The 48,602-nt window shown below is 46.4% G+C and carries 43 protein-coding genes, 2 pseudogenes and 2 riboswitches; of the genes and pseudogenes, 15 read left to right on the top strand and 30 right to left on the bottom strand.

The window, feature by feature from the left end:
* Positions 1-420 precede the first annotated feature (420 nt).
* The 4 genes from GCA01S_RS13480 to GCA01S_RS13465 all read right to left on the bottom strand — a co-directional run bounded on the left by GCA01S_RS13480 (position 421) and on the right by GCA01S_RS13465 (position 4,864).
* Positions 421-1,926: a coproporphyrinogen III oxidase gene (locus tag GCA01S_RS13480; protein ID WP_042410734.1), complete on the bottom strand. Its 1,506-nt coding sequence runs from the start codon at positions 1,924-1,926 to the stop codon at positions 421-423.
* A gap of 103 nt (positions 1,927-2,029) precedes the next feature.
* Positions 2,030-2,896, bottom strand: a complete 867-nt coding sequence (locus tag GCA01S_RS13475) for a Cof-type HAD-IIB family hydrolase (protein WP_017435831.1) — start codon at positions 2,894-2,896, stop codon at positions 2,030-2,032.
* Positions 2,897-3,280: 384 nt separating this feature from the next.
* Positions 3,281-3,640: a YlbF family regulator gene (locus GCA01S_RS13470; RefSeq protein ID WP_042410723.1), complete on the bottom strand. Its 360-nt coding sequence runs from the start codon at positions 3,638-3,640 to the stop codon at positions 3,281-3,283.
* Positions 3,641-3,730: 90 nt separating this feature from the next.
* A complete protein-coding gene (locus tag GCA01S_RS13465; protein ID WP_042410722.1) occupies positions 3,731-4,864 on the bottom strand; it encodes a DUF445 domain-containing protein in 1,134 nt (377 codons plus the stop codon).
* 127 nt (positions 4,865-4,991) lie between these two features.
* Here GCA01S_RS13465 and GCA01S_RS13460 point away from each other — a divergent pair, with 127 nt between their 5' ends.
* Genes GCA01S_RS13460 through GCA01S_RS13445 form a run of 4 tightly spaced genes read left to right on the top strand, consistent with a single transcriptional unit; the run spans position 4,992 to position 9,672 of the window.
* Positions 4,992-6,080: a YheC/YheD family endospore coat-associated protein gene (locus tag GCA01S_RS13460; protein WP_042410720.1), complete on the top strand. Its 1,089-nt coding sequence runs from the start codon at positions 4,992-4,994 to the stop codon at positions 6,078-6,080.
* Between the two features lie 6 nt (positions 6,081-6,086).
* Positions 6,087-7,154 carry a YheC/YheD family endospore coat-associated protein gene (locus GCA01S_RS13455; protein ID WP_042410718.1) on the top strand — a complete coding sequence of 356 codons (1,068 nt, stop codon included), beginning with the start codon at positions 6,087-6,089 and terminating at the stop codon, positions 7,152-7,154.
* On the top strand, positions 7,151-8,500 hold the full coding sequence (locus GCA01S_RS13450; protein ID WP_042410716.1) for a YheC/YheD family endospore coat-associated protein: 1,350 nt from the start codon (positions 7,151-7,153) through the stop codon (positions 8,498-8,500). Before GCA01S_RS13455 ends, GCA01S_RS13450 begins: the two co-directional genes overlap by 4 nt.
* Positions 8,497-9,672, top strand: a complete 1,176-nt coding sequence (locus GCA01S_RS13445) for a YheC/YheD family endospore coat-associated protein (RefSeq protein WP_042410714.1) — start codon at positions 8,497-8,499, stop codon at positions 9,670-9,672. Before GCA01S_RS13450 ends, GCA01S_RS13445 begins: the two co-directional genes overlap by 4 nt.
* Here GCA01S_RS13445 and GCA01S_RS13440 read toward each other — a convergent pair.
* Complete coding sequence (locus tag GCA01S_RS13440; protein ID WP_042410711.1) at positions 9,629-10,033, bottom strand: hypothetical protein; 405 nt, start codon at positions 10,031-10,033, stop codon at positions 9,629-9,631. The genes GCA01S_RS13445 and GCA01S_RS13440 overlap by 44 nt on opposite strands.
* 104 nt (positions 10,034-10,137) lie before the next feature.
* Here GCA01S_RS13440 and GCA01S_RS13435 point away from each other — a divergent pair, with 104 nt between their 5' ends.
* From GCA01S_RS13435 to GCA01S_RS13425, 3 genes are all read left to right on the top strand, one after another.
* Positions 10,138-10,323 carry a hypothetical protein gene (locus GCA01S_RS13435; protein ID WP_026078511.1) on the top strand — a complete coding sequence of 62 codons (186 nt, stop codon included), beginning with the start codon at positions 10,138-10,140 and terminating at the stop codon, positions 10,321-10,323.
* Positions 10,324-10,414: 91 nt separating this feature from the next.
* On the top strand, positions 10,415-11,317 hold the full coding sequence (locus tag GCA01S_RS13430) for a helix-turn-helix domain-containing protein (RefSeq protein WP_042410710.1): 903 nt from the start codon (positions 10,415-10,417) through the stop codon (positions 11,315-11,317).
* A gap of 311 nt (positions 11,318-11,628) precedes the next feature.
* The gene (locus GCA01S_RS13425; RefSeq protein ID WP_042410708.1) at positions 11,629-12,741 is read left to right on the top strand and encodes an ABC transporter ATP-binding protein; all 1,113 of its coding nucleotides are present in this window, start codon (positions 11,629-11,631) and stop codon (positions 12,739-12,741) included.
* Positions 12,742-12,803: 62 nt separating this feature from the next.
* Here the strand turns inward: GCA01S_RS13425 and GCA01S_RS13420 are convergent, their stop codons facing one another.
* The gene (locus tag GCA01S_RS13420; protein WP_042410705.1) at positions 12,804-13,046 is read right to left on the bottom strand and encodes a hypothetical protein; all 243 of its coding nucleotides are present in this window, start codon (positions 13,044-13,046) and stop codon (positions 12,804-12,806) included.
* 242 nt (positions 13,047-13,288) lie between these two features.
* Between GCA01S_RS13420 and GCA01S_RS13415 the strand changes: the two genes are divergently transcribed.
* On the top strand, positions 13,289-13,501 hold the full coding sequence (locus GCA01S_RS13415) for an alpha/beta-type small acid-soluble spore protein (RefSeq protein WP_042410703.1): 213 nt from the start codon (positions 13,289-13,291) through the stop codon (positions 13,499-13,501).
* A gap of 106 nt (positions 13,502-13,607) precedes the next feature.
* Here the strand turns inward: GCA01S_RS13415 and GCA01S_RS13410 are convergent, their stop codons facing one another.
* From GCA01S_RS13410 to tenA, 10 genes are all read right to left on the bottom strand, one after another.
* Positions 13,608-14,873 carry a hemolysin family protein gene (locus GCA01S_RS13410; protein ID WP_026078509.1) on the bottom strand — a complete coding sequence of 422 codons (1,266 nt, stop codon included), beginning with the start codon at positions 14,871-14,873 and terminating at the stop codon, positions 13,608-13,610.
* A 413-nt stretch (positions 14,874-15,286) separates the two neighbouring features.
* Entirely contained in the window at positions 15,287-16,312 is a 1,026-nt protein-coding gene (locus GCA01S_RS13405; protein ID WP_042410700.1) for a thiazole biosynthesis adenylyltransferase ThiF, read from the bottom strand.
* The gene (locus GCA01S_RS13400) at positions 16,309-17,076 is read right to left on the bottom strand and encodes a thiazole synthase (protein WP_042410698.1); all 768 of its coding nucleotides are present in this window, start codon (positions 17,074-17,076) and stop codon (positions 16,309-16,311) included. Before GCA01S_RS13400 ends, GCA01S_RS13405 begins: the two co-directional genes overlap by 4 nt.
* A gap of 1 nt (position 17,077) precedes the next feature.
* On the bottom strand, positions 17,078-17,281 hold the full coding sequence (gene thiS / locus GCA01S_RS13395; protein WP_017435812.1) for a sulfur carrier protein ThiS: 204 nt from the start codon (positions 17,279-17,281) through the stop codon (positions 17,078-17,080).
* Positions 17,278-18,411 carry a glycine oxidase ThiO gene (gene thiO / locus GCA01S_RS13390; protein ID WP_042410732.1) on the bottom strand — a complete coding sequence of 378 codons (1,134 nt, stop codon included), beginning with the start codon at positions 18,409-18,411 and terminating at the stop codon, positions 17,278-17,280. Before thiO ends, thiS begins: the two co-directional genes overlap by 4 nt.
* Before the next feature lie 26 nt (positions 18,412-18,437).
* Complete coding sequence (gene tenI, locus GCA01S_RS13385; protein WP_042410697.1) at positions 18,438-19,043, bottom strand: thiazole tautomerase TenI; 606 nt, start codon at positions 19,041-19,043, stop codon at positions 18,438-18,440.
* Positions 19,044-19,059: 16 nt separating this feature from the next.
* A complete protein-coding gene (locus GCA01S_RS13380) occupies positions 19,060-19,842 on the bottom strand; it encodes an energy-coupling factor transporter transmembrane component T family protein (protein ID WP_042410695.1) in 783 nt (260 codons plus the stop codon).
* A 12-nt stretch (positions 19,843-19,854) separates the two neighbouring features.
* Positions 19,855-21,306, bottom strand: coding sequence for an ABC transporter ATP-binding protein (locus tag GCA01S_RS13375; RefSeq protein ID WP_042410730.1), 1,452 nt, complete (start codon positions 21,304-21,306; stop codon positions 19,855-19,857).
* Positions 21,307-21,325: 19 nt separating this feature from the next.
* Positions 21,326-21,916, bottom strand: a complete 591-nt coding sequence (locus tag GCA01S_RS13370; protein ID WP_017435807.1) for an ECF transporter S component — start codon at positions 21,914-21,916, stop codon at positions 21,326-21,328.
* Entirely contained in the window at positions 21,900-22,598 is a 699-nt protein-coding gene (tenA, locus tag GCA01S_RS13365; protein ID WP_042410694.1) for a thiaminase II, read from the bottom strand. Before tenA ends, GCA01S_RS13370 begins: the two co-directional genes overlap by 17 nt.
* 109 nt (positions 22,599-22,707) lie before the next feature.
* Positions 22,708-22,815, bottom strand: a riboswitch (TPP riboswitch).
* A gap of 207 nt (positions 22,816-23,022) precedes the next feature.
* Here tenA and GCA01S_RS13360 point away from each other — a divergent pair.
* Positions 23,023-24,207: a class I SAM-dependent rRNA methyltransferase gene (locus GCA01S_RS13360; protein ID WP_042410692.1), complete on the top strand. Its 1,185-nt coding sequence runs from the start codon at positions 23,023-23,025 to the stop codon at positions 24,205-24,207.
* A gap of 38 nt (positions 24,208-24,245) precedes the next feature.
* On the opposite strand, the gene GCA01S_RS13355 is transcribed toward GCA01S_RS13360, so the two are convergent.
* The 11 genes and pseudogenes from GCA01S_RS13355 to GCA01S_RS13305 all read right to left on the bottom strand — a co-directional run bounded on the left by GCA01S_RS13355 (position 24,246) and on the right by GCA01S_RS13305 (position 39,649).
* The gene (locus tag GCA01S_RS13355) at positions 24,246-25,433 is read right to left on the bottom strand and encodes an MFS transporter (protein WP_017435804.1); all 1,188 of its coding nucleotides are present in this window, start codon (positions 25,431-25,433) and stop codon (positions 24,246-24,248) included.
* A gap of 263 nt (positions 25,434-25,696) precedes the next feature.
* A complete protein-coding gene (locus tag GCA01S_RS13350; RefSeq protein WP_017435803.1) occupies positions 25,697-27,514 on the bottom strand; it encodes an ABC transporter ATP-binding protein in 1,818 nt (605 codons plus the stop codon).
* Between the two features lie 9 nt (positions 27,515-27,523).
* The gene (locus GCA01S_RS13345; protein ID WP_042410691.1) at positions 27,524-29,278 is read right to left on the bottom strand and encodes an ABC transporter ATP-binding protein; all 1,755 of its coding nucleotides are present in this window, start codon (positions 29,276-29,278) and stop codon (positions 27,524-27,526) included.
* A 184-nt stretch (positions 29,279-29,462) separates the two neighbouring features.
* Positions 29,463-30,347, bottom strand: coding sequence for a helix-turn-helix transcriptional regulator (locus tag GCA01S_RS13340; RefSeq protein ID WP_052510047.1), 885 nt, complete (start codon positions 30,345-30,347; stop codon positions 29,463-29,465).
* A gap of 66 nt (positions 30,348-30,413) precedes the next feature.
* Positions 30,414-30,944, bottom strand: coding sequence for a YfiT family bacillithiol transferase (locus tag GCA01S_RS13335; protein ID WP_042410689.1), 531 nt, complete (start codon positions 30,942-30,944; stop codon positions 30,414-30,416).
* Positions 30,945-31,114: 170 nt separating this feature from the next.
* On the bottom strand, positions 31,115-32,779 hold the full coding sequence (locus tag GCA01S_RS13330; RefSeq protein WP_042410688.1) for a glycoside hydrolase family 13 protein: 1,665 nt from the start codon (positions 32,777-32,779) through the stop codon (positions 31,115-31,117).
* A 236-nt stretch (positions 32,780-33,015) separates the two neighbouring features.
* A pseudogene (gene tnpB, locus GCA01S_RS13325) lies at positions 33,016-34,143 on the bottom strand (IS200/IS605 family element RNA-guided endonuclease TnpB).
* A 188-nt stretch (positions 34,144-34,331) separates the two neighbouring features.
* Positions 34,332-35,246, bottom strand: coding sequence for a 2-dehydropantoate 2-reductase (gene panE, locus GCA01S_RS13320; protein ID WP_042410687.1), 915 nt, complete (start codon positions 35,244-35,246; stop codon positions 34,332-34,334).
* Between the two features lie 222 nt (positions 35,247-35,468).
* Complete coding sequence (locus tag GCA01S_RS13315; RefSeq protein ID WP_042410684.1) at positions 35,469-37,037, bottom strand: IS200/IS605 family accessory protein TnpB-related protein; 1,569 nt, start codon at positions 37,035-37,037, stop codon at positions 35,469-35,471.
* 337 nt (positions 37,038-37,374) lie between these two features.
* Positions 37,375-37,578, bottom strand: a complete 204-nt coding sequence (locus tag GCA01S_RS13310; RefSeq protein ID WP_017435755.1) for a YbdD/YjiX family protein — start codon at positions 37,576-37,578, stop codon at positions 37,375-37,377.
* A complete protein-coding gene (locus tag GCA01S_RS13305; RefSeq protein WP_042410682.1) occupies positions 37,571-39,649 on the bottom strand; it encodes a carbon starvation CstA family protein in 2,079 nt (692 codons plus the stop codon). Before GCA01S_RS13305 ends, GCA01S_RS13310 begins: the two co-directional genes overlap by 8 nt.
* A 309-nt stretch (positions 39,650-39,958) precedes the next feature.
* Here GCA01S_RS13305 and GCA01S_RS13300 point away from each other — a divergent pair, with 309 nt between their 5' ends.
* The 3 genes from GCA01S_RS13300 (at position 39,959) to GCA01S_RS13290 (ending at position 44,228) form a co-directional block, all read left to right on the top strand.
* Positions 39,959-40,420, top strand: coding sequence for a DUF5683 domain-containing protein (locus GCA01S_RS13300; protein WP_042410679.1), 462 nt, complete (start codon positions 39,959-39,961; stop codon positions 40,418-40,420).
* Positions 40,421-40,563: 143 nt separating this feature from the next.
* Positions 40,564-40,761, top strand: a riboswitch (cobalamin riboswitch).
* 128 nt (positions 40,762-40,889) lie between these two features.
* Positions 40,890-43,175 carry a ribonucleoside-diphosphate reductase subunit alpha gene (locus GCA01S_RS13295; protein ID WP_042410677.1) on the top strand — a complete coding sequence of 762 codons (2,286 nt, stop codon included), beginning with the start codon at positions 40,890-40,892 and terminating at the stop codon, positions 43,173-43,175.
* A 12-nt stretch (positions 43,176-43,187) separates the two neighbouring features.
* The gene (locus tag GCA01S_RS13290; protein ID WP_017435751.1) at positions 43,188-44,228 is read left to right on the top strand and encodes a ribonucleotide-diphosphate reductase subunit beta; all 1,041 of its coding nucleotides are present in this window, start codon (positions 43,188-43,190) and stop codon (positions 44,226-44,228) included.
* A 14-nt stretch (positions 44,229-44,242) separates the two neighbouring features.
* On the opposite strand, the gene GCA01S_RS13285 is transcribed toward GCA01S_RS13290, so the two are convergent.
* Positions 44,243-44,917: a TerC family protein gene (locus GCA01S_RS13285; protein ID WP_042410676.1), complete on the bottom strand. Its 675-nt coding sequence runs from the start codon at positions 44,915-44,917 to the stop codon at positions 44,243-44,245.
* A gap of 14 nt (positions 44,918-44,931) precedes the next feature.
* Entirely contained in the window at positions 44,932-45,204 is a 273-nt protein-coding gene (locus GCA01S_RS13280; protein WP_017435749.1) for a YkvA family protein, read from the bottom strand.
* A 463-nt stretch (positions 45,205-45,667) separates the two neighbouring features.
* Here GCA01S_RS13280 and GCA01S_RS13275 point away from each other — a divergent pair, with 463 nt between their 5' ends.
* From GCA01S_RS13275 to GCA01S_RS13270, 3 genes and pseudogenes are all read left to right on the top strand, one after another.
* Positions 45,668-46,558, top strand: coding sequence for a DMT family transporter (locus GCA01S_RS13275; protein WP_042410673.1), 891 nt, complete (start codon positions 45,668-45,670; stop codon positions 46,556-46,558).
* 11 nt (positions 46,559-46,569) lie between these two features.
* Positions 46,570-46,683 (top strand): annotated as a pseudogene (locus tag GCA01S_RS21345) (antibiotic biosynthesis monooxygenase); the annotation flags it as partial.
* The gene (locus GCA01S_RS13270) at positions 46,660-48,171 is read left to right on the top strand and encodes a DUF4179 domain-containing protein (protein ID WP_369492348.1); all 1,512 of its coding nucleotides are present in this window, start codon (positions 46,660-46,662) and stop codon (positions 48,169-48,171) included. The pseudogene GCA01S_RS21345 and the gene GCA01S_RS13270, both read left to right, overlap by 24 nt.
* Before the next feature lie 35 nt (positions 48,172-48,206).
* Here the strand turns inward: GCA01S_RS13270 and sugE are convergent, their stop codons facing one another.
* Entirely contained in the window at positions 48,207-48,527 is a 321-nt protein-coding gene (gene sugE, locus GCA01S_RS13265) for a quaternary ammonium compound efflux SMR transporter SugE (RefSeq protein WP_017435744.1), read from the bottom strand.
* Positions 48,528-48,602: the final 75 nt, after the last annotated feature.

Here is a 48,602-nt window from a genome sequence, read left to right as displayed (position 1 = left end):
GCTGACCGATGGAAGGAATGGTGCACGACAGGCGCTGTCGCTAACAGCGAGCCACGGGGTGTCTTTCACAGCAGGTGAATGACAAGGGAATTCCCTTCCTGATGGAACTCGGTGAGAATCCGAGCGGCAAGCGGTGTTTCCTGGTTCCATCGCGATGTGTCGATTTTTATAAATTTTAGTAACCAGGCGTATGGAGCCGGAAGAGCTTTCGGCTCGATTCACATCCTAAAAGAATTGGATGGATTGGGTATATGATTGCCTGCTTTGTTTTTATAATGGTGGCTATTGTTATCCTAAATTTCTTCAACGAATGATCTCTCCATCTCAGTTTACGTCTATATATTCAGTGAAACCCTTTCTTTAAACCTTAAACTACAAAAGACAGGCTCCAGACATTTGTCTGAAGCCCGTCCATTCCGCCTAGCCAAACAACTCTTCCATCATTTTCAGTTTTTCTTCCGTATAGTGGACAAAGTGCTCGTTGTACACTTTCGGTTCTTTCGGATTGGCAAAGCGGGTAATTTTCCGTGTTTTCGGATCGACAAACTTGCTTGAGGCGCCACAGCCAAGCCCGATAATCGATTGTTGTTCTTCCATAATCATAATGTTGTAGATGCTTTCTTTTCCCGGCAAGGCGTATCCGACATTTTCAAGGTTGCCGAGAATGTTTTTTTGCCGGTACAAATAATACGGAACGTAGCCGTGCCGCTTCGTCCACTCTTGGGCGGCTCTCATCATTTCGCTGATTTCATCGCGGTCGGCGACTTTATATTTCGCTTTGTTTTTCGTCATTTCCGATGCCCGTTTAAACGAGAGCGTGTGCACCGTTAACGACTCCGGCATGAGTTTTTCCGTTTCCGCTAATGTGTAAGAAAACTCTTTCAGCCCTTCTCCCGGAAGGCCGATGATTAAATCCATGTTAATGTTGTTCATGCCCATCTCGCGGGCGAGGTGGAATTTTTCAATCGTTTCGTCGACCGTATGATGGCGGCCGATCGCTTTTAACGTTTCTTGAATGTACGACTGCGGGTTAATGCTGATGCGGTCAATGTTCCATTTTTTCAGAACGTTCAGCTTCTCCGGCGTAATCGTGTCCGGGCGCCCCGCTTCGACCGTGATTTCGCGGACGCGCTCGACGTTTGGGAACGACTCATACATTTCCTCATACAGCTGATCCATTTCTTCGGCGGTAATGCTCGTTGGCGTGCCGCCACCGTAATAAATCGTCGTAATATTGATGCCGCGCTCTTTTAAAAAGCGGCCGATTGCGCGCATTTCGTAATGCAGACCGGCTAAAAAGGCATCGACGGAACCTTGGCGTCCATTAATGGCGTACGCTGGAAACGTGCAATAAGCGCATTTCGTCGGGCAAAACGGGATGCCGATATAAATGCTGACCTCTTGAGCAAGGTCGTACAAATCCGGCACGACCGTGAGCTGGCGGTCGACAATGTCCTGCATCAGCTGAATTTTTTCTTCTGTTACTAAATAATCTTCGCGAAGCTGGCGGTGCGCTTCGTCTTTAGAAAGCCCGGAACGCAACATTTTATGCAATAATTTGACGGGGCGGATCCCCGTCAGCACGCCCCATTGCTGGATGAGGCCGGTATATTGCTGCAGCAGCGTCAAGTAGACATGAAATACGGCGTACTTCACTTGCTTAAACCGTTCTTTTTCCTCTTGAAAATTTGATATGTCCCGTGCATGATCCGCTTCATATCTATTGCCGGTGGATGATTCGGTTAATATTCCATGAACATGGATAGACTCCTGGCCATTAACGGAAAATGCAACCGTTATATCCGCATCTGGAGCAGGCGCGAATGCCAATTCATATTCTTCATAAAACAACCCTGTAATGACTTCCAGCGGTCGTTGAAATCGTCCGGTATCGTGCAATCCTTGAATTTCAATGCGCAATGAAATCACCTTTCCCTATCAGGCTTACTTAAGTGTACAGAAAGTGTTTTTTGCCCGTCAAGTGAAACAGCGCAAAAAAGCTGGGATCAATCTATCCCAGCTTTTCCATTTATCGTTTCATTTTCAGCTTCCGCAAAAACTCTGGGCGCTGCTGCTTACGGAAATGTTCTTTGATCATGTAAGCGACGCCGAGCTGTTCGTTCGAACGCGTCACCCAGTCTGCGACTTTTTTCACTTCCGCTGGAGCGTTGCCCATCGCGACGCCTAAACCAGCCGCTTCGATCGCCGGAATGTCATCGATGCCATCACCAATGACAACCATTTCTTTTAAAGAAATGCCTAAATAATGCCCAAGCCGACGCAATCCCGCGAGTTTAGACACTCCTTGCGGGACAATTTCCATTTTCCCGTTTGGATGCATAATCATGTCAATAGTTGAAAACGCTTTGGCCAGCACGGCGGCGGCTTCGTCCCGCTCCGCGTCGCTGGCAAAATACACATCGATTTTCGGAACAGCCAGCGGTTCATCCATGAGCACATCGCCAAGCGAATCGACAAACTGTGTCGGGTAAAAAAATGGATCGCCAGATGATAATACCGTTTTGACAACTAAATTTTTTTTCACTTTTTTCCGATTGCCGAGTGAATACCGTTCGTGCATCAAACGAATATTGCAGTTAAAGTTTTCTAGTACCTGCACGATATTAAACGTCCGTTCTTCCGGAATAAGCTCTTCAAACAGTTTTTCGTTCAATGATTTGCCGATGATGGCACCTTGGAACGTAATGAGTTCGCTCTCTAATTTTAACGCCCTTGCGACTTTTCGTGCTGCGAGCAAATTGCGGCTTGTCAAAAGCGTGATATACACTCCTTTTTTCTTGACATATTCGACCGCTTCCTTTGTTTCGCGCTGCAGCCGGCCGTTGTTTTTTAAAATGGTTCCGTCAATATTAAGAGCAAGCAATTTGTAAGCCACTGCTGTCTCCCCCTTTTGTGAAAAAAGTCGATCTTGCTCGCTTTTCTTGTTGTGTTTGCCGCCTCCGCTTTTCAGATTGTCTAGCTTCGGCGGATAGCTCTCTTTCGCGAAATAACCTTCGCCCTTGAAGTGCAAGCACTTCCGCAGGCAAAGAACATTTCGCTTCGAGAGCTGTTCGTGCCGCCTCCGCTTTTCTTCTTTGTCTAGCTTCGGCGGATAGCCTTCTTCTGCCAAATAACCTTCTCCCTCGGGGTGACAAGCACCCCTGCGGTCGAAGAACATTTGGCTTCGAAGGCTAATCGCGCCGCCTCCGCTTTTCTTCCTATCACTTCATAGCTATGATTAAACGGACAAAAAAAGAACACTCAATATGAGTGTTCGTCATTATTCCGTTTCCATGAAAGAACGGTACAGCTCTTCGAGCGGTTTCATCGCAATGCGCTGGATGTCAGCCAAGAGCATGCTCATCCGCTGTTCGAGCGCCATCAACTGCGAGAGTTTTTCGTTTTGCTGGGCGAGGATCATCGCTTTTTGCGCATGTTCGACTTCTTCCGGAAAAATTTCCGCCCCAGTCAGTTGTTTTTCATGCATCCGCATTTGCGCATCTCGGAAATTGGTAAATAGGCGGTACGCCATTTCATCTTGGCGCACCGCTTCGTACGCCTGCTTTAACTGCTGAAAATCGTGGCATGCGCGGATCGCTTTCTCAAGCTGCTCGGCAAGATCATATAGCTGATTGGACATAAAAAAGCCTCCTATAAAAAGTAACGTATCTCTATCATAACGTATGCGCCGGGAAAAAGCGATATGACTAATAAAAAACAAGGGGAAATCTTACATCCATAAGCCGATGATGCCTTGAGCCGCACCGATGATTCCTCCTAGCAGCGCGCCTAAATACGTAATCATTTTTAATTCGCGACTCGCGATCGATAAAATGATTGCTTCAAGGCGTTCAATGGAAAACGATTCAACTTCGGAACGGACGATGTCCGCCAGCTGCAGGCGGGTGATAATCGTTTCCACTTGACCGCTGATCCATTGGCTGCCCGCTTCCACCGCTTGCGGAATCCATTCGTTCATCATCCGCTCCTGATACGGAGCAACCATATCGGCGACCGGCTGTTCGAGAATATCGTTTCGTTCGACCGCATCGAGCGCAAAACGATGAAGCATTTCACAAATCCGCTCTTTTCCAATCAATTCTTCTACTGCGATAAGCGGATAGCTTGTCAGCTTATTCCATTCCGTCCATAAAAGACGAGCCAGCAGCTCTCTTGTCCCAGAATGGCGCAAAAATTTTATGATTTCCGGCTGCACTTTGTCCACAAGGTTGACGTTGCCAAGAAACATTTGCAGCATATTTCCAAGCATCCCGCGACCGCTAAAAAATTCGTCAATCATTTTCGCAATTCGCCCTTTTCCTTCCTCGCTTTCGAAATAGTCGAGCGCCCGGTCGGCAATGTAGTTGGCGAGATCGCCGATGCGCTCTTCCATTTTTAATTGCACTTCGTCAGGAAATACATCACGGATCGCTTTTGCGCGCATCGTTGCCATCCACTGCTCATACGCCTTGTCCACCCACTGCGTCGCCTTTATGCAAAGCAGCTCTTTGGCATTTTCGATTCCCGCGCGCTGCAGAAGCTCCGCGACCGTATTTCGGCGGGAAAGCCATTCTTCCGCGTGCCGCCGTGCCCAGTCAATCATGCTGTCCATCAAGTCACGGGCCACTAATTTGCGGCGGATTCCTTCCGGCGTCAATAAATGTTCAACGACCGTTTTGCCAAGCTGTTCAGCCAGCTCCCTCCGCCGTTTTGGAATCAGTCCTGGAGTAAACGGAAGCCGTTTTCCAAACCAATAAATCGGCTCATATGGCCGAAATAGCATTTGAATGGCGAGAAAATTTGTCACTCCGCCAATCAGCGCCCCGACCGCAATCATAAATAGCAAGTAAAAAATAGTCTCCATGTTTTTCCCCTTTCACGCCTATAAGATAATCACCAAAATTAAGCGAACATCATACGATACGATATAAACATTTGCCTAATTTTTCATTATAGGGCTTGCACGACGGAAGCGCAAATGAGGGAGAACGATGAATCAGCAGCCAACGGTCGCCGTGTTGACGGAAATTTTCCATAAGGATTCGTGCGTTCATTTCGGATCGATTCATGATTTTTGCGAGGAATTAGCGAACTATAGCATGCAGCGCCAGCTTATTTTCTACGTCACGTCTTTGTCGATGTATTTAAAGAATGAAAAGAGCGGCTACCGCTGGATCGATGGGGAATGGAGAGAAACGGAAGTCCCCCCTGCGAACGTGATCTATAACCGCCTCCACTCACGGAAGGCTGAACATTCTTATTTATTTGAGCAGCTGATCGAACAACTGAAAAACGAGCACGTTCTGATGTTTAACCATCGTTTTTTGCATAAATGGGAAGTGCATCAATATTTATCCAGACATTCGTACTTGCATCCTTATTTGCCGAAAACGGAATTATTCAGGAATAAACAAACGCTTGATAGCGTTGTTGAACGATTTCCCGTCGTATTTATTAAACCGATTCACGGCAGTCAAGGGCGGCATATTTTTCGCATTGAAAACAAGGAAACCGTCTTTCTCCTTGACTACTCGACGTCAATGAAAGATGCGGTGCAACAGTATGCTTCCACTTCGGAGCTGTTTGCCGCCTTAAAAGAACGGCTAAAGTCGGCGGCGATTATTCAGCAAGGAATCGATATGCAAACGATCGACGGGCGGTCGATCGATTTCCGCCTCTTGTGCCACCGCGTCCATGACAGCGAATGGCGTGTGACATCGGCCGTCGCACGTATGGCGAATCAAGAACAGTTTGTTGCCAACCTTGCCCGCGGCGGAGAAATCGTCCCGATCGACAACGTGCTGCAACAGTGGTATGAACGAAGGAAAGCGTTTCAGCAAAAAATGCTGTTAAAAGACATTGCCATCGAAGTATCAACCATTTTAGCCAGTGAAGCGGAAGGATTGTATGGGGAATTCGGCATTGATCTAGCGATAGATCGGGAACATAAACCATGGATTATTGAAGTGAACACAAAGCCATCGAAACAGACCGACATGTCGATATCGAAACAATTTATTCGTCCATCGGCGAAAGCCATTATCGACTATTGTCTGTCACTGATCGACGAAAAGGAGTGATTCGCCTTGATTTCTCTTGGATTTATCACGATTGAGGAACAACAGGAAATGGAATACTGTACAGAAATCGCGAAACGTGCCGGCCGTTACGGCATTGCTGTCTACCGCTTTACCCCGCTTGATATCGATCCGCTAACGGAAAAAGTTCATGGCCGCGCTTTTGATGAAAAAAGGCAAGCATGGACGAAAAGCACGTTTGATATTCCATCGTTTTTATACGACCGCTGTTTTTACCGTTCCGATATCCGTTCGAAAAAATGCAAACCAATCATGCAATGGCTGAAACGCCGGCCGGACCTTGTCTTTTTAGGATACGGATTTCCAGGTAAATGGGACGTATATGAGAAAATGATCGAGCATCCGCTGCTGTCCCCGTATGTGCCGAAAACCGCCCGTTTGCAGTCGTCCGCCGACATTTTGCGCATGATTCGCCGCGAGCAAGCGGTCATTTGCAAACCGGAGCACGGAGCGGGCGGCCGCGGCATTTATGTCATCCAAAAAGCAGAAAGGAAGCTTCATATTCGCGATGCATCTGGGCAGACCACCGCTTTGGTCGGACAAAAAAGCGAACTGGAGCAATGGATCTCTACATTATTGCAACAACATTCCTACTTGATCCAGCCGTTTTTGCCGTTGCAGACAAAAGAAAACGAACCGTTTGACGTCCGCTTCCTGTTCCAAAAAGATGGAACCGGCAAATGGATAGAGCGATGCCGCGCCGTGCGGGTCGGGCACCCGGGAATGTTTATCGCCAACGTCCGCGCCGGTGCCGACGTTCGTGATTTTTCCGGGTGGATCCGTTCCTTTCCTTCTCCACAGCGCATTTTGATTATCGATGGCATCGAAACCATTATTCGCGCCCTCCCGTCCTACATGGATGAACACTTCGGCACTCTCTTCGAATTAGGGATTGATATTGGTATTACAAAAGAAGGCGGTGTATGGATCATCGATGTCAATTCCAAGCCAGGAAGAAAGATCGTGGCCGCGCTTCATCCTGACAAAAAGGACGACGTATACGAAGCGCCGCTGCAATATTGTTTGTTTCTCGCCAACGAGGTGAACATCTTATGACCTATTCATTAATGATTCAGGAAAAAGAAGGAAATACGATCTATCTTCCATCAACCGTTTCTCTCTCCGGGCAGACGATGGCGGCATTTGGAAGCGTCTCTACCCCTTGCCGTTTTGTTTCCTCTCCTCTTTTAGACCAACAGATTATCGTGACAAAAGACGTAGCACGACGCTTGTACATTCCGTTTGCCGCGGACGTCCATCTCGTTCTCGATAACGATACCGCTCATCTTGGTCCGCTCGTTGGCATTTTTACCGCCGGATTTACGAAATCACCGCTTCGTCCTGTCGGGAAGCGCAGCTTCTTCTTTGCGAAATTGCTCTCCCAGGAGAAGAAAGTCGGCGGATTTGCTTTTCTATTTGGTGCCCATCATATCCACTGGGAAACCGGAACGGTAACCGGCTATTTTTATACAGAAAGCGGTTGGGTGCAGCGGGAAGTGCCACTGCCAACCGTTATTTACAACCGCCTGCCAAACCGCCGCATTGAAAACAGCGAAACATTCCAAACGATTAAAGAAACGCTAAAAAACCAATATGGCATTCCTTGGTTTAATGAAAACTTTTTCAATAAATGGGAAGTATACTGCCTGTTAAAGGAGCATCCGCACTCCCGGCCCTATCTTCCCGATACTTCGCTTCATCCTACCGCAGAAACTGTTCAACGTTTTTTAGACCATTATGGCGAAGCATATTTAAAACCGGCCAACGGCAGCCTTGGTTTTGGCATTTACCATCTTGTAAAGAAAAATGGCCGATACGAATGCCGATTTCGCGACGAACATGGATACAACCGGATGCGCATCTTTCCGACATTATCTTCGCTATGGCAACACCTATTTTCGCATCAAAAATTGGACCATTATATTATCCAGCAAGGGATTCGGCTCATTGAAGTCAACGGCAGAAAGGTCGATTTTCGCATCCATACGAATAAAAATGAACAAGGCGTTTGGCAAGTGAGTGCGGTCGCGGCGAAAATCGCCGGAAAGCGAAGCGTAACCACCCACATGAACAACGGCGGCATTGTGAAAACAATGGAAGAAATTTTTCCTGACGCCTCCGTCCGTCAGCGCATTCTCAAGCGGCTTCGTGACGCTGCTCTCACGCTAAGCCGCGGCCTGGAAGAGCAGATGGGCATTGCGATCGGCGAAATTGGCTTTGACATCGGCCTTGACCAAAAGCAGCATATTTGGATGTTTGAGGCCAATTCCAAACCGGGAAGATCGATTTTTAAACATCCAAAGCTAAAGCAGGATGATGAACGGACCGCGATGCTTTCCCTTGCTTATGCCGTCTATTTAAGCAAAAAAATCATTGCCGAACCAGAGGCGTTATTGCAATGACCATTATTTATTACAATCAAGATGGAGGCGCATGGTTTCATCAAGATCGCAGCCGCGCCTACTCGTTTGGTTGCAATGGGCTACTGCCGTTTTCTGACGATACGCCATCGTTTTCCCTTCCTGTAAAAGAGAAAAACGGAAAAATCGGGCCGCTCGTCGGCATCATGGTTAGTGAATCATCCATTCCGGCCCTGCTTAACAGGAAAAAGCGCTATATCGAACTCATCGCCCATTGCCTGCAAGAAGCTGGGGGAATCGGCGTCGTTTGTCCGGTCAGCGCGATCGGTGAGCATGCCATTCGCGGATATGTATTCGTTCCAGCGCTGGATCGATGGGTGCCCGTTACCGCCCCGCTTCCTGATGTTTTTTATAACCGAATCAAAAGCCGGCGGGAAGAAAAATCAACGGTATTCCAACAGACCGTTGCTCGTTTTGAAAACCTCCGCATCCCTTTTTTTAACCGCACTTTTTTTACAAAATGGGAAATATATGAGACGCTCGTGAAAAATGAACGGCTGCGTGCCCATTTGCCGCATACGGTGCCAGTGCAGCACATCGACGATATACGAAACATGTTGAAAACGTATGGAAGCGTCTATATGAAGCCAAACGACGGGGCAAAAGGAAAAGGGATTTTCCGCCTTACCGTTTCTTTGTTACCGAATACAATCCTTTACGAGCACATCAACGGCAAAAAAACGCTCGCCTCCCTTGACGAACTGGCCCCGCTTTTGGCGGCGACACGCTACATTGCCCAGCAAGCAATCGACGCCGATACATGGAATGGACAACGCTATGATTTGCGCGTTCTCGTTCATTATAAACATGGCCGCTACATCATCAGCGGCATCGGCGTCCGGTTGGCACAAACGCAGCAGCTGACGACCCACGTCTTAAACGGCGGAACCATTTTGCCATATTCCGAAGTAAGGGAGCGCGTCGATGAAAAAGAGCTGCACAGCCTCCTTGACGCCTGCGGAAAAGAAATAAGCGACCGTTTTGGCTTTGTCGGCGAGTTTTCCGCCGATATCGGCGTCAGCAAAGACGGCACATTGTACGTATATGAGCTCAACGCCAAGCCGATGATTTTTGACGAACCGGATATTCAGCAGAACGGTGCAAAACAACTTATTTCTCTATTTGCGGAGCTAGCTGGGTTTGCACCATCGTAAAAAATAAGCGGCTGTATTGCATCGCTTGCTGCAAAACTTGATCCGCCGCCTTTTGCGCGGCTCCTGACAAACCTTTTCTTGCCTTTCGACATAACATTGCTTTTTTCAATTCCTGCAAGCAAAGCCTGTGCAGCAGTTCAGAAGAAAAAGCATGCACCTCCTCTTCCCTGTCGCTTTCTGCATATGTCCCGGCAAGCAAATAATGAATGTATTGCCAAAGTTGATATTGACGCTTGGCATCTTCTAAATATCGTATGAATTGCTGCTGCCATGTTTCCTCCTCCACTGTCTCCATGAGCCGTTCTGCCAGCTGGGCGGATGTGGAGGTAATGTGCAACAGTTGTTTCACCATGCGTATCATTGCTTTTCCCTCCTTGCTTGTCCTACTGTTTGCCATATATATGACGAGCGCGGATATTCTATGCCTTTTTCACACAAACTAAAAAACAAGGAGGGAACATCATGATGGAACGAAACGAACGGTCGCTCCAAGATTCTCAATATGAGGGCCGCGACGAATACTATATGGACATCGATCGAATGATTAATGAAGGTATGGCGGGCGGCTATGTCCACGGCCGTGAAGACGCCGTCAATATCGAAGAGGCGCGCGACTTAGTCAAAGAAGAACCGCCTCATGAAACAACATAATCATGCAAAAAACCGATTTTCCTTGCGACAAGGAAAATCGGTTTTTTGTATTATAATGAAATTAACATGAAAAAAGAAAGGAAATGTACCGATGCTTGAACGGCTAAAATCTTATTACAAAGAGGCAATCGTCATTAACGAACAGGTCGCTGACGCCGCTAGATATGAATGGTTTTATACAAAAGAGGGAGATAAAATCGGCATCGATAAACACCGCCTATCCAAACAGGAGAAACAGTTATTGTCGATCTTTCTCACCCCGATTCTTGGCGCGGATCGTACGATGAGCGAAGAAGAGCAGGCATGGCAGCGATGGATCATGCACGAAGATGCAACGATGCTGCAGCATCTCTTCTCCCTGCCTCCATATTGCCGTTTTATTCACTTTATAACAAAAAGATCGGTTGCAAATAAAGACGACTTTTACGATGCCGTGAGCGGATTGTTCCCTGACCCGATTACAATCGTTTGGGAGCATGAACATCGCGGCGTCATTATTGAGAAAAAGCAAAAGCAAGCGGCAGAACCTTTGCCATTTGCTGATATTATCGATACGCTGGCAACCGATTTTTACGCTACCATTCATTTATTTATCGGACAAATCCATCCGTACGATGATCAGCTTTACGAGTCATTCCGCTATGAAAAACGTTGCTTCGAGTTAGCCCAGACATATATGCCGAAACAGACGGTCTATCAAATGGAAGATGTGATTCCGCTTTTGCTGATTCATGGCCATCCCGAACTGGAAACGGTCAAAAAGGCCTTTCCTTTTCTCAAAACATTGGACGATGAATGGCTGCGGATCATGCAAACATTTCTGCAATGCAATCTTAACGTTTCCATGGCAGCGAAAAAATTATATATGCACCGCAACAGCCTGCAATACCGCATTGATAAATTTATTGAAAAAACAGGAATCGATATTAAACATTTTAAAGGGGCGGTAGCCGTTTATTTGGCAATATTGTTGCAGCAATATACGGATCAATAAACGCTGCTGAGTCCAATGGAAGCCAAGCACGTTTAAAATGTAAAGGAATGCCTCCCTTTTTATTTTTTTACTAAGAAAAAAAGCAAACGTTGTTCGGCCGCCTAACAACCAAAAAAGTGGATGCTCTATTTTTTTTTACTAGAAGCAGAATCTTCAGGTGAAACTGATATCGTTTTCCTATCGTCTTTGCCGTTTGGCATCTTGCCAAAAATGACGGCTCTTTTTTGTGCAAATTGTCCATTTACGAATCTTCCTATTTTTCTGTATGCTTGAAGCAGTTGAAACCGATTTCATGATGGGGGTGCGTGACAATGGCAGAACTTCGTTTAGAGCACATTTATAAAATTTACGATAACAACGTCACAGCGGTAAAAGATTTCAACTTGCATATTCAAGACAAAGAATTCATCGTTTTTGTCGGTCCGTCCGGCTGCGGAAAATCGACAACATTGCGGATGATTGCCGGTCTTGAGGAAATTTCAAAAGGCGACTTGTATATCGACGGCAAGCGGATGAACGATGTTCCGCCAAAAGACCGCGATATTGCGATGGTATTTCAAAACTATGCGCTTTATCCGCATATGAGCGTCTATGATAACATGGCATTCGGCTTGAAATTACGCAAATTCCCGAAAGCGGAAATCGAACGACGCGTCCGTGAAGCAGCGCGCATTCTTGGACTGGAACAATATCTGGACCGCAAGCCAAAAGCTCTTTCCGGTGGTCAGCGTCAACGCGTCGCGCTAGGCCGCGCCATCGTCCGTGACGCCAAAGTATTTTTAATGGACGAGCCGCTTTCCAACTTGGATGCCAAACTGCGCGTACAAATGCGTTCCGAAATTGCAAAATTGCATCAACGTTTGGAAACGACAACGATTTACGTCACCCACGACCAAACGGAAGCAATGACGATGGCAACACGGCTAGTAGTGATGAAAGACGGGGTTATTCAACAAGTCGGCACGCCAAGAGAAGTATATGAAAAACCGGAAAATATTTTCGTCGGCGGCTTTATCGGCTCTCCAGCGATGAACTTTATTAAAGGAACGCTGCAAGACGGCAAGTTTGTTGTCGGCAATATTAGACTCGATGTTCCGGAAGGAAAAATGAAAGCGCTTCGCGATCAAGGCTACGTCGGCAAGGAAGTCATCTTAGGCATTCGTCCGGAGGATATCCATGATGAACCACTCTTCCTTGAATCATCGCCAAATACGAAAATTACCGCCCACGTTGAGGTAGCCGAGCTGCTTGGTGCAGAATCGATGATTTATTCCAATATTAATGGACAAGAACTTGTCGCGCGCATCGACGCCCGCACGGAAATCAAGCCAGGCCACCAATTAGACCTTGCCTTAGATATGAACAAAGCGCACTTTTTCGATATCGAAACGGAAAAACGAATCCGTCCTGCTAATGAAAAATAACGATATGGTTCCCCCTTATTTTCAGATAAACGTTATACAGGCTCTAGCGATGATGCTAGAGCCTATTCTTTAATAAACCGCACTTCTTCCTGCCTGCAGTATGGACAGTAAAACAGATGCACACATTCATGGTTGGCTAATGTGTGCGGATAGCCATCCACTAATTTCATCATATTGATATCCATATAAGGACTATAGTCATCAAAATAATCGGTTACCTTTCCTTGATCCTGCATCGGCTGTTGACAATGGTTGCAATATACCGTCACCTTACGTAATCCGTTGCATAGCGGGCAAATGTTCATGCTGTTTCCTCCTAAACACAATCCCTTATTTTACATATTCCCTGATTTCGGCAACGGTAAAACGTTAAAAATTTCCATAAAAAATCGGTGAATAATGAACACAAAACGTCTCAAACTATTAGTGCAAGCAACCAATAACCCGTTGGGTTCAGCCAAGCTTGGCAGCATGCTTTATAGCATGCGTTGCTGGTGCAATTCCAGCTAACCCAGCCAACAAAACTCAAACAAGGAGATGATGACACATGGCACGTAACAACAATTCTAACCAATTGTTAGTTGCTGGTGCGCAACAAGCAATCGACCAAATGAAGTATGAAATCGCTCAAGAATTTGGTGTAAATCTTGGTCCTGACACCACTTCTCGCGCTAATGGTTCTGTTGGCGGCGAAATTACAAAACGCCTTGTCGCAATGGCTCAACAACAACTTGGCGGCCAATACGGCGCTCGCCAATAACAACTTCATATACATGGCTGAAGCCCCAGGCGAATTGCCTGGGGCTTTATTTATTCCGCTACCTTATTCCTCTTCTAGTCAAAAAAAAAAAAGAGCTTTACGCTCCTTATATATTTTCCGCCAACGGTTTGTTTAGCGAAACAAGCACTTTGCGAATTCGACGGTTTTCCACTTGCCGCACCGTAAACGTAAGCGGCCCGTAATGCAGTGTTTCACCAACATTTGGCACGCGTTCAAACATTTCAAATATCCAGCCGCCTAACGTGTGCGACGCGCTTTCCGGCGTATCAATTTTCATCATTTCGCAAAATTCATCAAGCGGCAATTCGGCGTTAAACTCATAGCTGTTCTCATCGATTTGCCGGATACTTTTTACCGCTTCATCATGTTCGTCCCATATTTCGCCAACAATTTGTTCAATAATATCTTCGAGTGTAATTAACCCGGCGGTACCGCCGAACTCATCGACAACAATGGCCATATGCACCTTGCTTTTTTGAAACTCCGGCAGCAAATCGGAAATTTTCATCGATTCCACGACAAACAGCGGCTTGCGTAATAACTTGCGAATGTTGACCTCTTTTTGCTGCACCAGTTCACTAAAAAAGTCGCTTTCCGACAAAATGCCGATAACATTATCAATATCTCCCTCATATACCGGGATGCGGGAGTATTTTTCCTCTAAAAACACATCGCGGATCTCCTCGATCGGCTGGTTTACTTCGACAGCAACCATATCAGACCGTGGCGTAAAAATTTCTTCCACTAAAATTTCATCAAAATCGAGCGAACGATGAATAAGCTCTTTTTCTTTATTGTCAATAATTCCTTCTTCCTCGCTTAAATCAATCATTACTTTAATTTCTTCCTCCGTCACCACGGGAACAACCGCTCCGCTAGTAAACCATTTTGCGACATGTTCCCTTACTGCATGAAACAGCGTCGTGACGGGAGAAAGCAACTTCATCAATACGTAAATAATGCCTGCATAACGAATCGATAACGATTCCGCATGCACTTTCGCAATCGATTTTGGCAAAATTTCACCGAAGACCACGAGAAGCACAGTCATCACGATAATTGCAGCAACTAGACCCGCGCGCTCCCCAAGCATGGTTGTCGCCATATCCACTAAAAAAGCGACCGCCACAATGCCGGTGATTCGATTGGCTACAAGCACAGTCAATAAGACGTGGTCTAAATGCTCCATAATATAATTTACTCGTTTACTGCCACGGTGATTTTCTTCTACATAATTTTTCAGACGAATTTTATTGGCGGACGACAATGCAGTTTCTGCCGAAGAAAAGAAAGCGTTTAACATCATGCAAAGGAAAAACCACCCTAACAACCCTAGAGGCAACTCTCCCAAAGAATCTTCACACTCCTAAAATAAAACAGTTATTATTATCCATTTATATGATTATCATATCAAATTTTTCACCAAATGCCTATCGTCTAAACATATAAGAAATAAAAACTGCAGAGTAACCCCTGCAGTTTTTACGACTCAATCAAGCATGAGCCGATAAAATATACCAGTACCAGCAAAGAAGCAATATTCAAGGTGACGGATAGCTCTTCCATTTTGTCCCCTCCTCATTATTCATCCCCATTATCATCGTAACATAGCACTTTTTCTATGTGGCAGACACTTTATACAACTTTTTGACAATTTTATTACTTAAGTGAGCCTCCCCGCCTAACTGCTTCGAGAATTTTGGTTCAATGTTTTGGCCAATCGCCAAGAGCAAGGCAAAAAGTGGCTTCCCAAAAAAGGGGCCCCTAGCCCAAATAGCGGTAATAAATCGATTTCGCCTCTTGAATATCTTTTGTCCCATGAATCAACGCACGCCCGTCGGAAAAGACGACAAGCCGCTCGTTTCCAAGCGATACGGAAACAAGATATGGATTGACATGCACAGCCAATCCTTGTTTCGCAAACAAGTCGGCCAGCTCTTGCAAATCATAATTTCGTTTGACAGCGGGGCGGATTTGCACCGAATTGCGCCCGCATAGCACCGCTGTTTTTGTTTGCTGCTCATAGGAAAGGAACGGATAGGACGGCTTGGAGCCGCAAGTCGGGCAATCTTCCTTTTTCACCGAATCAATGCGTATCGCCGTATGCTGATTTTTCCATAAATCAAACGACACGAGCTTGTTGCGCAACGCCGCCCAGTCTTCGACTAAAATTTTCAACGCTTCCGTCACTTGATAGCTGACGACCATTTGTACCGCCGGACTGATAATTCCCGCCGTGTCGCACGTCAGGCCGCCCGTCGGCACCGTGTCAAGCAGGCAGTGAAAACATGGCGTTTTGCCGGGAATAAACGCGTAGCTAATGCCATAGCTGCCGACACAGGCACCGTAAATCCAGGGGATGCGATATTTATAGGCGGCGTCGTTGATAAGCATGCGCGTATCAAAGTTATCGGTCGCGTCCATTAAAAGATCAGGCGTTCTTGTAGTAATCAGCTCTTCAAGCTCTTGCGCCGTCACATCGCCGACAATTGCGTCGATTTCGACATCGGAGTTTACTTCCTGAAGCCGCCGCTTAGCAGCAACCGCTTTCGGCAGGCGCTCTTTTGCATCAGCTTCGCTGTATAACTGCTGACGCTGAAGGTTGCTCCATTCAACATAGTCGCGATCGACAATCGTCACTTTACCGACGCCGGCGCGCACCAGCGCCTCGGCACTGCCTGTTCCTAACGCACCGGCGCCAATGATAAGCACATGTTTTTGTCTAATTTTCTTTTGTCCTTCTTCGCCAATTGGCGCAAACAACTCTTGACGAGAATAGCGTTCGTTCAAACAACACTCATTCCTTCCGTTGGACTGCTTGCGGTAGCGTACCGTTTTTTCGGAATTCTGCCCGCCTCATAGCCGAGCCGTCCCGCTTCCACCGCTAATTTCATCGCTTTAGCCATTTTGACTGGATCAGCTGCACCGGAAACAGCCGTATTTAACAACACGCCGTCCGCCCCTAACTCCATCGCCAATGCCGCATCAGCCGGGCTGCCAATTCCGGCATCTACAATCACCGGCACTGTCGCCTGCTCGATAATGAAACTTAAGTTGAGCGGATTGACAATGCCCTGCCCGGAACCGATCGGCGCAGCACCCGGCATTACCGCATGGCAGCCGAGCTCTTGCAGCCGTTTGGCCAGCACAACATCATCGGAAGTATACGGAAGAACGATAAAACCTTCTTCGAGCAACATTTCCGTTGCTTTTAGCGTTTCTACCGGATCTGGCAGCAGCGTTTTCTCGCAGCCGATCACTTCTACTTTAATCATATCACATAATCCCGACGCTTTGGCGAGCCGCGCGATTCGCACCGCTTCTTCCGCCGTTTTCGCTCCCGCGGTGTTTGGCAGCAGTTTGTATTTTGCTAAATCTAAGTTTTCCAAAAAGTTAGGCTGGTTTGGTTCAAAAATGTTCATGCGCCGGACCGCAAACGTCAAAATTTCCGCTCCCGACGCTTCGACCGCTTGTTTCTGTACTTCCAAACTTGGATATTTTCCTGTTCCGAGCAATAATCTCGACTGAAATTCATATGGCCCGATTTTTAACATCTCAACCGCCTCCTACAAAATGAACAATTTCAATTTGATCGCCGTCGCATAAGGTTGTCGTGTCATATTGGCTTTTTTCAATAATGGTTAAATTTACTTCGACAACGGCCAGTTTGTTTTGTAATTGAAAATGCGCAAGCAAATCGCTGACCGTTTTCACCTGCTCGGGAACATGAATCGATTCGCCGTTAATAATAAGCTTCATTCCTTTCCCACCTTTGTCTGATGTCGTGTGAGGGAAAACGGAGCAAGATCGACATCTGTTTCTTTTCCTTCCACTAAATCCGCCAACAATACGCCCGTAATCGGGCTTAACAAAATACCGTTACGGTAATGGCCGGTCGCCACCCAAACGCGCGGGTAATGAGGATGTTCCCCTATGTACGGCAGACCATCGCCCGTTTGCGGACGGATGCCGCTCCACGCCTTTTCCCATTCTGCCTTTTCCAACTCCGGAAGAAGGCGACATGCGCGTTCGAGCAGACTCCTCATTCCTTGAACCGATACTTTTCGGTCAAACGTATGCGGCGTCGAAGTCGCCCCAATAAGCAGCCGGTTTCCGCGTTTCGGCACGATATAGCAGCCGCTTTTGGCAAATACAGTCGTTTGAAGGAGCGGCGTTTCTGTTTTCACAGAGATGCACTCGCCTTTGACTGGATACATCGAAAGAGAAAGACCTGTTTGTGCAAGAAGCAGAGAAGACCATGCCCCTGAAGCGATGACGACAACGTCCGCGGCAAACGTTCCGCGATTCGTCTCGATTACGTACGAATCGCCTAGCTTTCTTAAATGCATCGCCTCGGTGTACTCATGCCACTTTGCTCCATAGGCCATCGAAGCGTTCGCCAATGCAAGCGCAAAATCGGGAGCGCTTACTTGGCCGTCTTTCGGAATATACATCGCTGCCGCAAGATCACAGGAAACATGCGGTTCGATTTTCCTCGTCTCATCCGCCGAGAGCCAACGCGGCGGGTAATCCGTCTGCCGCCAAAATTCGTAATGGCGGCGAAGTGCGACAGCTTCTTCTTCGGTCACCGCCACTTTCAGCATCCCTTTTTCGACGAGTCCGATATCGATGCCAGTCAGTTCTTTTAATTCTTCGGCGAGCTCCGGAACGAACGCCCGGCTTTTCAATGCAAGCGGAATCAGAGGACTTTCTTCGAAAAATTCCGACTGCGCCCCAAGCATTCCCGCCGCTGCGCTGGATGCCTGACTTGCTATCCGTTCTTTTTCGAGTACGCCGACACGAAATTGTCGTTTTGCCAGTTGAAATGCAATCGATGCGCCGATAATTCCGCCGCCAACCACCAACACATCGTAATCATGACGTTCCATCAACATCCCTCTCCCCTGTTCATTTACTATGTTTGTTTGACTATATGAGCGAGCTTTTTTGCTTCCGCGACAGGATCTCTCGCCAAAAACACCGCCGACATCACGGCGATCCCATCGGCACCCGCCTGCAGCACTTGCGCTGCATTCCCCGCGTGAATGCCGCCGATTGCAATGACCGGAATATGAACGCCACCTGCAACAATCCGCAATGATTCAACTCCGCGCGGCCGCATCCCCGGCTTGCTTGCGGTCGGAAAAATATGTCCATAGATACAAAAATCTGCGCCGCTTTTCTCTGCTTCCTTCGCCTCGTCAAGCGAATGGACCGAACAGCCGACAGCCAGCGCCGGAAAATGAGGCTTTACTTGGCATACCGATAAGCTGTGGTACGCCAGCTGCACCCCTTTTACGCCAAACACCGCCGCCACATCGACGCGGTCATTGACAATGATTTTCTGCGGCGGCACCCCGCTTTCGATGAGAGCGGCAACGAACGCGGAAACCTCGCGTGCCGTTTTCCTTTTTTCCCGCACATGAATCGCGTCGATATACGGATGGATGCGGGCACAAATAGACGCAAACTGTTCGGCAGACTGTTTTCCCGTCGAAATGAGATGAAGCTGTTTTGTCATTGTGATCCCTTGCTTTCTAGCGCACATCGGTAACCGGAATATACGGGTAATGCACGCCGGTGTAATAAGCCGCCGCCGCTACAAAGGCGAATAGAGCGACAAGCGCGATATCGTGTTTGTTAAAGCCGATTTCATAGTAAAACGTCCGCTCTGTGCTGCTGGAAAAGCGCTTCGCTTCCATCGCCACCGCGATGCGCTGGGCGCGGCGGATGCTTTGCGACAGGAGCGGAATCGCATAGCGCTTCATTTTTTCTAGCCACCCGTGGCTCACCGTTCCCCGCACTTTTAACGCATTATGCACGGTCTGAAACTCCTCGAGCATAATCGGAAGCAAGCGCACAGCCGCCAAAAAGCTGTAAGCGTATTTCGGTTTTAACTTTAGCTGCTGCATCAAAGAATAAAACAAACGGACCGGCCTCGTCGTTAAGGAAAACAAAAGCCCAAGGAGCGCGAAGGAAAGGGCGCGGAAGCCAATATGCAGCCCGCGCAAAAAGCTTTCCTCCGTCACATGGATCAGCCCCCAGCGAAACCATGTTGTCTCCCCCTCGCCAAACATCATCATCGACGAAGCGGTCGAAACAAAGATAAGAAGAAATGGCAAAAACAATAGCAGCAAAAACTTCCACGGGTAGCCGGTAGAGAACATAAACAGCAAAAGCAGCGCAAGCGAAAAATTGATTAATACATTTGGATTATGAATAAACAATACAGCCAAAAACAGAAACAGAAGCACGATCAGTTTTAAACTTGGGTTTGTTTGGTGCAGCCATGTTTCCCGATAGCGAATGTTCCATTTCATCGTCTGTTCCCCCTACACAAACAGAGCGGCTGCTGTTGACCGCTGCCTGGAAATCGATTCATCCTTGACGAGCCGCCCGTCTTCGATCACCCATCTTCTGGTTGCAAAATGCTTCACAATATTTTCGTCATGGGTGACCATAATGATGGTTGTCCCTTGTCTGCGATACGACTCTAGCAGTTCAAGAAGCGCAAACGTATTTTTCGCATCCTGTCCAAACGTCGGCTCATCAAGAAGAAAAATTTGCTGTCCGCTTACAATCGAAGCGGCGACGCTTAGACGGCGCTTTTGCCCCATGGAAAGCTGATATGGATGCTGATCTTGCTGCTCATAAAGATGAAACTGCCGCAGCAGCCCCTCCACTGTTTCCGTAATCTCGGCCTCTTTTCGTTTTTCCAAGCGAAGCGAATAAGCAAGCTCTTCGCGTACAGAATTGGTGACAAACTGAAATTCCGGATTTTGAAAGACAAAGGCAAGCAAGCGGTGCAGCTGTTTCAGCTGCTTGCTGTCTTTGCCGTATAGCTCATACGTTCCATCGGTGCGGATCAGCTTCATGAGCGCATGCAAGAGCGTGCTTTTTCCGGCGCCATTTTTGCCCGTGACAGCAATCCACTCCCCCGCATGTACGGCCGCTTCTTCAATGCGGATTTTCACCTCATTGGACCGATAGCCTTGAAATTGGCGTAGATATATCCTTTTCTCCCCGCCGCTCTCCGTGCTCCGGCGCCGCCGATTTGCCGTATACTCCTCCCATACGCCCGGATACCAAATACCTTGAGAAGCGATGATGTCTTTATAGTTGGCAAACACCGTTTGTGCCTTGTCATCGGCGATAATTTCCCCGTCATCGTTAAATAAAACGATGCGGTCCACAAAATCGAGCACATAATCGATTTTATGTTCAACAATAATGACCGTTTTCTCTTTAGCGATTCGTTTCACCGTCTGCCAAATCTCTTTTGTTCCTTCCTCATCGATCATCGCCGTCGGCTCATCCAAAAACAGTACATCCGGCTCCAATGCCAACACAGACGCCAGCGCCAGCCGCTGTTTCATTCCTCCCGACAGCGTGTGAATATCGGTATGCGGCTCGATAAACAGGCCGACTTTTTCTAACAGCGTTTTGATTCGCTGATGCATCTCGCTCCGCGGCACACCGATGTTTTCAAGGGCAAAAGCAATTTCTTCATCGGCAAACGGCATGCAAAACTGCGTGTCAGGATCTTGAAACACATATCCCCAGTTGGTTGGAAGCTGCAGACGTTCCGCTTTCATCGGCACATCAATTGAATTCGGAATCAATCCCGACAACACTTGCAATAACGTCGATTTGCCGCATCCGGATGGACCGAGCAGCAATACTTTTTCCCCTTCGTAAAACGTGAGCGATAAATCTTTAAACAGGAGCGTATCTTTGCCCGGAAATTTTAAGCGGAGCCGCTCTACAGCAGCGATTGGTTTCATCGCTTCACCGCCACCTTTTTCAGCGATCGAGCGCGTCATAATCTTCTTTCGAAGCCGGGCGCAACATTTGCGTTACCCCTGTTTTCTCTAAGGCTTTTACTAGCGAAACAGCGAAAAAGCCGGAAATGACCACCGCGCCGACAAAGCGGGCAATCAAGAATAATGCCAAATTCCAAGGCGCCAGCGCTTCAATGTATCCTTTGTAAAAATCCATCACCAGCGAGCCGATGGTCGCTCCAATCGCGCCAAGCGACACAACCAACACGTCAAATCTCTTATAACGAAATGCCGCAAACACCACTTCCGCCAACAGCCCTTGAATCACTCCGTAAATAAGCACTTCAAGCCCCCACTCGGATCCCATGATCAATTCACCGGAAGAAGCAGCAATTTCCGCCAACAGCGCAACACCTGGCTTGCGAATGAGCAAATATGCTACTGACGCGGCAATAAACCACATGCCGTAAATCAATTGATCAAGATGAAAGCCAAACACTTTCACAAAGTCGTACACTGGTCCCCAAATTTTATAAATGATGCCGAATATCACTGCAATAACAATCGTTGTCAAAATATCAGCGAGTTTCAATCCTTTAGTTGTTGTGGACATACGCTTGAATCTCCTTTCTTGCCGATGGCCATGTTTCTAAATGATAAGCCATTTCCCAAAATTCGTACTCATACTCACTGCTGATAAGAAAATGCTGCTCCATCCGCTTGCGGTCCGCTTCCGTGACCGCTTCGGCGATCGCGTCCAACCGGGCGATCTGCTCTTCTACTAAACTGCGGAACCAATCGGAGCTATACGTGCCAATCCATTTTTGATAAATCGGCTCATCTGGCTTGCAATCTTTTAATCTTTCGCCAATTTCATAATAGAGCCAGTAGCATGGCAAAATTGCGGCAATGACATCGCCCAAATGCCCTTCATACGCCGCTCTGTACATATGGGACGTGTAGGCGTATGCCGTCGGCGCCGGAATAAAAGCCGCTTTTTCTTCGTCGGTAATGCCAAGCAGTTCAGCAAATGTTTCATGCAAGGACAATTCCGCCTCGCATGTGCTCTGGGCATGATGCGCCAGCCTTGCGGTTGTCGCTAGATCTGGAGACTTCGCCGCCCCAATCGCTTGCACTCTCGCAAAATGGCGTAAATAATAGGCATCCTGCATCACATAATAGCGGAAACGCCTTAGATCAAGCGTCCCCTCTCCCAGTTCTTTTACAAACGGATGATGAAAGCTTGCCTGCCAGATCGGGTCAGCTTTTTTCCTCACTTTTTTTGCAAATGACATCCTCTTCTCCCCCTCTTTTCATAAAAATAAACGCCACTTCCTTTACAAAGGCGTAAAGAAAGTGGCGTTGCATACGAGCCGTCAAAACTACAACAAAATATCGATCCACGACTGCGCTGCTCCACTTCCCTACGCTGGTATTACCCAGATCAGGTTCTAAGGGTCTCAAAGGCACACTTTGATCTCAGCCTTTCTAAAGGCCCCCCTAGTGGATTGCATCCGTTATGAAATTTTCTCGTTTGAGTTTATCATATCACTCGGTAAATGGTTGTCAACCCTTTTTTCTATTCCACATCATTTCCGTATTCGGTATCTCAAAAAATCATCCTGCCAAATGTCGACAGACGCTGCCTTCATTGCGTCTTTGCCTGTAATTCGGTATCATAAAAACGCAAACGACTACTATCATATTGGAGTGGGTAATGTGGCGAAAGTATTTTTAAAGCGAAACCGGAAAAAACGGCTCGAGCAAGGGCATCCATGGATTTTTCAAAGTGAAGTCGATCATATTGAAGGCGATTTTGCACCGGGAGATTTCGTCGATGTATACAACCATCAGCACTACTTTTTAGCCAAAGGCTATATTAACCCAAAATCGCAAATGATTGTCCGCGTATTGACGCAAAATCCCGAAGATGAGTTAAATGAGCAATTTTTCGTTGAGCGCATCCGTCAAGCATGGGCGTACCGCGAACGGATGATTCCCGGCGTCCGCTCATGCCGCGCCATTTACGGGGAAGCCGACTTTTTGCCGGGGCTGATCGTAGATAAATACGAAGACGTGCTTGTCGCGCAAATTCTTTCCCTCGGCATGGAAAAACGGAAAGACTGGATTTTGCGCGGCTTACTGGAAGTGTTTCAGCCGCGGGCGATTTATTTGCGCAATGACGTGTACGTCCGCGAACTCGAAGGATTAGAGCAGGAAAAAGGATTTTGGTACGGCGAAGCAGAAACGGAAGTGCTCATTGAAGAAAACGGCGTCAAATATATCGTCGATATTGAAAACGGGCAAAAGACCGGGTTTTTCTTCGACCAGCGGCAAAACCGCGCGGCAATTAAACCGCTCATTGACAGCAGCACAACGGTGCTTGACTGCTTTACCCATACGGGTTCATTTATGCTGAACGCCTGCTTATACGGAGCAAAGCACGTCACCGCGGTCGATATTTCCGAACACGCGATTGAAACAGCGAAACGCAATGCGGCCTTAAACGGCTTTACGAACGTCGAATTTGTCGTCGCCAACGCTTTTGACTATTTGCGCGAAGCGGTTCACGACGGAAAACAATGGGATGTCGTCATCATCGACCCGCCGGCGTTCGCCAAATCCGCGCATGCCGTTCCGAAAGCGCTGCGCGGCTACAAAGACATTAACTTAAACGGCTTAAAGCTTGTCAAAGACGGCGGCTTTTTCGTTACATCGAGCTGCTCGTACCATGTCCGCCCGCATATGTTCGAAGAGATGGTAGCCGAAGCGGCATTTGACGCAAAGAAAATTTTGCGGCGAGTATATTGGAACGGCGCCGGCTACGACCATCCGAAGCTGCTTGCCGCCGATGAAGGCGATTATTTAAAATTTGCGATTTATGAAGTGCGTTCGCGCCGATAATCCATCAGAACAAAAAACGCTTAGGTGGTTCAACATCCCTAAGCGTTTGCTTTTTTATGTTTTTGCAAAATATAGAGATAAAAGCTGATAGAGATGAACACAGACAAAGCCGCGGCAAGATAAATGCTGGAGTAGCCGAACCAATGGCTGATTTGCCCGAAGACCATCGCGCCTACCCCGACTCCTAAATCGAAAAAGGCAAAAAAGGTGGCGTTTGCCATTCCTTTACGGTCTCTCGCCGCCCGTTCGACAGACCATGCCTGCAACGCCGGCTGCACTGTTCCGAATCCAAGTCCGTAAAGAATTGCTGCCGTAAATAGCATCATGCTGTTCGGCAGCCATGCCAACAATAACATCGCCAGCAAAATAAGCGCGGCACCCGGAATAAATACGACCTGATGTCCTTTTTTGTCATACAATTGGCCGGCAAACGTTCTTGTTACCATTAAGGCAAGCGCATAAAGCAGAAAATACCATTGAATTCCTGAAATTCCTTTTTCTGTAGTATATAGTGGTAGAAACGAAGCAATTCCGCCAAATGTCACGGTCAGAAAAAAAAGCAGGATCGAAGGCTCTAACGCACTTTTTTCGTAAATGTCCCATTTGCGCTGTGCCTGCTTTCGCGGCGGTTCGACTTTTTTATATGTAATATTCGCAGCGAACAATAAGGAAGCCAATCCTAATGCGGCGCAAATCAAGAAAAGGGGGGTAAACGACAACACGCCGGCAAGCAATAATCCAAGCGACGGTCCAAATGCCAGCGCTAAGTTTCCTGACAGCCCGTAATATCCCATTCCTTCGCCTCTGCGGCTAGCAGGGATGATGTCCGTGGCAATCGTGCCTGAGGCAGTAGTTGAAAACCCCCAGCCGATCCCTTGAATAACCCTCATCATAAACAACAATAAAATGCTCGTAATAAAGCTGTACGATCCTACCGAAAGAACAAAGATCGCAAGCCCTAACAAAAAGACAAAACGCCGTCCCTTTGTTTCTAATGCATGACCGGCAAACGGCCGCATAATTAATGCCGAAAAGGTGAAAATCCCGACCACTAAGCCGATCAGCTGGTCATTGCCGCCAAGATGCTCAACAAACAGCGGAATTGTCGGCAATGTCATTTGAAAGCCAAGAAAAACAAAAAAGTTGGCTAAACAAATGAGGACAAAATCTTTTGTCCATATTCTTTCTTTTGTCACTGCCCATGCTTTGCTCTGTTGTATGTTCACAAAACATCCTCCCTCTAAATGGTATTTTATTTCGTACCCCTTAATATTTTGTAGTATAACATATAGCTAAAAAAATGGCGGCGAAAAAGCTTAATCACTTCTTTCTGCTACCTTTTATATTTTCTGTTAACCGGCAAACAGCCTGCATGGATAAATAAAACAAAATTGGACCGCAGCCGCCAAAAATTTGTCATTGAAGCCCACCTCTCTCTATATCCAAGGGAAAAGAGACTAACCGAAATGTGGTCAGTCTCTTTACATCGTTACACTTCCAGCATTTTATGCTGCGCTTTAATCAGCTCGTAATAGGTGCCGTGCTTTCGCATCAGCTCCTCGTGCGTTCCCTGTTCGATGATTTCGCCGTGGTCAAGCACGATGATGTTATCGGCATCGCGGATCGTCGAAAGGCGGTGGGCGATAATAATCGCCGTTCTTCCTTTCAACAGCTTTTTCAATGCTTGCTGGATAACAAGCTCCGTTTCCGTATCGATGCTTGCCGTTGCTTCATCTAAAATTAAAATTTTCGGGTCGGCAAGCAAGGTGCGCGCAAACGAAAGGAGCTGGCGCTGTCCGACCGATAAAATATTTCCGCGCTCTTCCACTTCCGTTTCATATCCGTTCGGCAGCTTCATAATAAAATCATGCGCCCCGACTGCTTTTGCCGCGGCGATGACATCCTCGTCGCTCGCGTCCGGATTGCCGAAGCGGATATTTTCCATAATCGTTCCGGAGAAAATAAACGTATCCTGCAGCACGATGCTTACCTGCGAGCGCAGGCTGGCCAGCGAAATTTGCCGAATCGGATGGCCGTCAATTTTGATGACGCCGCCGGTCGCATCGTAAAAGCGGCTGATTAAATTGGCAATCGTCGTTTTCCCCGACCCGGTATGGCCGACAAGCGCGACCGTTTCCCCCGGATGAATCGTGAGCGAAATCCCCTTTAACGCTTTCCGTTTGTCATCATAGGAAAACTCGACGTTTTCAAAATCGATGCGCCCGTGGATATGCTCGATGACAATCGGATTTTCCGCCTCGCCGACCAGCGGCCGTTCATCCAAAAACTCAAAAATCCGTTCTGATGACGCCATTCCCATTAAAATTTGATTGTACACTTGCCCAAGCCGCGAAATCGGCTCCCAAAACATGCCTAAATAGAAAGAAAAAGAAACAAACTCGCCAATCGTGCATTCGTCATGTTGAATCAAAGCCGCTCCATACCATATTAAAATCGCCGTTCCTAGCGCTGTCGTCATTTCGACAAACGGACTGAACATCGCGTTTTTCTTGACCGCTTCTTTCCAAGTAGCAAAGTTTTCTTCGTTTACCCCGTGAAAGTACTCGCTGTTCTCCTGCTCTTGCGTGAACGACTGGGTCACGCGGATGCCTTGCAGGCTTTCATTCAAATGCGAGTTTAATTTTGACTGTTTGATGCGCACCCGTTGCCAGGAAGCGCGGATTCGCTTCCGCAGGCTCGTTGAAATGAAAAACATGATCGGCAAAATCACCATAATCGCGATCGTCAGCTTCACATTGAGCGAAAGCAAAATAGTAATGATCCCGACAAGCAGCAAGACATCCGTCAGCAAATTCACCACTCCGTTGGTAAACAAGTCTTGCAGCGATGTCGTGTCATTCATGATGCGCACCAAAATCGACCCTGCGGAACGCTGTTCAAAAAAGCGGTGCGACAACATTTGCACATGCGTAAACAAATGTTTGCGCAAATCGTAAATGACGTTTTGCCCAAGCATGTTCATCCAGCGGATGCGCAAAAAATTTGCCACATATAAAAGAAGGTATAAGCCGGCAATCAAAAGAACGAGCATCGTTAACAGTTTCGTATTTTTTTGGATGATCGCTTTGTCAAACATGTACACGCCGATTAAAATCGGCAGCAGGAGCCGCACGACGGTAGCCACCATCACCGTCGTAAACGAAAGCGGCAGCAAATTCGTCACGTACGGCTTTAAATATCCTAAAAGCCGCCACATTTGCCGCCAGTTAAACGGTTTATCAATCGCCACGTCTTGCGGGTAATGAAATCGCTCCATCACCAGCCGTTTTTTCTCTGCTATGTTCATCTTTTTCACCTACCTTGCCGTTTCCTGAAGAACTGTCGCCTGATCCCGATATTGAATATCATAAATGCGTTTATATAATCCGTTTTGCCGCAGCAGCTCCTCATGGGTGCCGCGTTCGACAATTCTGCCTTGATCCAGCACGAAAATTTCATCAGCATGTTTCAACGAAGAAATGCGGTGGGCGATAATAAACGTCGTTTTTCCTTTCATCACTTCGCGCAGCGCCGATTGGATGCGAAATTCCGTTTCCATATCGACCGCGCTTGTCGCGTCGTCTAAAATAAGAATGCTTGGATTTTTGCAAATCGCCCTGGCAATCGCAATGCGCTGCTTTTGCCCGCCGGAAAGCCCTAAGCCGCGTTCGCCAAGAATCGTGTCGTATCCCTCTGGAAGTTCCATAATAAAATCATGCGCCCCGGCCCGCTTCGCCGCTTCGATAATCTCTTCCATCGTCGCATCCGGCCGTCCGTAAGCGATATTGGCTTTAATCGTCGACGAGAATAAAAACGTTTCCTGCATGACGACGCCGACGTGGGAGCGCAGCGTTTTTAGCGGATAATGCTCAATCGGGCGCCCATCAATCAAAATTTCCCCTTTGTTTCGTTCATAAAAGCGCGAAATCAAATGGGTAATGCTCGATTTTCCCGAACCGGTTGCACCGATGAGCCCGATCGTTTTCCCAGGATGTGCGTAGAAGGAGATATTTTCCAACGCCAAAGCGGCCTTGTTTCGATAATGCAAGGTGACGTTGCGGAATTCGACTTCTCCGCGAATCGTTGTTAGCGAAGCGTCTGCCTTGTCATCACGAATCGTTTCTTCCGCTTCTAAAATCTCCAACAGCCGTTCCCCAGATGCTTTTGCCTGCGAAAACATATTTATCGTAAAGCCAAGCTGCATAATCGGCCCTAAAATGTACCACGTCAAGCTGTAAAAAGCAACCAGCTCGCCCGGCTGCAGCTGGTGATGCGTCACAAGGTAGCCGCCGTACGCGAGCAGCAGCACAACGCAAATGTTGCCGATCGCCTCCATAAGCGGAAAATATTTGGCCCACAGCGCCGATGTCACAAGCTGGCTCGTTCGCAAATTCCCGTTCTTTTCATTAAAACGCTCGATTTCCGTCGCTTCTTTCGAAAGCGCCTTTACAGTATGAATCCCGCTGATGTTTTCCTGCACTTTTGTATTCAGTTTCCCAAATGACTGGCGAATGCGGCGAAAGGCGGGATGCACGCGTTTGTCAAACTGATAAACGACGACCGCCAAAAACGGCAGAGCGGCGACGGTCACAAAAGTTAGTGTTGGAGAATAATATAGCATGACACAGAAGCTGGCGCCGACCATAATGAGAAACCGCAATAATTCGGAAAAACCGAACGCCAAAAAGAAACGAAATCCTTCGACATCCGACGTCAGACGGGACATCAAATCGCCGGTTTTCGCGTTATCATAATAGCCAAACGGCAGGCGCTGCAATTTTTCATAGAGCGCATCCCGCAGCGCGCGGACCGATTGAATGCCAAACATATCGGCCAAATAATGCTGGATAAACGTCGACCATGCCTTCAGCGCCATGATCGCAATAAATCCAAGCGCCATCCACGGCACCAAATCGTATTGCCCGCCGAGAATGACGGTGTCAATCGTCTGTTGCAAAATCATCGGGTATACGACCGTAATCCCCGTCACAACAAGCAAGAAAATCATCGACCAAATAAAATCTTTTTTATACGGAAGATAAAACTGCTTTAATTTTCGAAAAACAGACATGCTTTCCCCTCTTTCTCGCCCAATCTCCCGTCCTATAATCCATAAAATCCGTCGCTGCACATCTGTTTACATTTTTCAAACCCCCATTTAGAAAATGGAAAGCATTCACTAATACAACTTCATTTTCCTCATTTTACTGTCCGACTATATAAATAAATAGATGAAATCATAACAACAATTTGTATTATCGTAACATTGCATCTTTTGTAAAACGAAGCCCGTATTGCTTGCGAAATTCATTCGGACTCATTCCTTCATACCTTTTAAAGATTCGGCTGAAATACGCTGACTGGGAAAAGCCGCAGCACTCGGCAATTTGTTCAATGCTTAAATCGCTGGAAACAAGAAGAAGGCGCGCTTGTTCTACCCTTACTTTCTGCAAGTATTCCATTGGCGTGCAATCCAATACGGCGCGCATGCAGCGGGCGATGTGATTCGGATGAAAGCGAAGCGCCTCACCGAGATCGCGGTAGTTTATTTTACGGTAATAGTTTTTTCGCAAAAATTCCGCTGCCCGTTCAGCCACCACGGCCGCTTGCGACGGAGTATCCGCCGCCGTATGCATGCACAATTCTTGAAGCAGTTGTTGGAACCAAAGATGGCGCTGCCATTCGCCAAAAAAGGAAGTGTCACTCAAGGAATGGACAAGCTGCCGGCATATTCGCTCGACCGCTTCCATATTGCGGGCGGCTCCGTATTTCGGCAAGCGAATGGCAAACGGCTGCTCGGAAAACAAATTTCTCTGTTTCACCCGCTCGCATTTTTCCGAAGGCGGTTTCTCGACATGTTTCCAGCGGTTTGCTGCCAAAAAATGAAACCAATAAAAATGTGTTTCCGTTTGGCAGACGGCAGTCGGATAGTGATGGCCATTCGGATAGAGAATAAGAAACTGCCCGCCTGCCACTTCATACTTTTCCCCCTGCTCGCCAAGAAATAGGCATCCTTCTGTGACAATAAGCAAGTCAAATACGCCGATATCGCGCCGGTCGGGGTGGTACTGGCCAGTTTGATAGGTCATCTCCCCACCCGCCAGAAAAGACGGCAGCGGCGGGGCAATTATTTCGAGCACGTATATTCCCCCTTTCTTGTTAAACTGCATCATTAGGATAAAAAAAGCTGCCTAATTGGCAGCTTTTCATTTCCATCCTTTCCGCTCGCGCAAGGCGGTGATTTGCGCCGTATGGTGCTTCCCATGCCACGCGTACAGCGCCGTTAATACGTATAAAAATGCGGTTTCTTTTGTTCCTTCATGATAAAACGTCCGCTGGAAATCTTCTTCATCGAGCGCTTCAAGCAGGCTTGCCCACCGCTCATGAAGGCCTTCGAGCAATTTTAACGACGGTTCGATCGGCAGCGAGCGGGCTTCAATTGTTTTTGCCCACTCGCTCTCCTCAAACGGCTTAATCGCCGGCGTATCTTCCGTTAAAATCCATTTCGTGCGCAAAAACGCATTCATGCTTGCGTCGGCGATATGGTGCACTACTTGAATTACCGTCCATCCGCCATCGCGGTACGGCGTATTCAGCTGTTCTTCACTCAAGCCGCGCACCGCTTCCCTCAATGCGCTAGGCGCTTGGCGAATATCGGCAATCCAACGCCCGACATCTTCTTTTCGAAATGCTTCCGGTGCTTTAAACTTTCCTATTGGATAGCGAATGTCATCCATGATTGGTCTCCTCCTTTTTTATTCATATTCCGCACCAATACAAAAAATCCTTCCTTTTGAAATGGAAACGTGTGTACCAGTCTTGATTAATCAACAACAATAAATCTGCTATTTTTTATCCCCTTCGTGTAGACGCTTACTTTTGCTCAATCACCCATAACTTCTATCTACTATTTCAATAAATACACGCGCGCCTCATAAGGCATTAGCTTAAAGCGCGTTGCGTTTTTATGTGGTTTGACGTCATAGTTTTGCAATACCAAGTTTTCGGAGCTCAAGCGGATGCCGTCATAACGGTACAGCGCTGCCCGGTCGCTCAGGTTCACAATAATGACTGCTTTTTCGCTGCCGAGTGTTCTTGTATACGCGTAAATCGTCGGATGTTTTTCTAAAAGCAAGTCATATGTTCCGTAAACGAACACTTCGTTCGTCTTGCGAAGCTGAATCATTTTTTTATAAAACCAAAGCACGGAGTTCGGATCGCGCAATTGTGCCTCAACGTTAATAGTCTTATAGTTTTCGTTCACTTTCATCCATGGCGTTCCCGTCGTAAACCCAGCATTTGGCGCGTCGGACCATTGCATTGGCGTGCGTGAATTGTCCCGTCCCGTTTTCCAAATCACTTTCATAATTTCTTCATGGGAGCGCCCCTTTTTCTGTTCGATTTGATACATTCTTTTAATGGCGACATCATTGTAGTCTTCAATATTCGGAAATTGGACGTTCGTCATGCCGATTTCCTGGCCTTGGTAAATAAAAGGTGTTCCCTGCATCAAAAAGTAGAGCGCACCGAGCGCCTTGGCGCTTTCGACCAAGTATTCCTTGTCATTTCCCCATGTCGAAACCGAACGGGGCTGATCATGGTTTTCCAAAAACAGCGCGTTCCAGCCGCGGTTTTCCAGCCCCTTTTGCCATTTCGTCAGCGTGCGCCTTAATTGGCGTACATCAACGCCGCCATCCGTTCCTTTTTGCCATAATCCTAAATGTTCAAACTGAAAAATCATATTGAAAATACCGTCTTCTTCGCCGACCCATTGTTCTGCATCATCGACAGTCACACCGTTCGCTTCTCCGACCGTCATAGTATCGTATCGCGCAAACGTTTGCATTTTCAGCTCTTTTAAATAATCCATAATCCCCTCTTGGTTCATATGGCCGGCAAAAGACGGAACATAATCCAATCCTTTGGGATTCGGCAAATCCGGCAATCCCGGCTTTTTCTTAATGTGGGAAATCGCATCGACGCGGAAGCCGTCAATGCCTTTATCGAGCCACCAATTAACCATTTGATAAAGCGCTTTGCGTACTTCTTCATTTTCCCAGTTCAAATCTGGCTGCTTTACATCAAAGATATGCAAATAATATTGGTCGGTTTTCGCATCGTACTCCCAGGCGGAGCCGCCAAAAATACTTGCCCAGTTGTTCGGCTCCCGTCCGTTTTTTCCATCGCGCCAAATATACCAATCCCGCTTCGGGTTGTCCCTTGATGAACGCGATTCGATAAACCATGGATGTTCATCGCTTGTATGGTTAATGACTAAATCCAAAATCAACTTCATGCCGCGCTGGTGAACTTCCTTCAGCAGCACATCGAAATCTTCCATCGTTCCGAACTCTTCCATAATCGCATGGTAATCGCTGATATCATATCCGTTATCGGCGTTTGGCGACTTGTAAATCGGACATATCCATATAATATCAATTCCAAGGTCTTTTAAATAATCAAGCTTCTCGATTATGCCACGGAGATCGCCGATTCCGTCCCCATTTGCATCCATGAAGCTTCTTGGGTAAATTTGATATGCCACTCCTTCTTTCCACCAAGCTTTCTTCAAGGCTGTATCCTCCTCTTTTTGTGCATACGTTTTCACTATTAACTGTACACTACATGATGGTGATATACAATCTTTTTTGCAAAAAGAAGGCAGCCTTCTTTTCGACACATATCGGAAGGCTGCGCTTTTTCCCTTTCTTACTCTGTTTTGGAGCGATTCGCCTCTTGACCACTCCCCATGCCTAAAGGCAGGGGATTCTTGGGTAATCCCTTCTACCGAAGAGAAATGGATCAAGCTCAACCCGCCGGCCCGGCGGTGAATAGTCTTATCCCTTCTTGTAAGATGTTTATAGCTGCGTTTACGTCCCGGTCATGGTGCGCTCCGCAACTCGGACATGTCCACACGCGCAAGTTTAGGTTTTTGACTTCTTTGTTTTGATAGCCACAACCAGAGCAACGTTGTGAAGATGGAAATTGTTTGTCCATTTTTACGATGGTTCTGCCATACCATTTCGCCTTATATTCCAACATATCTACAAACTCAGACCAAGACGCATCTGTGATGGATTTTGCCAGATGATGATTCTTAACCATGTTTTTTACTTGCAAATCCTCCAAACAGATTACTTGGTTTTCGTCAATCAGTTTGGTGGACAACTTATGTAGAAAGTCACGTCTTGCATTGACGATTTTTTCATGAATTCGAGCCACTTTTAAGCGTGCTTTGTTCCAGTTAGAACCGCCTTTTTGGCGACGAGATAGGATTCGTTGCCACCTAGCTAGCTTCTTTTCGTACTTTCTGAAGTATTTTGGTGCATTGATTTTTTCTCCAGTAGAGAGAATGGCGAAATCTTTTAAACCAAGATCCACGCCGACTGCTTTTTTGGAAGTTGGCAATGGCTCGATTTCGGTTTCACAAACGATAGATACAAAATATTTGCCTGTTGGATTGCGGCGGATCGTAGCAGAAAGGATTTTTCCTTCGACTTCTCTTGATTTCGCAAACGTTACCCATCCTAACTTTGGCAGTTTGATCTTATTTCCAACTACTTCAACCGTTGGTTTTCCTTTCTTCGGGCAATTGCGTTTTACTACATCCAGGGACACCGTCCCAACGGTTGCTACAAAGTAAGAGTTTGTCCATAGGGATGGTAAGCGTGATTTTAAATGCGGGAACTCTTGACGCAGTATTCGGGACGCATATCCTTTTAAATGCTTAATCACTCTGTGAATATCAAACTGTGGATCGCATTGGATCAATAGATGTACATGATCCGGCATAATTTCCATTTCCGCAATTTCTGCTTGTAGTTCTAGTGCCTTTGATTGGAACAGTTCTTTTCATCGTTCACTTACTGGAGGAACAAGTACTTTCTTACGATACTTCGGACAGAATACGACATGATACTTGCAGTCATACACAATGTTTCAGTTATTTTCCACTTTTCTCATACTTCTCACCTAATGAAATTCGAAATTCTAATACAAAACGTTAGATACAATCAAAATATATCTAACAAAGCAGATGGGAAAAAACGTCGGACTTGCGAGAGGGTTAACCCCCTCCCTCGTCCGACGCTCGCTCTCATCTCCATAGCTGAAGCTAGGGGTTTTCACGCTCGCTTTTTATAAATTTCTAGATTATGGTAAACAACTTTTAACAGCGGCGTTTCGATTTCGTATTGTTTGGCCAATGAAAGCAAGTAGCCTTGCAAATGGTCGGCTTCAATCAGCTGCCCTTTTTCCATATCGCGCTGCATCGATGATTTCATTGCCGCTTCGATTTTATTTAACTGGGCCAATTGCTGATCGACCATTTCTTCCGTCAATGGCGCGCCATGCGCCTGCATGACAGCCGCAATCTCTCTCAGCAAACCATCCACAATTTCTTGTCCGTATTCTCCCGACCGAATTGGGCCGATCGGCGCGCGAAACAGCGTCGTCACTCCCGACATCGTTGCAATAAATAAATATTTATTCCACATATCTATTTCAATGTGCTCGCTTAAACGGAAACGGGCTTTGCAGCCGGAAAATAATTGTTCCAGCGCAAGAACGCGTTCCGTCCGCTCCCCGGACCATTCGCCAAAGCGGACATCATGGGAAGCGCTCGTTTGTACGATTTCTCCATGTTCATTCAATGTTGTTTCAATAAAGCAAAGCCCGCCGAGCACATTGTCTTTGCCAAATTCCTTCCAAAGCATGTCCATATGCGCCATGCCGTTTAACAGCGGCAAAATCATCGTTGCTTCGCCTACATACGGTTTCGCGTCGCGGATTGCTTCCGGCAGATGATATGCTTTGTTGGAAAAAATGACGACATCAAACGGCTCGGCCTGCTCGCCTGTCACAAGCAGCTTTGGAGACAGCACCGCATCGCCGTGAACGCTATGAATCACCAGCCCCCTCTCCTGCAGCTGTTTTTTCCTCCGCTCGCGGACAAGAAATGTCACATCGACTCCTTTTTCCAGCAATCTTCCGCCAAAATAACCGCCGACTGCGCCGGCGCCGACGACAAGAACACGCATCTATGTATTCCTGGTTACTAAAATCTATAAAAATCGACTCCTCGCGATGGAACCAGCAAAACTGCTTGCCGCTCGGATTCTCACCGAGTTCCATCAGGAAGGGAATCCCCTTGTCATTCACCTGCTGTGAAAGACACCCCGTGGTTCGCTGTCAGCGACGGCACCTGTCGTGCACCATTCCTTCCATCGGTCAGTACACGACAACGATTTTAGCAACCAGGTCTACACCTCCTTCAGTTGAATTTGGTCCTGGTTCAGCCAACAACATTTGTGCAATACATTCCATAATGACCATTCATGTTCCTCTTTGAAGTTCTCGATCTTTTTTAACATCCTACCTAGATATTGTCGTTGTTTCGTTCCGCTTTTTGATTGCTTGTAGGATTCTTCCATTGACCCTAACACGGCAACCAAATGGCGTTTCACTTTCGTTTTTATGATGTGAATGAGTTCTTTTGGCAATCGTTCACGATATCCTAATCCCCGTCTGCCAATCACCAAAGCGGCACTTTCATGAACGGATAACCCATACTTTTTCCTATACTTGAAACGTCCGATGACGCTGGTATATGCCGGATTCACTTTTTTGATGCGAAACCCAAGCCGCATCCCCCGACGAATGATGGTATCAGTCAGTTTTTTCTTTTTGAAGTTGTGGGTGAAACGGTTAAATCTTTTGTCCGTATCATGTTGTTGTCTTAGTTGGATGTTTTCGATGACCACTGCCCCAACATTCTCTTGAAGCAGCCAGTCATACACATCTCGTACGGTTTCTCCAACGATGTTGTTTCGTTTATTCGCCCGCACATATTCGAGTTCATGGCAGTAAAACACCTTTGATTGAAGAAAGTTTCCCTGTTTCGAAACGATGCTCACGGCGATGCGGTCAATATTGATATCCATCCCAGCGATTCGTTCCGCTTGAATCGGTTCATCGTAGGTAAGTTCTCTGCCATATACCTCTTCCTCATAGATGAGATGAATGTAATATTCCCCGTTCTTACGTTTGATTTCGACGGTGTACGGTTGATAGTTAATGATCGGCTTTCCTTTTGCATTCACTCCGACTTGTTCTCCCATGACGAGGTTGATGATTTCCTCTTCATATTTTTCAGGAACAGACACAGGGAATCGTAAACGGGGAGCGGTTTTGCTTTCCTGTTGTCCAAGCGGATTCGCGATTTCCACATAACATTCATAGGTGTTGTCGTCATACAGGAGGCGAATATTTAAATTTCCTTTTTTGCTTTTATCGCCTCTGGCGTATAACTGATTCGAGCGTAAATCTTTCCATTCTTCGTTCGTGATTTTTCCTTTTAGACGCTTACAAAAATTTTGTTTCCCGCCAAAAATCACACGTGGAATCATTCTTTGGTCGAGATGGCGCTTTAGCTCGGCTTCTTTCGCTTTGAGCTTTTCTAACCGTTGGCGCAATCCACCTAGACATGTTGGAAGATCGACGTTCTTCGGTGTTTTTCGACCATATTGGTATTCATCTATTTTCTTCGCTGTTTTTTCGATTTTCGCCTGCACATCCTCCAAGCGCATTGGAAGCAATTCACGTTGGGAAGAAATCAGTGATTGAGCAAGCAGGACCGCATCTTCGGCATACCGTTTGTTGAGCCGAAATTGGTGCGGAAGGTGCTTGATGATTTCTTTTGCGTTCCTTCCTTCCAGCAAACGGTTGAACGCGTATCGCTTCGCGGAACCAAAGACGCGCATCAACTCGTCTAATGAGTGAAGTTGTGTTTCATCATCGGAAACGATTTTCATCCCCCGAACCGTTTTCATCCCCTTGCCTTCCCCCTTGTTTGGATCCTTTAGAACATATATTCGTCAATTCTTCTTCATCTCCTTTTTACATGAGGAAGGGGGAGATGATTTTTTATCATCAGACAGGAGACGATGGAAAAGATGGAGAACATCCACCTCTTTACGTCCAAGAACAGGAGATATTTACATGATTTCATACATTTTTATAGATGTTTAACAAACTGCTTATACCTCCTTGCAAAAATAATAAAAATTAAGAAACAGCCACGATGTTCATTTCCGCACGACTGCCGAACATAACGTTACAAATGGAAAAAGGGGAACGTGCTCTTCCCCTTTTTCCCTTCTTATCAGCTTAGCAGCAGCGCGAAACTTTGCCACCCTTCCCGTTATAGCGCGCTTCCTGCACTTCGCAGAAAAACTCTTTTCTTGATTTGATCGGTTCTCCCGGATGGTGTGTTTTCATATGCTCGACATATTTTTCATAATTTGGAACGCCGACAAGCAAATCAAGAAATTGTTTGCGATAGGACAGAATGGTATGAAGCCACTTACGCATAATGTTTAACCTCATTTCCTCCCTCTCTTGGAATATAAGGTGCTTCTTTCAACGGCACGTGTTTGTTTTGCAATACTTTGATCCACATATTTACTGCCGAAATCAACATGGCAATCACAACAAGCATGAAAATCGCGCAAAGCGTTGCATCAATGTAGTCGTTCATAATGATTTGCCGCATTTGTGCTTCATTGGCCGCAGGAGCCAAGATTTCTCCTGCGTTTAATTTATCTTTAAACATATTCGCATGGGCGAGAAAGCCGATTTTCGCATCGCTATGGAACAGCTTTTGATATCCTGCGGTGAGCGTGACAACTAAAAGCCAAGTAGTCGGGATCAGCGTCACCCAAACGTACGCTTTTTTGCCCATTTTGAACAGCACGGTCGTGCCTAATAGCAACGCAATCCCTGCCAGCATTTGGTTGGCAATGCCGAATAGCGGCCACAACGTATTAATGCCGCCAAGCGGATCGACCACACCTTGGTATAGGAAATATCCCCAAGCAAGAACGCACAGCGTCGTCGCGATAATATTGGAAACTAGCGAATCGGTTTTGCCAAGCGGTTTGTAGAAAGTGCCCATAATATCCTGAATCATAAAGCGGCCAACGCGTGTACCCGCGTCGATCGTCGTTAAAATAAAGAGCGCTTCAAACAAAATCGCGAAATGGTACCAGAACGCCATTAACGTTTTGCCGCCGATTACCTTCGAGAGAATAACCGCCATTCCAATCGCCAGTGTCGGCGCACCGCCAGTCCGCGATAAAATCGTCTGCTCGCCGACATTTTTCGCAAGCTCTGACAGCATGTCAGGCGTCACGGTAAATCCCCATGATGACACGACTTTCGCTGCTTGCACTACATCTTGGCCAATGACAGCAGCCGGGCTGTTGATGGCAAAATACGCTCCCGGAGTCAGCACGCAGGCTGCCACCATCGCCATGACAGCAACGAATGATTCCATCAACATCGCGCCATAGCCGATTGGGCGGGCATGGCTCTCGATTTCAATCATTTTTGGCGTCGTACCGGACGAAACAAGGGCATGGAATCCCGACACGGCACCGCAGGCGATCGTAATAAACAGGAACGGGAATAAATCTCCGGCGAACACAGGGCCAGTGCCGTCGACAAATTTCGTTACCGCCGGCATTTGCAAATCTGGCGCCACAACCAAAATGCCCAAAGCAAGACCGACAATCGTGCCGATTTTCAAGAACGTGCTTAAATAGTCACGCGGCGCAAGCAATAGCCATACCGGCAATGCTGATGCAACAAATCCGTAAATGATCATTAAAATCGCGATCGTTTCGCCATTTAATGTAAAAATTTCCGCCAGCGTAGGATGTTCCGCTACATACTGTCCGGCAACTAGCGAGAAAAGAAGCAGAACAAATCCGATTAAAGAAGCTTCCGCCACGCGTCCTGGACGAATAAAGCGCATGTAGATTCCCATCAAAATCGCAATCGGAATCGTCGCAGCGATGGTGAACATGCCCCACGGGCTTCCTACAAGAGCTTTCACAACCACCAATGCCAAAACAGCCAATAAAATAATCATGATTCCCAAAATACCAAGCGCAGCAATGAAGCCTGTCACAGGACCGATTTCTTCTTTCACCATTTCGCCAAGCGATTTGCCATTGCGGCGCATCGAAGCGAATAAAATAACAAAGTCTTGCACGGCTCCGCCTAACACAACACCGATCACAATCCAAAGCGTTCCCGGCAGATATCCCATTTGCGCCGCCAAAATCGGTCCAACAAGCGGGCCGGCGCCGGCGATCGCCGCAAAGTGATGGCCGAACAACACCCATTTGTTTGTCGGCACATAATCTTTTCCGTCGTTAAACACCTCGGCAGGCGTTTTGCGATTGTCATCAAGCCCAAATACTTTGCGGGCGATAAACTTGCTGTAAAAACGGTAGGCCACCGCATACGTACATACAGCAGCAACAATCAGCCAAATCGCATTAACCGTTTCGCCACGGCTTAACGCGAGGATCGCAAATCCTGCTGCTCCAAGTACAGAAATAAGACCCCAAAGCAAAACGGATTTAAGCCCCTTCACATTTTTTCCCCCTTTGTTATTCAACAAAATTCATTACATTAATATTATATTAATTATTCTGAAAAATTTAAAGAAAATATTTTTGGATTATGTTAACCAATAATATGATGGACAAGCATTTTATTCCATAAAACTATTTATTTACAAAAAAGAAACATTCCATTTAATTATTGTAAAAAAGCATAAAATATCGCTTCTTGTTAAATAATGTAATTGCAGTAAATATCAAGGAGGTGCAATTCCCTTTTCATCGCAATAACAGGCAATGCAATCTTGAAGCAACTTATTTTTAGTAAAGGGTTAGAAAACGTGAAGGCAATAGAACAGTTATTGTGGAGCATTGCACTACCTGGATTTGGGCAAATTTTAAATAGAAAATATTTTAAAGGTGCTTTATTTATCTTCCTGGAGTTTGTTATTAATACTCAATCACGGTTTAACGAGGCTATTCGGTTAAGTTTTTTAGGAAATACTCATGAGGCCAGCCACATCATTGACTTTGAGTGGCTCATGTTTTATCCATGTTTATATTTTTACGCGATGTGGGACGCGTTCAAAGATGCTGGCGGAGGAAAAACTCCTTATTCGTTCCTGCCGTTTGTATTTTCCGCCTATTTCGTTACCGTCGGCCTGATGTATTCCTCGCACGTTACATTTTTGGGCATATTTTTCGGTCCTATTTGGCTGCCGATGCTGTTTGTCATTCCTGGGATATGTATCGGACGGCTGCTTCAAATTTTATTGCTAAAATTCCATACTCCACACCAATGAGAAATGCTTGGACAACGAAACAGCATTTCTCATTTTTCCTTTTTGTCGTAAAATCATAGTTGAATTTTCCAGCGTTTTATTATATGCTTATACCAACAACAAATACTATATATTGTGTTTTTTTCTAATCAAACAACTATATATAGTAAAACCACAAGCAATGGTGTCCGTTCGGACTTAATAGGGAATCTGGTGAGAATCCAGAACTGCCCCCGCAACTGTATGTGCGGACGAAATGGAGCATCCACTGTATGCGAAAGCTCGCTTGGGCGCGCATATGGGAAGGATCCAAAGTAGGAAGAAGCACGAGTCAGGAGACCTGCCTTGCTTGGTTGCGTTTCATGTTCTCCGGGGAGCGGGAAGATGAAACGATGGTGGAAAAGGGATTCCCCTGCCCTTTTTATGCTGTCGTTTCATCCACTCGTTGACCCGAGTGGATTTTTTTATGGACGATAAGGAGGAGAAAACGATGGCGTTGCAAACAAGCAATACGATGATTACGAAAGAAAATGGACAAGCGGAGCCATTTTCCCGCGAGAAACTCATTTCCTTTATCCGCCGCATGACAAACGATTTTCCACACTTACGGACAGACGACTATACCGAACGCATCATCCGCTTGATCGAACATAAAAAGGTCATGTCTGTCGAGCAGCTCTTTCATTATCTCATACTAGAGGGACTTTCCTATATTAGCGAAACGGAACCGGAATGGACATTTGTCTGCGCCCGCATTTATTTAGAACAATTATACAAAGAAGCAGCAAAGCAGCGCGGATACGATGAAACGCAACGCTACGGCAGCCTTTATGATTTAATTGCTACACTTGTCGCAAAGGGAGTGTATCATCGTTTCCTTTTGGAAGATTATACAAAAGAAGAAATCACGGAACTCGCCAAACTTATCGATCCGGAAAAAGACAAGCTGTTTGCCTATATCGGCTTGCGCACACTTGCCGATCGCTACCTTGCCCGCGACTACGAACGCAACTTATATGAGCTTCCGCAAGAGCGGTTTCTTATCATCGCAATGACGCTAATGGCCAAAGAGCCAAAACAGCGACGTCTTGCCCTTATCCAAGAAGCGTACTGGGCGTTAAGCAACTTGTACATGACCGTTGCCACACCGACTTTGGCAAACGCCGGCAAACGCTGTGGACAACTGTCAAGCTGCTTTGTCGATACGGTCGATGACAGCCTGCAAAGCATTTACGACAGCAATACCGATATCGCCAACCTTTCGAAATCGGGCGGGGGAATCGGCGTCTATCTTGGCAAAATCAGAAGCCGCGGCAGCGACATCAAGGGCTTTAAAGGCGTTTCCTCCGGCGTGATTCCATGGATGAAGCAGCTCAATAACACCGCCGTCAGCGTCGATCAATTAGGGCAGCGCAAAGGCGCGATTTCCGTTTACTTAGACGTGTGGCATAAAGATATTTTCGCCTTTTTGGACGCGAAATTAAATAACGGCGACGAACGGATGAGAACGCACGATTTATTTACGGGCGTCTGCATTCCTGATTTGTTTATGGAGCAAGTGGAAAAGCGCGGCGATTGGTATTTGTTTGACCCGCATGAAGTGCGGAAAGTGATGGGATTTAGCCTGGAGGACTTTTATGATGAAGAAAAAGGGCGCGGCAGCTTCCGCGAAAAATACTGGCAATGTGTTCAAGAAGCGCGACTTTCTAAAGAAAAAGTACCGGCAATTGAAATCATGAAAAGCATTATGCGCAGCCAACTAGAGTCAGGGACACCGTTTATGTTTTACCGTGATGAAGTGAACCGGAAAAACCCGAACGCGCATCTTGGCATGATTTACTGCAGCAACCTTTGTACGGAAATCGCGCAAAACCAAAGCCCAACCGTCGTAGAAAAGCAATATACAAAGGACGGAAAGGTCATCATTGAAAAAATCCCGGGCGATTTTGTCGTCTGCAATTTGTCGTCCATCAATCTTGCCCGCGCCGTCACCGACGATGTGCTCGAGCGGCTCATTCCAATTCAAATGCGCATGCTTGACAACGTCATTGACTTAAACAACATTCCTGTCCTGCAAGCGCAGCTTACCAATCAAAAATACCGCGCCGTCGGGCTTGGCACGTTCGGCTGGCACCATTTGCTTGCGTTAAAAGGCGTTCGCTGGGAATCGGATGAAGCAGTTGAATATGCGGACAAGCTGTACGAAAAAATTGCTTACTTAGCCATCAAAGCGAGCATGGAGCTTGCGAAAGAAAAAGGAAGCTATCCGGCGTTTCCAGGGTCTGAATGGCAGACGGGCGCCTATTTTGACAAACGAGGCTACCGTCGCAACGATAATGTCGACTGGGACACGCTGAAAAAACAAGTCGCCAAACACGGCATGCGCAACGGTTACGTCCTGGCGGTTGCGCCAAACGCCTCAACGTCGATTATCGCCGGCAGCACCGCAAGCATTGATCCGATCTTTTCAAAAGTGTACGCCGAAGAAAAGAAAGATTACAAAATCCCGGTCACTGCACCTGATTTAAATGAAAAAACAACATGGTACTATAAATCGGCGTACCATATCGATCAGCATTGGAGCATCAAGCAGAACGCAGCTCGCCAACGCCATATCGACCAGGCGATTTCGTTCAACTTTTACGTCATGAACACGATTAAAGCAAGAGAACTGTTAGGCCTTCATCTCACCGCCTGGAAGTCAGGACTAAAAACAACCTATTACATCCGTTCTACTTCCAGTACGATCACTGAATGCGAATCATGCGCAAGTTAAGGGGGACAAAACATGGCACATGCATTAACGAAAAGAGTCATCATGGACCCGGAAGCGCCCAACCGCTCGACACGCATCATTAACGGTAAATGCTCAAACGTCCTGAACTGGGACGATGTCGCCTACCCGTGGGCGTACGCCAAATATAAACGGATGCTGGCCAACTTTTGGACGCCATTTGAAATCAATATGTCGCAAGATGTCAAGCAATTTCCATTGCTAACAGAGCGCGAGCAAGACGCGTTTTTGAAAATTATCGGCCTGCTCGCCCTGCTTGACAGCATTCAAACCGATTACGCCGGCAGGGTCGCCGATTATATTACCGATTCGAGCATTAACGCGCTCATGATCATGCTTGCCCAGCAGGAAGTCATTCATAACCATTCGTATTCTTACGTGCTTTCAAGCCTTGTGCCGAAACAAAAACAGGACGAAGTGTTTGAATTTTGGCGGAATGAGCCGATTTTGCGCAAGCGAAACGATTTTGTCACGAACGGCTACAAAGCGTTTGCCGAAAATCCGAACGTCGAAAACTTATTAAAATCGATTGTCTATGACGTGATTTTAGAAGGATTGTTTTTCTACTCCGGGTTTGCTTTCTTTTACAATTTGGCGCGCAATCAAAAAATGGTCGCGACAAGCACGATGATTAATTATATCAATCGGGACGAACATATCCATGTCGATCTGTTCGCGAAAATTTTTAAAGAAGTACTGAACGAATACCAAGAATACAATACTCCTCAGCTCGCTGAATTCGTGCGGGAAACGTTCGTTAAAGCGGCCGAGCTGGAAATCGAATGGGCCAATTACATTATCGGCAACGATATCGATGGCATTGATATGTACGATTTAAGCGCCTACATTAAATTTTATGCCAACGTCCGCGCCCATCAGCTTGGCTTTGACCGTCCGTTTGACGGCTATCGAACCAATCCATTGCGCTGGATTAAAGCGTATGAAGAAGTCGACCTTGGCAAATCCGATTTCTTTGAACAAAAATCACGGCAATATACAAAAGTGAATATCGATAACGGATTTGATGAGTTATAAGCAAAAGCCGCCAATCACCCGTTGGCGGCTTTTGTTTCTAATTTGTTTTCACTTTTCTTCTTTTTCAACGTGCCAGCGGCAATAACCCCAGCGATGACAAGAATTTCAAATCCGTATTTGGCAATCGGATTGGCAAAGTACTGATCTAAAAACGGCTCATCTACAATCATTTTCGCCGCAGTCCAAGCCAATACCCCTGCCCCGATTGTAATAATGACCGGAAAACGCTCGATCCATTTTAAAATGATCGTGCTTCCCCATACCATAATCGGTACGGAAATCATCAATCCAAGTATGACTAGTAAGAAGCTGTCATGTGCTGCTCCAGCCACTGCCAGCACGTTATCCAATCCCATTAACGCATCGGCGATAATAATTGTGCGGATCGCTTCCCATAAGCTTCCTCCCGCTTCGACATCATGTCCTTTTTCCTCAACAAGCAGCTTATAGGCAATCCAAACAAGCAAGATACCGCCAATTAACAGCAATCCAGGAACTTTTAATAGCCATACGACAAACAAAGTCGCAAGCGCGCGGATCACCACCGCACCTACTGTCCCCCAAATAACCGCCTTTTTTTGCTGGTGCTTTGGCAAATTACGCGCCGCCAAGCCAATGACGATCGCATTGTCGCCCGCCAATACAAGATCAATAATAACAATCGATAAAAGCGCTGTTAAAAATTCCACTTACCATTCCTCCTTTACACGCCGTATTTATTTTTTAAATGGGAAGGAGCCATTTTGATGATTTGCTGAAGGATAAATAATAACACCGTTATATCATCGATAATACCAAACAAGCCAAGCCAGTCGGGAATGAGATCAAACGGAAATGCGACATAAGCGAGCAGCAAGAAAACAGAGAACGCTTTTTTCCGCATCGGCACTTCTCGGGATCGGAAAAATTCAAGCAAAAATGGGGCGAAGCGGCGGATTTTCACAATGAAACGAAGCCGTTTCCACCATTTTCTCATATGATCCCTCCTACTATAACTTTTCTCCACCTTTGTATTGTATCCAAATCCTCAATTAGAATGGCCTTACGCGCCGAAAGTGTGGCATTGCTATCGGCTTCCATCCTCCCTTCTTTTTCATTAAAAATAAAAGACCTTTACCGATTTGGTAAAGGCCTTTCATAAAAACAGACCTTTACCAATATTGGTAAAGGTCTCGCTAACAACGTTGCCGTTGCCAACAAAGCCGAGGGTGTTGCCCTGAACTGACGACTTTGTTGTTAAAGCTACTCCCCTTTAACAAAGAAAACATGTATTTACCTTCAATTTAATGATATTCAATCCTTATCTATATTGTCAACCAAAAACTGCTCTCTTATAAATAAATATCATGAGTAATGATCACCATTGTCAATCCATATTTTCTGTGCCAATATAAAAAATATGATATAATTCAGAAAAAATTCATTGGGGAGAGACAAATATGAATACCAAAGAAATTGCTGCTCTTTTTCTGCTTGCGGCTTTATGGGGAGCCTCTTTTTTATTTATGCGCATCTCTGCCCCTGCCATCGGACCTGTGCTTACGATCGAGCTGCGCGTACTTATTGCCGGCATCTTGCTGTTATTGTATGTATGGATGTTCAAAAAAAGCGTAGAGCTGAAAGCTTATTGGAAGGAATATCTCATCGTCGGAGCGCTGAATGCGGCAATTCCGTTTACGCTCATTGCCGCTGCCACGCTGCATTTACCTGCTTCCGTAGCGGCCATCTTGAATTCGACCACTCCGTTGTTTACCGCGCTTGTTTCGCGATGGTTTCTTCATGAGCCGCTTTATGCAAAAAAGTGGATCGGCATCGCCCTCGGCACTGTCGGCGTGTTTGCGCTAGTCGGCTGGAGCCCCGTTCCACTGTCAACGCAGACCGTTTTTTCTGCGTTGCTGTCGATTTTGGCCGCGTTCTCATACGGATGCGGCGGTGTATATGCTAAAAAGGCATTTACGGGAGTTTCTTCCTTATCGTTGTCGATTGGGCAGCAACTAGGCGCCGCTGCTGTGCTCATTCCGTTGGCAGCCTTCGCTATTCCAACGAAACCAGTATCGCCGCTCGTCATATATTCGGTATTGGGACTGGCCGTTTTTTGCACGGCGATCGCTTACTTATTTTATTTTTACTTACTAGCAAACGTTGGGCCAACCAAAACGTTAAGCGTTACCTTTCTTGTACCTGTTTTCGGTGTCATCTGGGGAATGATTTTCCTTCACGAAAAAATCACGATTGGCATGCTCGGCGGATTAGCCATTATTTTAACAAGCATTTTCCTCTTGTCAGATGTCAAAATCAACGTGAAGCGGCAAGAGTACATAAAAGGATAAGGGGGAAAACGATGGAAAAGCCATATTACGCGGTAATTTTTACCTCGGAGCGAACCGAAGGAGATCACGGATATGATGCGATGGTGAAGCAAATGGTAGAACTGGCCTCCCAACAGCCTGGCTTTCATATCCCCGTTCCGGAAAGCATTTTTGTTTTTGCCAAAGAACTTCCTTACCAAACGGAAAAGCAACAACATCCAAAACTCACACGTCAGACGAAATGGCGAAAATGGCTAGCGGTTGCTGCCGCTTCCGTCGTCATCGGGATTTCAACGGGAGCTTATATTTCTCCGACATTCGCCGCCTACATGAAATCCTTTTTCATCCGCCCTGAACTGGATAAAGGCTTGCAAACCGCCGCAAAAGAAGGATTCTCGCAACAAACAAAAGCCGCTGTCACCGATCACGGTATTACGTTTAGAATCAAAGAAGTAATGGCGGATACGAATCGTCTTATCTTTACGTATAGCCTTAAAGACAAAAACGGGAAATTGATTGACCCAACTATTCTTTTTGAAAAAAATCAATTGGGACCAGAACGAACAATGTATTTTGTGAAGGGCCTAGACGCATTTTACATTACAAACGAGAAAGGGGAGATCGTATCCACCAATACGACATATAAAACAAAAACGGGGAGAATGGTTTCCCAATCTATTGATCGAGTATTCCCTCACGGTCATTACGCCGATATTATGTTCGAGTTAAACGATAAAGCCCGCGAGGCAAAGCAGCTTTTTATTCATATCGATATCCATCAAATCGGTACGGTCGAAGGAGAATGGAAACTTAAAATTCCAGTTAATATGAACAAAAGCATGATGGCTACAAAAACCATCCCGATCGATAAAACGTATGTAACAAAAGACGGATTGCAAGTCACCATAAAAAATCTCGTCCATTCTCCTACATTAACAAGCATTGAGTTAGAAACGTCTTGGACAGAGAAAGGAAAAGAACGGCTAAAAAGCCACCCAGAATACTGGCTTGGTGACCAAATGTTTTATCAGCCGCTATTTGATATTGTCGATAGCAATGGAAATATTGTCGCAACAACTTTACCAAGATGGAACATCGAAACGTCCAAAAGTACGGTATTTGTTTATAAAGAAGAACTTCCTTCCCGACATCCAGATGTCGTCCGCTGGCGCTATTCGTTCCTCCCGTTTTCATCAAAAGGAACATATACGCTTGTATTTCGCGGGATCGAAAGAACGGAATTCCCAAATCAATCTCTGACATTCTCTGTGGACGAATTGGAAAAACAACCGATTTCTCTTCGCTATAAAGGAAGTACTCTTACGCTTCATCAGTTAAGATTAGATAAAAGAAAACAAGCAGGCATATTAGAGGAAGAAGAAAACACTTATTCATATATGTATTTCGAAGTAAGCGACGAAAAACAGCGCGTTTACACAATAAACAAAAAAGACTTTTCAGAGACACCGATCATTCACTATGACAGAAACACCATGATGTACAACATAAAAAGAAATACGATGCTAGAAGGAATGAACAAAATGCCGAAACAATTGACAGTAACGTTAAAAACGGTAATTGTATCTTATCTAAATGAGAATTGGTATGTTTCACTTCCTGCCAGCAATGATTAATAAAAAAGCAAGGGGGCTCCCCTCCCCTGCTTTTTTTACTGCCCCGACGTGAACTTCAACCCGATGATCCCGACAAGAATGAACAATAAAAAGACCATTCTCGGCGCATTGACCGGCTCGTTTAAAAACAGCATGCCGATAATAACCGCCCCCATCGCCCCGATTCCCGTCCATACGGCATAGGCGGTTCCGATTGGCAGCGTTTTTGTCGCCATCGACAAAAAATAAAAGCTGGCAAGCGCACCGAAAACCGTAATGATGGACGGCACAAGCCGTGTAAATCCCATCGTATATTTTAACGCGACCGCCCATACCACTTCGAAAATGCCGGCAATGACTAAGTATACCCAGGCCATGTTCGTCACTCCTTTGTTGCAAAATAAAAAAGCCGCGAAGAAATATCGAAACGATATCCTCCCGGGCTTTTGTCC

The sequence above is a fragment of the Parageobacillus caldoxylosilyticus NBRC 107762 genome, from assembly GCF_000632715.1.
Lineage (GTDB): Bacteria > Bacillota > Bacilli > Bacillales > Anoxybacillaceae > Saccharococcus > Saccharococcus caldoxylosilyticus.
Note: the sequence above shows the minus strand (reverse complement) of the source record. Positions and strands in the feature narration are given on the sequence as shown.

What these genes read in the sequence shown, in the direction of transcription:
- GCA01S_RS13375 (WP_042410730.1), bottom strand. Translation starts at nt 21,306, where the DNA reads ATGAAACCAATCGCTGCTGTAGAGCGGCTCCGCTTAAAATTTCCGGGC.
- GCA01S_RS13440 (WP_042410711.1), bottom strand. Translation starts at nt 10,033, where the DNA reads ATGATACGCATGGTGAAACAACTGTTGCACATTACCTCCACATCCGCC.
- GCA01S_RS13370 (WP_017435807.1), bottom strand. Translation starts at nt 21,916, where the DNA reads ATGTCCACAACAACTAAAGGATTGAAACTCGCTGATATTTTGACAACG.
- GCA01S_RS13435 (WP_026078511.1), top strand. Translation starts at nt 10,138, where the DNA reads ATGGAACGAAACGAACGGTCGCTCCAAGATTCTCAATATGAGGGCCGC.
- panE (WP_042410687.1), bottom strand. Translation starts at nt 35,246, where the DNA reads ATGCGTGTTCTTGTCGTCGGCGCCGGCGCAGTCGGCGGTTATTTTGGC.
- GCA01S_RS13350 (WP_017435803.1), bottom strand. Translation starts at nt 27,514, where the DNA reads ATGAACATAGCAGAGAAAAAACGGCTGGTGATGGAGCGATTTCATTAC.
- GCA01S_RS13345 (WP_042410691.1), bottom strand. Translation starts at nt 29,278, where the DNA reads ATGTCTGTTTTTCGAAAATTAAAGCAGTTTTATCTTCCGTATAAAAAA.
- GCA01S_RS13430 (WP_042410710.1), top strand. Translation starts at nt 10,415, where the DNA reads ATGCTTGAACGGCTAAAATCTTATTACAAAGAGGCAATCGTCATTAAC.
- tenI (WP_042410697.1), bottom strand. Translation starts at nt 19,043, where the DNA reads ATGACAAAACAGCTTCATCTCATTTCGACGGGAAAACAGTCTGCCGAA.
- GCA01S_RS13380 (WP_042410695.1), bottom strand. Translation starts at nt 19,842, where the DNA reads ATGAAATGGAACATTCGCTATCGGGAAACATGGCTGCACCAAACAAAC.
- GCA01S_RS13295 (WP_042410677.1), top strand. Translation starts at nt 40,890, where the DNA reads ATGGCGTTGCAAACAAGCAATACGATGATTACGAAAGAAAATGGACAA.
- GCA01S_RS13445 (WP_042410714.1), top strand. Translation starts at nt 8,497, where the DNA reads ATGACCATTATTTATTACAATCAAGATGGAGGCGCATGGTTTCATCAA.
- GCA01S_RS13290 (WP_017435751.1), top strand. Translation starts at nt 43,188, where the DNA reads ATGGCACATGCATTAACGAAAAGAGTCATCATGGACCCGGAAGCGCCC.
- GCA01S_RS13315 (WP_042410684.1), bottom strand. Translation starts at nt 37,037, where the DNA reads ATGAAAACGGTTCGGGGGATGAAAATCGTTTCCGATGATGAAACACAA.
- GCA01S_RS13310 (WP_017435755.1), bottom strand. Translation starts at nt 37,578, where the DNA reads ATGCGTAAGTGGCTTCATACCATTCTGTCCTATCGCAAACAATTTCTT.
- GCA01S_RS13280 (WP_017435749.1), bottom strand. Translation starts at nt 45,204, where the DNA reads ATGAGAAAATGGTGGAAACGGCTTCGTTTCATTGTGAAAATCCGCCGC.
- GCA01S_RS13470 (WP_042410723.1), bottom strand. Translation starts at nt 3,640, where the DNA reads ATGTCCAATCAGCTATATGATCTTGCCGAGCAGCTTGAGAAAGCGATC.
- GCA01S_RS13400 (WP_042410698.1), bottom strand. Translation starts at nt 17,076, where the DNA reads ATGTTAAAAATCGGGCCATATGAATTTCAGTCGAGATTATTGCTCGGA.
- GCA01S_RS13275 (WP_042410673.1), top strand. Translation starts at nt 45,668, where the DNA reads ATGAATACCAAAGAAATTGCTGCTCTTTTTCTGCTTGCGGCTTTATGG.
- thiS (WP_017435812.1), bottom strand. Translation starts at nt 17,281, where the DNA reads ATGAAGCTTATTATTAACGGCGAATCGATTCATGTTCCCGAGCAGGTG.
- GCA01S_RS13425 (WP_042410708.1), top strand. Translation starts at nt 11,629, where the DNA reads ATGGCAGAACTTCGTTTAGAGCACATTTATAAAATTTACGATAACAAC.
- sugE (WP_017435744.1), bottom strand. Translation starts at nt 48,527, where the DNA reads ATGGCCTGGGTATACTTAGTCATTGCCGGCATTTTCGAAGTGGTATGG.
- GCA01S_RS13460 (WP_042410720.1), top strand. Translation starts at nt 4,992, where the DNA reads ATGAATCAGCAGCCAACGGTCGCCGTGTTGACGGAAATTTTCCATAAG.
- GCA01S_RS13450 (WP_042410716.1), top strand. Translation starts at nt 7,151, where the DNA reads ATGACCTATTCATTAATGATTCAGGAAAAAGAAGGAAATACGATCTAT.
- GCA01S_RS13420 (WP_042410705.1), bottom strand. Translation starts at nt 13,046, where the DNA reads ATGAACATTTGCCCGCTATGCAACGGATTACGTAAGGTGACGGTATAT.
- GCA01S_RS13415 (WP_042410703.1), top strand. Translation starts at nt 13,289, where the DNA reads ATGGCACGTAACAACAATTCTAACCAATTGTTAGTTGCTGGTGCGCAA.
- GCA01S_RS13335 (WP_042410689.1), bottom strand. Translation starts at nt 30,944, where the DNA reads ATGGATGACATTCGCTATCCAATAGGAAAGTTTAAAGCACCGGAAGCA.
- tenA (WP_042410694.1), bottom strand. Translation starts at nt 22,598, where the DNA reads ATGTCATTTGCAAAAAAAGTGAGGAAAAAAGCTGACCCGATCTGGCAG.
- thiO (WP_042410732.1), bottom strand. Translation starts at nt 18,411, where the DNA reads ATGGAACGTCATGATTACGATGTGTTGGTGGTTGGCGGCGGAATTATC.
- GCA01S_RS13465 (WP_042410722.1), bottom strand. Translation starts at nt 4,864, where the DNA reads ATGGAGACTATTTTTTACTTGCTATTTATGATTGCGGTCGGGGCGCTG.